The 45922-nt window shown below is 60.3% G+C and carries 46 protein-coding genes; 27 read left to right on the forward strand and 19 right to left on the reverse strand.

Annotated elements, in window-relative coordinates; genetic code table 11:
* From ACQY7U_RS14255 to ACQY7U_RS14265, 3 genes are all read right to left on the reverse strand, one after another.
* Positions 1-527, reverse strand: a 527-nt coding sequence (locus ACQY7U_RS14255) for a glycosyltransferase (RefSeq protein ID WP_428645493.1), incomplete at its 3' end; no start/stop codon positions are given.
* Between the two features lie 6 nt (positions 528-533).
* On the reverse strand, positions 534-1478 hold the full coding sequence (locus tag ACQY7U_RS14260; protein WP_428645495.1) for a UDP-glucuronic acid decarboxylase family protein: 945 nt from the start codon (positions 1476-1478) through the stop codon (positions 534-536).
* A gap of 426 nt (positions 1479-1904) precedes the next feature.
* Positions 1905-2342, reverse strand: coding sequence for an outer membrane protein assembly factor BamE (locus ACQY7U_RS14265; protein ID WP_428645497.1), 438 nt, complete (start codon positions 2340-2342; stop codon positions 1905-1907).
* 113 nt (positions 2343-2455) lie between these two features.
* Here ACQY7U_RS14265 and ACQY7U_RS14270 point away from each other — a divergent pair, with 113 nt between their 5' ends.
* The 6 genes from ACQY7U_RS14270 (at position 2456) to ACQY7U_RS14295 (ending at position 6922) form a co-directional block, all read left to right on the forward strand.
* A complete protein-coding gene (locus ACQY7U_RS14270; protein ID WP_428645499.1) occupies positions 2456-3004 on the forward strand; it encodes a ubiquinol-cytochrome C chaperone family protein in 549 nt (182 codons plus the stop codon).
* A 30-nt stretch (positions 3005-3034) separates the two neighbouring features.
* Positions 3035-3607: a YceD family protein gene (locus tag ACQY7U_RS14275; RefSeq protein WP_428645501.1), complete on the forward strand. Its 573-nt coding sequence runs from the start codon at positions 3035-3037 to the stop codon at positions 3605-3607.
* A gap of 211 nt (positions 3608-3818) precedes the next feature.
* Complete coding sequence (gene plsX, locus ACQY7U_RS14280; protein WP_428645503.1) at positions 3819-4883, forward strand: phosphate acyltransferase PlsX; 1065 nt, start codon at positions 3819-3821, stop codon at positions 4881-4883.
* The gene (locus tag ACQY7U_RS14285; RefSeq protein WP_428645505.1) at positions 4880-5857 is read left to right on the forward strand and encodes a beta-ketoacyl-ACP synthase III; all 978 of its coding nucleotides are present in this window, start codon (positions 4880-4882) and stop codon (positions 5855-5857) included. The genes plsX and ACQY7U_RS14285 overlap by 4 nt, the downstream gene beginning before the upstream one ends.
* 143 nt (positions 5858-6000) lie before the next feature.
* A complete protein-coding gene (locus ACQY7U_RS14290; RefSeq protein WP_023003819.1) occupies positions 6001-6315 on the forward strand; it encodes an integration host factor subunit alpha in 315 nt (104 codons plus the stop codon).
* A 10-nt stretch (positions 6316-6325) separates the two neighbouring features.
* On the forward strand, positions 6326-6922 hold the full coding sequence (locus ACQY7U_RS14295; RefSeq protein WP_428645507.1) for a MerR family transcriptional regulator: 597 nt from the start codon (positions 6326-6328) through the stop codon (positions 6920-6922).
* 66 nt (positions 6923-6988) lie between these two features.
* Here ACQY7U_RS14295 and ACQY7U_RS14300 read toward each other — a convergent pair whose 3' ends face one another.
* Positions 6989-8188 (reverse strand): glycerophosphodiester phosphodiesterase family protein, encoded by a 1200-nt coding sequence (locus ACQY7U_RS14300; protein ID WP_428645509.1) that lies wholly within the window; start codon positions 8186-8188, stop codon positions 6989-6991.
* A gap of 78 nt (positions 8189-8266) precedes the next feature.
* Positions 8267-9502 carry a cytochrome P450 gene (locus ACQY7U_RS14305; protein ID WP_428645510.1) on the reverse strand — a complete coding sequence of 412 codons (1236 nt, stop codon included), beginning with the start codon at positions 9500-9502 and terminating at the stop codon, positions 8267-8269.
* A gap of 262 nt (positions 9503-9764) precedes the next feature.
* Between ACQY7U_RS14305 and ACQY7U_RS14310 the strand changes: the two genes are divergently transcribed.
* Entirely contained in the window at positions 9765-9968 is a 204-nt protein-coding gene (locus ACQY7U_RS14310) for a hypothetical protein (protein WP_428645512.1), read from the forward strand.
* A gap of 23 nt (positions 9969-9991) precedes the next feature.
* On the opposite strand, the gene ACQY7U_RS14315 is transcribed toward ACQY7U_RS14310, so the two are convergent.
* On the reverse strand, positions 9992-10867 hold the full coding sequence (locus ACQY7U_RS14315; protein ID WP_428645513.1) for a LysR family transcriptional regulator: 876 nt from the start codon (positions 10865-10867) through the stop codon (positions 9992-9994).
* A 100-nt stretch (positions 10868-10967) separates the two neighbouring features.
* On the opposite strand from ACQY7U_RS14315, the gene ACQY7U_RS14320 reads away from it, so the two are divergent.
* Positions 10968-11636 carry an FMN-dependent NADH-azoreductase gene (locus ACQY7U_RS14320; protein WP_428645515.1) on the forward strand — a complete coding sequence of 223 codons (669 nt, stop codon included), beginning with the start codon at positions 10968-10970 and terminating at the stop codon, positions 11634-11636.
* Positions 11637-11706: 70 nt separating this feature from the next.
* On the opposite strand, the gene ACQY7U_RS14325 is transcribed toward ACQY7U_RS14320, so the two are convergent.
* The 5 genes from ACQY7U_RS14325 to ACQY7U_RS14345 are packed head-to-tail and all read right to left on the reverse strand — an operon-like array spanning position 11707 to position 15787.
* Entirely contained in the window at positions 11707-12210 is a 504-nt protein-coding gene (locus tag ACQY7U_RS14325) for a GAF domain-containing protein (RefSeq protein WP_428645516.1), read from the reverse strand.
* 16 nt (positions 12211-12226) lie between these two features.
* A complete protein-coding gene (locus ACQY7U_RS14330; protein ID WP_428645518.1) occupies positions 12227-12979 on the reverse strand; it encodes an ABC transporter ATP-binding protein in 753 nt (250 codons plus the stop codon).
* On the reverse strand, positions 12976-13821 hold the full coding sequence (locus ACQY7U_RS14335; RefSeq protein WP_428645519.1) for an ABC transporter ATP-binding protein: 846 nt from the start codon (positions 13819-13821) through the stop codon (positions 12976-12978). Before ACQY7U_RS14335 ends, ACQY7U_RS14330 begins: the two co-directional genes overlap by 4 nt.
* Positions 13818-14714, reverse strand: a complete 897-nt coding sequence (locus tag ACQY7U_RS14340; RefSeq protein ID WP_428645521.1) for an ABC transporter permease — start codon at positions 14712-14714, stop codon at positions 13818-13820. Before ACQY7U_RS14340 ends, ACQY7U_RS14335 begins: the two co-directional genes overlap by 4 nt.
* The gene (locus tag ACQY7U_RS14345) at positions 14711-15787 is read right to left on the reverse strand and encodes an ABC transporter permease (RefSeq protein ID WP_428645523.1); all 1077 of its coding nucleotides are present in this window, start codon (positions 15785-15787) and stop codon (positions 14711-14713) included. Before ACQY7U_RS14345 ends, ACQY7U_RS14340 begins: the two co-directional genes overlap by 4 nt.
* 223 nt (positions 15788-16010) lie before the next feature.
* Between ACQY7U_RS14345 and ACQY7U_RS14350 the strand changes: the two genes are divergently transcribed.
* The 3 genes from ACQY7U_RS14350 (at position 16011) to ACQY7U_RS14360 (ending at position 19648) form a co-directional block, all read left to right on the forward strand.
* Positions 16011-16712, forward strand: coding sequence for a helix-turn-helix domain-containing protein (locus ACQY7U_RS14350; RefSeq protein WP_428645525.1), 702 nt, complete (start codon positions 16011-16013; stop codon positions 16710-16712).
* The gene (locus ACQY7U_RS14355) at positions 16709-18295 is read left to right on the forward strand and encodes an ABC transporter substrate-binding protein (RefSeq protein ID WP_428645527.1); all 1587 of its coding nucleotides are present in this window, start codon (positions 16709-16711) and stop codon (positions 18293-18295) included. Before ACQY7U_RS14350 ends, ACQY7U_RS14355 begins: the two co-directional genes overlap by 4 nt.
* Positions 18296-18553: 258 nt before the next feature.
* The gene (locus ACQY7U_RS14360) at positions 18554-19648 is read left to right on the forward strand and encodes a M24 family metallopeptidase (RefSeq protein ID WP_428645529.1); all 1095 of its coding nucleotides are present in this window, start codon (positions 18554-18556) and stop codon (positions 19646-19648) included.
* Positions 19649-19711: 63 nt separating this feature from the next.
* On the opposite strand, the gene ACQY7U_RS14365 is transcribed toward ACQY7U_RS14360, so the two are convergent.
* From ACQY7U_RS14365 to ACQY7U_RS14395, 7 genes are all read right to left on the reverse strand, one after another.
* Entirely contained in the window at positions 19712-21061 is a 1350-nt protein-coding gene (locus ACQY7U_RS14365; protein WP_428645531.1) for an N-acetylmuramoyl-L-alanine amidase, read from the reverse strand.
* A 116-nt stretch (positions 21062-21177) separates the two neighbouring features.
* A complete protein-coding gene (locus tag ACQY7U_RS14370) occupies positions 21178-21987 on the reverse strand; it encodes an ATP-binding cassette domain-containing protein (RefSeq protein WP_428645532.1) in 810 nt (269 codons plus the stop codon).
* Between the two features lie 3 nt (positions 21988-21990).
* Entirely contained in the window at positions 21991-22857 is an 867-nt protein-coding gene (locus ACQY7U_RS14375; RefSeq protein ID WP_428645534.1) for an ABC transporter ATP-binding protein, read from the reverse strand.
* Complete coding sequence (locus ACQY7U_RS14380) at positions 22854-23705, reverse strand: ABC transporter permease (protein ID WP_428645536.1); 852 nt, start codon at positions 23703-23705, stop codon at positions 22854-22856. The genes ACQY7U_RS14375 and ACQY7U_RS14380 overlap by 4 nt, the downstream gene beginning before the upstream one ends.
* The gene (locus tag ACQY7U_RS14385) at positions 23698-24708 is read right to left on the reverse strand and encodes an ABC transporter permease (protein ID WP_428645538.1); all 1011 of its coding nucleotides are present in this window, start codon (positions 24706-24708) and stop codon (positions 23698-23700) included. Before ACQY7U_RS14385 ends, ACQY7U_RS14380 begins: the two co-directional genes overlap by 8 nt.
* 97 nt (positions 24709-24805) lie before the next feature.
* The gene (locus tag ACQY7U_RS14390; protein ID WP_428645540.1) at positions 24806-26332 is read right to left on the reverse strand and encodes an ABC transporter substrate-binding protein; all 1527 of its coding nucleotides are present in this window, start codon (positions 26330-26332) and stop codon (positions 24806-24808) included.
* Positions 26333-26382: 50 nt separating this feature from the next.
* Complete coding sequence (locus ACQY7U_RS14395) at positions 26383-27951, reverse strand: phytoene desaturase family protein (RefSeq protein WP_428645541.1); 1569 nt, start codon at positions 27949-27951, stop codon at positions 26383-26385.
* Between the two features lie 111 nt (positions 27952-28062).
* Here ACQY7U_RS14395 and ACQY7U_RS14400 point away from each other — a divergent pair, with 111 nt between their 5' ends.
* The 6 genes from ACQY7U_RS14400 to ACQY7U_RS14425 all read left to right on the forward strand — a co-directional run bounded on the left by ACQY7U_RS14400 (position 28063) and on the right by ACQY7U_RS14425 (position 35430).
* Positions 28063-28854 (forward strand): cyclase family protein, encoded by a 792-nt coding sequence (locus ACQY7U_RS14400; protein WP_428645543.1) that lies wholly within the window; start codon positions 28063-28065, stop codon positions 28852-28854.
* A 12-nt stretch (positions 28855-28866) separates the two neighbouring features.
* Positions 28867-30423 carry a phytoene desaturase family protein gene (locus tag ACQY7U_RS14405; protein ID WP_428645545.1) on the forward strand — a complete coding sequence of 519 codons (1557 nt, stop codon included), beginning with the start codon at positions 28867-28869 and terminating at the stop codon, positions 30421-30423.
* Positions 30420-30914, forward strand: a complete 495-nt coding sequence (locus tag ACQY7U_RS14410; RefSeq protein ID WP_428645546.1) for a MarR family winged helix-turn-helix transcriptional regulator — start codon at positions 30420-30422, stop codon at positions 30912-30914. The genes ACQY7U_RS14405 and ACQY7U_RS14410 overlap by 4 nt, the downstream gene beginning before the upstream one ends.
* A gap of 227 nt (positions 30915-31141) precedes the next feature.
* Positions 31142-31678: a VOC family protein gene (locus ACQY7U_RS14415; protein WP_428645568.1), complete on the forward strand. Its 537-nt coding sequence runs from the start codon at positions 31142-31144 to the stop codon at positions 31676-31678.
* A gap of 51 nt (positions 31679-31729) precedes the next feature.
* Entirely contained in the window at positions 31730-33880 is a 2151-nt protein-coding gene (locus ACQY7U_RS14420) for a thiamine pyrophosphate-dependent enzyme (protein WP_428645548.1), read from the forward strand.
* Entirely contained in the window at positions 33880-35430 is a 1551-nt protein-coding gene (locus ACQY7U_RS14425; protein WP_428645550.1) for an indolepyruvate oxidoreductase subunit beta family protein, read from the forward strand. The genes ACQY7U_RS14420 and ACQY7U_RS14425 overlap by 1 nt, the downstream gene beginning before the upstream one ends.
* Before the next feature lie 238 nt (positions 35431-35668).
* Here the strand turns inward: ACQY7U_RS14425 and ACQY7U_RS14430 are convergent, their stop codons facing one another.
* On the reverse strand, positions 35669-36805 hold the full coding sequence (locus ACQY7U_RS14430; protein ID WP_428645551.1) for an aminotransferase class V-fold PLP-dependent enzyme: 1137 nt from the start codon (positions 36803-36805) through the stop codon (positions 35669-35671).
* Positions 36806-37024: 219 nt separating this feature from the next.
* Between ACQY7U_RS14430 and ACQY7U_RS14435 the strand changes: the two genes are divergently transcribed.
* The 10 genes from ACQY7U_RS14435 to ACQY7U_RS14480 all read left to right on the forward strand — a co-directional run bounded on the left by ACQY7U_RS14435 (position 37025) and on the right by ACQY7U_RS14480 (position 45466).
* The gene (locus tag ACQY7U_RS14435; protein ID WP_428645553.1) at positions 37025-37732 is read left to right on the forward strand and encodes a GntR family transcriptional regulator; all 708 of its coding nucleotides are present in this window, start codon (positions 37025-37027) and stop codon (positions 37730-37732) included.
* Positions 37733-37759: 27 nt separating this feature from the next.
* Positions 37760-38848 carry a cupin domain-containing protein gene (locus ACQY7U_RS14440; protein ID WP_428645554.1) on the forward strand — a complete coding sequence of 363 codons (1089 nt, stop codon included), beginning with the start codon at positions 37760-37762 and terminating at the stop codon, positions 38846-38848.
* A 67-nt stretch (positions 38849-38915) separates the two neighbouring features.
* The gene (locus ACQY7U_RS14445; protein ID WP_428645556.1) at positions 38916-40118 is read left to right on the forward strand and encodes an ABC transporter substrate-binding protein; all 1203 of its coding nucleotides are present in this window, start codon (positions 38916-38918) and stop codon (positions 40116-40118) included.
* 17 nt (positions 40119-40135) lie between these two features.
* Positions 40136-40909 (forward strand): ABC transporter ATP-binding protein, encoded by a 774-nt coding sequence (locus ACQY7U_RS14450; protein ID WP_428645558.1) that lies wholly within the window; start codon positions 40136-40138, stop codon positions 40907-40909.
* Complete coding sequence (locus ACQY7U_RS14455) at positions 40906-41625, forward strand: ABC transporter ATP-binding protein (RefSeq protein ID WP_428645560.1); 720 nt, start codon at positions 40906-40908, stop codon at positions 41623-41625. Before ACQY7U_RS14450 ends, ACQY7U_RS14455 begins: the two co-directional genes overlap by 4 nt.
* The gene (locus ACQY7U_RS14460) at positions 41622-42512 is read left to right on the forward strand and encodes a branched-chain amino acid ABC transporter permease (RefSeq protein WP_428645562.1); all 891 of its coding nucleotides are present in this window, start codon (positions 41622-41624) and stop codon (positions 42510-42512) included. Before ACQY7U_RS14455 ends, ACQY7U_RS14460 begins: the two co-directional genes overlap by 4 nt.
* Positions 42512-43477 carry a branched-chain amino acid ABC transporter permease gene (locus ACQY7U_RS14465; RefSeq protein ID WP_428645564.1) on the forward strand — a complete coding sequence of 322 codons (966 nt, stop codon included), beginning with the start codon at positions 42512-42514 and terminating at the stop codon, positions 43475-43477. The genes ACQY7U_RS14460 and ACQY7U_RS14465 overlap by 1 nt, the downstream gene beginning before the upstream one ends.
* 325 nt (positions 43478-43802) lie before the next feature.
* Positions 43803-44240, forward strand: coding sequence for a CBS domain-containing protein (locus ACQY7U_RS14470; RefSeq protein WP_428645565.1), 438 nt, complete (start codon positions 43803-43805; stop codon positions 44238-44240).
* A gap of 261 nt (positions 44241-44501) precedes the next feature.
* Positions 44502-45242: a DUF6270 domain-containing protein gene (locus ACQY7U_RS14475; RefSeq protein ID WP_428645566.1), complete on the forward strand. Its 741-nt coding sequence runs from the start codon at positions 44502-44504 to the stop codon at positions 45240-45242.
* Between the two features lie 71 nt (positions 45243-45313).
* Positions 45314-45466: a hypothetical protein gene (locus ACQY7U_RS14480; RefSeq protein WP_428645567.1), complete on the forward strand. Its 153-nt coding sequence runs from the start codon at positions 45314-45316 to the stop codon at positions 45464-45466.
* Positions 45467-45922 lie beyond the last annotated feature (456 nt).

Genomic DNA, 45922 nt, shown 5'->3' on the forward strand with positions numbered 1-45922 from the left:
TCCGGCATTGCAGACAACCGCTTTACTGCAGTCGCTTTCATGGTCATGAAATTGCCGAAACTTATTGTCCGTCCAGTGACCAGTCTGAAGAGCCGCTTGTAGATTGAATAGAAAACTTTGAATCGGAGCGTTTCCACACGGTTCTTCCGACGGGCCACCACGACATCAACAATTGGCGATTTGAGACTTTGTGTAAGCGAATTGATTGAAGAGGGCAGGTCTTCGCCATCGGAATCCATTACAACTACACTTTGATCGCTGTGGATGTGTTTAGCCACATAGCCCAAGCCGATCGCAATGGCTTTTTGGTGGCCAACGTTGCGGCGCAATTTCAGAACCACGCCACTCACTTGCGCGTCATCGAGGCCGTTGGTATCCAGAGGGTGTCTGACGGAACCGTCGTCGACGGCAACAACAAAGATATTATCACCAAGCGCAGCCGCGAGTTCTCTAAAAAGACGGCTGCTTGCCTCATAGTCTTCATAGACCGGCGTAACGACAACAAGAGATGCTGTTGCGGGGATCATTGGCTCTTACAAAGTCCTGAAATAGGCGATCGTCTTCTCAAGGCCTTCTCTCAACGGAACTTTCGGCTCCCAGTCAAGGTGTTCCTTGGCAAGAGAAATGTTGGGTTGCCTTTGCCTTGGGTCGTCGTGGGGCAGTGGTCGAAGAACCAGTTTGGATGTTCCGCCGACCATTTCCAGAATGGTCTCGGCCAGTTCGCGGATAGTGAATTCGACCGGATTGCCGAGATTGACCGGGCCGGTCAGGTCGTCAGAAGAATTCATCAGACGCAAGAAGCCTTCGATAAGATCGTCGACATAACAAAAGCTGCGCGTCTGGCTGCCATCCCCATAAATGGTGATGTCTTCGCCTCGCAGTGCCTGCATGATAAAGTTGCTGACCACCCGTCCGTCATTCGGGTGCATGCGGGGACCATAGGTGTTGAAGATGCGCGCGACTTTGATGCCGAGCCCGTGCTGGCGGCGATAGTCGAAGAATAGCGTTTCGGCGCAGCGTTTGCCTTCATCGTAACAGGAGCGAATGCCAATCGGGTTGACGCGGCCCCAGTACTCTTCCGTTTGCGGATGAACCTCCGGATCGCCATAGACTTCACTGGTAGAAGCCTGGAAAATGCGGGCTCCGGTGCGCTTTGCAAGACCAAGCATGTTGATCGCACCGTGAACGCTCGTCTTGGTGGTCTGAACCGGGTCGCGCTGGTAATGTACCGGAGACGCCGGGCAGGCGAGATTGTATATCTCGTCAACTTCCAGATAGATAGGAAATGTCACGTCGTGTCGTTGAAACTCAAAGTGAGGGTTCGGCAACAGGTGAGAAATATTGTCTTTGGTGCCGCTATACAGATTGTCGATACATAATACATCGGCCCCCTCGAGCAGAAGCCGTTCGCAGAGGTGGGATCCAAGGAACCCAGCTCCGCCGGTCACAAGAACCCGTTTTCTGTTTGATACTTTCATTGCGCTTGTGCCTTTTGCATGACGGAACGAGACTTGTCGCTGCGGTCATAATCAAAAATGGTTCTCAAAAAACAAGTAGTCACGCCGAGTTTTGTCGGAAAGCCTTCGTCTATCGCACTACACCCTGAGGCTTCAATTCGATCGGTATCCGTACTTTGGGTGGTTGCCGAATGTGGTCCCGGAATTGGCTACATAGCGCGGCCATTGGGCTAATTACAGACGGGTGTCGGCAGTTGGAAATGTTGGCAAGTGGTGACCATAGATCTCCGAAAAAACAAGGCGAGCCGGAAAAAAGAGTAGGAATTTGAATGATTAACTACCTTGGTGCGATTGCCCGAGGCTGTTCGTCACGTCGCACGAAATGAAGTCAATCGGTCCAGCAGGAACGCCCGATTAATTTCGAGCGTTCCACCGCCAATCTCTCTCCTACAGCCCAATGCCCGGCTTTGTCGCGCCGCGCAGGATCTGCGTCAGGAAGCCGTAGTCGGCGCCGCCGGTGCGGGTTTTTCGGGTGACGATGTCGACGATCTTGCCGTCTTCCAGCGTGTAGTTGCCGATATCCTGGACGTAGCCGTCCTTGTCGAAGTAGATCGCGACCACGCGCTGTTCAACGATATCCGGCGCCAGAAAGGCGGTCGTCGCCGTCTTTTGCGAAATGTAGTAATAGGCATCGCCACTGAGGCTTGACGTGGTGGAGGGCGAGCCGAGCACCAGTTCGACCTGCTCGCGGCTGGAGCCGACCTGGACCTGGTTCAGCATCTCCGTTGTGACGACATGGCCATGGGTGTAGGTGGACGTGAAACAGCCGCCGAGCGGCAGGGTGATCAGAAGCGGAAGGATCAGGGCGCTTGCCTTGAAGTTCATTTAAGAAGTCCCGTTTCGCCAGACCGGCCTGGCTGCTGTCGAATTTCGTTGCTTGGCAAAGTCAGTATCGTGGGATAGGGCACAAGGCAACACCTGAGTTTGAAGGAGCTGACATGCTATTCGGCCTGTTTCGCCGCCGGTCCCGTGACGCTGAGCACAGGGTTTATTCAGAAATCGTGGCCCAAGCGCGGCAGCCGGTCTTTTACACGGATTTTCTTGTACCCGACACGATCGATGGCCGTTTTGACCTGATTGTCGCCCATGCGGTGCTCTATTTCCGGCGCATGCGCAGCGAAGGCAAAACGGTTTCGGACTTCACCCAGACCGTCTTCGATCTCTTCTTCCAGGACATGGACGCCTCCTTGCGGGAAATGGGCGTCAGTGACACGCGCGTTCCCAAGAAGGTCAGGGTGATGGGCGAGGCCTTCTATGGCCGGGCGGATGCCTATATCACCGCAATCGACGGCGGCGACATCCAGGCGCTGGCGGAAGCTCTGGAGCGCAACATCTTTACCGACAATCCCGAGCCGGTCGCGCAGATGCGCCTGGCTCACTACATCCTGCAAGCGGCAAGCGGCCTGGAAGCGCAGACGGTGGCGGACCTGATGTCCGCAAAGATCGTCTGGCCGGATCCGGAAACGTTCAAGGCTTTGCCTGTGTGAACCGGCCGTATTGATCAAGAAAGAACAGCCATGGCAAAAGACACGTTTCCCTATTCCTATCCGGTAAATGCCTCCCGGGTGGTCGACAAGGACGAGCGGTTGGAGATCTCACCGGATGCGGCCAGCCTGAAGATGATTGCAGAGGCGTACGGCCTCGACGCGATCGGGAACCTGACGGCGGACCTCCGACTGAAGCCCTACCGCAAGGCGGGCCTGCGCGTGACCGGTACGGTGACGGCGGACATCACCCAGACCTGTGTCGTTTCGCTGGAACCTTTCGAAAGCGTATTGCGGATCGACATGGACAGGACATTCGAACCCCACTCAAGCAAGCCGCGCAAGATCCGGGACCTCAACGACGACGGCGAGATCGAGATCGACCTGGAACAGCTTGACCCGCCCGATGTCATCCTGGACGGTGTTCTGGACCTGGGTGCGGTTCTGTGTGAGGAACTCGCCCTGTCGCTGGACCCGTTCCCGCGCAAGCCCGGCGTTGCGTTTGAGGGCGCAGACGGGGACGATGACGGAGATGAGGCAAGCGAGGAGACCAAGCCGTCGCCATTTGCAGCCTTGCAGGCCCTGAAAAAAAGTGAGGAAGACTGAGCCGGGAGGGGCGGAAAGCCGGTTTTGGGCGATTGCATAAGATTCCGGCGGGTTTTCAACGCTTGTTCCCTGCCTCCTCAGGAAAACGGTTGTCACTCCGTTCAAAACCGTTATGTTCGCGCCGGATCAGGGCTTCTGCTTATCCGGCAGGACTTCTCTATGGCACCGTCCGGTGCCGTCTTTGGTAGATAACGTCAAAAAGACCTTATAAATGGCGAAAACGATTCCGATTTCATTGGATGCCATGGGCGGCGATAACGGAGCCGAAGTGGTTATTCCCGGAGCGGAGATAGCGCTTGTCCGCCACCCTGATATCCGCTTCCTTCTCTATGGAAACGAGCAAGTTCTGCGTCCGCTTCTGGAAAAATATCCGCGGGTACGCGACGCATCGACCCTGCATCATTGCGAGGTGTCCATTGCCATGGATACCAAGCCGAGCCAGGCCTTGCGGCAGGGACGGTGGCGGTCCAGCATGTGGCGCGCCATTGAGGCGGTAAAGACCGGAGACGCATCCGTTGCCGTTTCAGCCGGCAATACCGGCGCACTGATGGCGATGTCAAAATTCTGCCTGCGCACCATGGCCAATATCGAGCGGCCTGCGATTGCCGCGATCTGGCCGACGACGCGCGGGGAATCCGTTGTGCTGGATGTGGGGGCGACGATTGGCGCCGATGCACAGCAATTGATCGATTTTGCCATTCTGGGCGGAGCCATGGCCCGCGCCCTTTTTGGCGTCCAGCGACCGACGGTTGGCCTGCTCAATATCGGCGTGGAAGAGGTCAAGGGCCTGGAAGAGGTGCGCACTGCGGGGCGCCTGCTCAGGGAAACGCCGTTGCGGTCTCTGGAATACGCAGGTTTTGTCGAGGGCGACGACCTCGGCAAGGGGACCGTCGATGTGGTGGTGACCGAAGGGTTCGCGGGCAACATTGCGCTGAAAACCGCGGAAGGAACCGCGAAGCAGATCGGCAGTTACTTGCGCTCCGCCATGAATCGGACCCTTATGTCCAAGATCGGCTATGTTTTCGCCAAGGGTGCGTTTAATCTGCTGCGCGAAAAAATGGACCCGCGCAAGGTCAACGGCGGCGTGTTCCTGGGACTGAACGGCATTGTAATCAAGAGCCATGGCGGGACGGATGCGGAAGGTTATGCTTCCGCCATCGATCTGGCCTACGACATGGTCAAGAACGAACTGACCCACAAGATCGCCCAGGATCTTGTGCATTATCATCGAGGCCGCTTCGCTGAAGCAGGGCCGACATCGGAAGGTGATTTGTGAGCGTGATCCGTTCAACCGTTACCGGCTGCGGAAGTTTCCTGCCGGAAAAAATCCTGACAAACGACGATCTTGCCAAGATGGTCGACACGTCCGACGAATGGATCGTCCAGCGGACCGGTATCCAGCAGCGCCACATCGCCTCCGAAGGGGAAGTCACTTCGGATCTGGCTCTGGAAGCCGCCAAGCGGGCGCTGGCCGATGCCGGGCGCGACGCTCAGGACATCGACACCATCATCCTGGCAACCGCGACGCCGGACAATACCTTTCCGGCGACCGCCGTCACGGTGCAGGCCAAGCTCGGCATCACCCACGGCGCCGCCTTCGACGTTCACGCGGTTTGCTCGGGCTTTGTTTACGCCCTGACGACGGCAGATGCCTATATCCGGGCAGGGCTCTCCAAGCGTTGCCTGGTGATCGGCGCGGAAACCTTTTCCCGCATCCTCGATTGGGAAGACCGCACCACCTGCGTGCTCTTCGGCGACGGCGCCGGCGCGGTTGTGGTCGAAGCCTCGGAAGGAGCGGGCACAACTGACGACCGGGGCATTCTGACCTCGCATCTGCGCTCTGACGGCCGCCACAAGGAAAAGCTCTATGTGGATGGCGGCCCCTCCGCCACGCAGACCGTCGGTCATCTGCGCATGGAGGGCCGGGAAGTGTTCAAGCATGCCGTTGGCATGATCACCGACGTGATCGAGGATGCCTACAAGGCAACGGGGCTGACCTCTGACGACCTGACCTGGTTCATTCCGCACCAGGCCAACAAGCGTATCATCGATGCCAGCGCCAAGAAGCTGGGGATTGCGCCGGAAAAGGTGGTCACTACCGTTCATCTGCACGGCAACACTTCTGCCGCATCCATCCCGCTGGCACTGGATATGGCGGTCAAGGACGGACGTGTCAAAAAGAACGATCTTTTGATGCTGGAGGCCATGGGCGGCGGCTTTACCTGGGGATCGGTTCTGCTGCGCTGGTAACCCGGCAAAGGCCTTCACCGGAGAAATCTCAACGAAATCAAGAGTTCCAGTTGACCGGCCCGCCGTGACGCCGTACCGTAGGGTCTTGCATCGGAGTTCTCTTGCAAAATCAGCCAGATCGCTGGCGTCGTTGAGGAGGGGTTATGGGCAACCGGACTATTACCCGTGCGGATCTGTGTGAAGCCGTTTATCAAAAAGTCGGTCTCTCACGGACCGAATCTTCCGAATTGGTTGAACGCGTACTTTCTGAAATTTCAGACTGTCTTGTCACCGGAGAATCGGTAAAATTGTCAAGCTTCGGGTCATTTGTGGTCCGCTCCAAAGGGGAGCGTATCGGCCGCAATCCGAAGACCGGCGAGGAAGTGCCGATTTCACCGCGGCGCGTGATGGTGTTCAAGCCATCCAACGTATTGAAGCAGCGTATCAACGATGCGCTCACAGGACAGGCCAGCAAATAACTGAGACCGGATGAGCTCACTGGATAAAAGCCCGGACGCGTTTCGTACCATCAGCGAAGTTGCTGAAGATCTGGATTTGCCCCAGCACGTGCTGCGCTTTTGGGAAACACGGTTTTCCCAGATCAAGCCGCTGAAACGTGGTGGGGGCAGGCGTTATTATCGTCCGGACGATGTCGAGCTCCTTAAAGGCATCCGCCATCTGCTCTACGGCGAAGGCTACACCATCAAGGGTGTGCAACGCATCCTGAAGGAGCAGGGCCCCCGCTTCGTGATGCAGATCCGTCATGAAGACCGGTCTGTCCAGCAAGTAACCGGCGAGCCCGCGCAAGAACCCGATGCCCCGGCTGCGCAAGCGAACTCCGCTCCTGCCTTGAAAAATGGTCATCAGGAATCGCTGCCGAGCGGTGTCCTTGCCGATGAGACCCCCGAAAGCACCGTTCAGTCCCATGGCGGCGGGCTGAATATTCTGGGGCGCCTGCGCGGCGAAAAACCTGCTGCACAAGGCTCCACGGCGAAGGCTGCGGTCTCCAAGGAAGATATCCGGCGACTACAGGCGACGTTGTTCGAGCTCCTGGAGTGCAAGCGGACGCTTGATCAGGCGCGCTGATTTTCAACTCTCCGAAAGTTCTGCCAGGGAAGCCGGAACACCGCTTATGTTCCGGCGGCCACCGTGTCATTCCAGGCCCATGCAGGATGCATAGAAGCTCGTTGTTGCGGGCCAGTCGGAAAAGATCCCCTTCACACCCACGTCTTTCGCCAGAACATCGACGACCTCCAGCATCTTGCCGTCGCCGTCGATGGCATCGGTAATCGACTGATAGTACCAGCCGCCACCTGACGAAAGCGGGCCGGAGCGTTCCAGTGTCCAGGTGATCAGGTTGAGGCCAGCTTCCCTGGCCGCCCGGGCATAGGCGGAGGGCACGATCCTGCCTTCCTCAAGCGTCACAAGGGCGAAGAGCGGCGGCGCGATAGTGTTGACGCCCATCGTCTTCAGTTCTTCCATGGACGGCGAGAAGGTGGCGGGGTCCATCGGATCGAGATCCCGGCGCCCGTCCAGAAAGATGGCCTGTTTGCCGAATTCCGGTTCGTTCTCGATCCAGTAGCGGATGTCGTCGAGATTGAACGACTGCGCATAGACGGCCTCCGGCGGAATTCCGGCGGCCTTGTAGTCGTCGATCATCTTCTGCGCGTATTCGGCCTGGGTGAAGCCCTCGAATGGCATGTCCACCTTCGGCGCCTTCAGCTCCGGCGTGAATTTGACGCCGAGATCCTTGAAGAGCGCGATAGCCTCCCTGTGGCTCATCAGGGTGCCGTGCTGCCCATAGAGCTCCGTCCGCCAGGGGGCGGTGCCCTGCAGGTAGTCGGCAACGGTCCGGGCTTTCTTGTTGCCGCCGTCCATCTTGCCCTGCAGAGACTTGTATTCCGAAAGCGTGATGTCCGATGTCCGGCAGTCCGCCGATGCCGGGTCGTCCCCCTTGGCGGGCGTGAAGCCTGCCGTGCATTTGGCAGCCAGATCCGTTGCCAGGATGTTGGTGGTCGTGTGGAGATCGTTCTGCGAGTGGCGGCAGACCAGTTCCTTGTCCGATGTGAAGGTGACGTCGCATTCCAGTATCCCTGCGCCCATCAGGACAGCCGCCCGGTAGCCTTCTTCCGTATGCTCGGGGAACTGCAGCGGCGCGCCCCTGTGGCTGATGGAAAACTGCGTGCGTTTGACGGGCTGGCCGAGGCAGCTTTTCAGCTTCTCCTTCAATGGACTGTCCGCCATCTGGCTCACGAGCCAGGCGGGGCGGGGACCGAGGTCTATTTCGCCGGCAACTGCCGGGGCGGCCAGTAGGCAGGTGAACAACGTGCTGATTGAAAACAAGGAGCGCATGACTTTTTCCAAAATGGTTTGAGCGTGAAAGGAGGTAACTGGGTCTGGAACGCGTAACGGCAAGAAGGCGCGGGAAGCTTAGGCAGCTCTCCAGGCAATACGAAGCGCTTCCGGACCTCTGACGGAAAGTCCGCGTTTGTAGACCGGATTGTCCTCCGCAAGTTCAATGGTGGCGAACCGCTTGAGCAGTGTTGAAAAGATGATGTCCATGTCCAGCCGGGCGAGGTGGTTACCGAGGCAGAAATGGGCGCCGCGGCCGAAGGCGATGTGGTAGTTGGGCGAACGGCCCACGTCGAAGCGATCTGCATTGGCGAACTGTTTCGGATCGCGGTTGGCTGATCCGTAGAGCACGCCAAACTTGGTGCCCTTCGGATAGGTCTGGCCGCCGATCTCGACCTCTTCCGTGCAATAGCGATGGAAAAAGGGTAGGGGCGCTTCGTAGCGGAACATTTCCTGCACCGCTGTTTTCATCAAGGCAGGTTCGTCGCGAAGGCGCTGCATTTCCTGCGGGAACTTGAGCAGAGCGTGCATGCCGCTGCCGAGGACGTCGATGGTCGATCCGTGGCCTGCCATCAGGATCAGCATGGCAGTGGAGAAGAACTCGTCGTGGTTCATGTGACCTGCTCGCTCGGCCTCGATCATCAGCGAAAGAAGATCGTCCTTGGGGTCCGTTTCGCGCTTCGCCTTCAGGTCCAGAAGGTAGTGATAGAATTCGGTGGTGTTGCGCTCGGCCAGTTCCTTGCGTTCGTCCGAACGGTCGATATCGAAGAACTGGACGATGTTTTCCGACCAGACACGCAATTGCGGGCAGTCCTCGTCCGGCACGCCGATGATACGGCCGATGATGTGCCCGGGCACATGGGCCGCAAGGTCCTCGATGAAGTCGATCTCCGGCCGGTCCGCCAGACCGTCGATCAGCCGGTCGACATAGGCCTGGATCTCGTCCCTGAGCTTGCCGACCATCACCGGCGTGAACAGCTTGAAAACCTGCTTGCGCAAGCGGTCATGCACCTCGCCGTCGCTGTCCAGCAGCGAGAACTGCACGAAGCGGGAATGGTGCGGCATGTCGTGCCAATTGCCGGCCCGCTTCTGGACGGCGATCTCCTCGGCCGTCGCGATATGGTCCATGGAGCGGACCATTTTCTCATGCATCACGATCTCCGTGACGTCGTCGAAGCGGGACGCCAGCCAGACATCGAAACCCTCGAACCATGTCAGCCCCTCGCGGGCGCGCAAGCTTGCATAAAAAGGATAGGGATCCTGCGCGAACGCATCTGACAGCGGATTGAAGGAAAGGTCTGTGGACGGGGACATTCGGGGGCTCTTGATGCAACTTGGGATCGGTTAGAATTGTGATTCTTGGCAGGGTCGAAGATTTGACCCGTCAAGTGCAAGGGGAAAACCGGATTTAATCGCGGTTTTCGGCAAAATAGATGAGTTTTCCCGGGCGCCATCGGTGGGCCCTGGGGATAGCGAGGAAATGGCAAAACTGACGATATCGAGCCCGGACCGATATCCTTAACAGTCCCTTAACGCGAGGCGGCAAGCCCACCTCGTCCGATCCTTGAGTTCATGAGTGCGTGAGGCCACGATGCTGGTGCCAAAGGCTTTCAGAAATGAGTATGAGACCTTTCTGCGGGAGACCGGATTCGACAATCCGAATCCGCAGGCCCTGCTGATGGATCTGGCTTCGCTCTCGATGGAGGTCTACCTCAAGGAAATCGCCTGGCTGTCGGAATTCATCGGCAGGATCGAAAAGGCAAAACGGGCGGCAGCGTGAGGCGGTACCCGTTTGCGCGCCGATCAATCCCTGAAAGCCCTCGTTTTTTCCAGAAGCCATTCGCTGACCTTAGATCTCAGTGCCAACCGCGATTTTGAATCGGGGCTCAGAATTCTGTAGCTGTAGCCCGGATGGCTGACATGCTGCTGAATCGGCACGAGAAGATCCGCTTCTACAAAGTGTCCAGCGAGCAGGTCGCTTAGTACGGCAATGCCTTTGCCGGAAATTGCAGCCAGTGCCGCATGCTGTTCGTCATCGAAGCGGATCACTTGTCCCTCTCCGGAGATTTCGGAAGCTGTCATCCAAGGGTCAATGGAGACGGGGTCCAACGAACGCGACTTCCAATAGTTTGTCAGAAGCACCCGTTGGCATTTGTCGCCCCGCGATTCTGCAGTCTGCGGTGAGGCGAAGGCGCGGAAATTCTCCTGCGCGAGGAGTTGCCCGACAGTGGACTGGCGAGGGAGATACCTGATCGCAAGATCGATAGCTCTGACCCGGTCGAGGTCCACGGCAGTATAATCCGCCTCTATCCTGAGGATAGTTCCGGGAAACGCGCTATTGAATTCGGACATCCGCGGAGCCAGCCACAGACTTGCAAAGGCGGGTGTCGTCGCAATTGTGAAAACTTCCGTCTCCTCGATGATTTCACGAATAGCCTCATCAATCAGACCAATTGCCGATTTTGACGCCTCATGCAGACGTTGACCTGCACGGGTCAATTCTATTCGCCGATGCGATCTGCGAAAGAGTTCGCAGCCCAGGTCTTCCTCGAGGTTGCGGATCCGGTGGGACACTGCGGTGGGTGTCATTCCCAGTTCTGCCGCAGCCTTCTTGAAGCTCAGAAAGCTTCCCGCAGCGTCAAAGACGCGTATGGCGGAAAGGGAGACCCGTCGTGTCATTGGGATGAAGTTCCTTCACTCTTAAACGCGAATTAGTCGTTTGAAACATACAGGTATTTCTAGCATTTAAATGAAGAAATTTCATCTAAGGAGATATCGGATGACTACTCTTCTTCGAATTGATGCGAGCGCGCGCCGCACCGGTTCGCTGACCCGCCAACTCGGTGACCGGTTTGAAGCCGAATGGAAGCGGGAGCGAAGCGGGGATCACTGGAACTACCGGGACCTGGCCTTGCAGGCGCCCTCTCACATATCCGAGGACTGGATCGCAGCCGCATTCACGCCGGCAGACAGGCGAACAGCCCGACAGGAAACACGTCTTGCGGAATCCGACAGGCTCATCGCGGAACTTGTTGCGGCGGATATCATCGTGCTCTGTGTGCCGATGTACAACTACGGCATGCCATCCGCCCTGAAGGCCTGGGTCGACAATGTGGTCCGGATTGGCAGGACCTTTTCCTTCGACCTATCGCGTGGCGATTTTCCCCTGGAGCCGATCCTCTCCGGCAAGACACTGATCGTCCTGAGTTCATCCGGAGAGTTCGGTTTCGACAAGGGGGGTGTCAGGGGAGAGATGGATCAACTCGTACCGCATCTCATGACCCTTCGCCATTATCTCGGCATCGCCGAACACCACCTGATCCGCATCGAATATCAGGAATTCAAGGATGAACGGCACGCGGCGTCCGTCACGAAATCAACTGAAGAATCCGCCGGCCTTGCCCGGAAACTGACTGCCTCACTTTCGCGAGAAGCTGCGATGGCGTGACCGCCTTGTCCCTGTCAAATGACCAGGCCCACACATCGGGGGCCTGGTTGAAAACTATGCGAAGGCGCCGTCAGCTCGCCACCGCAACCCGGCTTGCCAGATATGCCGCCTTGGCGGGAACGGACAGCCAGTCCTTTGCCTGCTTCACGCGTTCCGGTGTGTAGTGCTGCTCCTCGTGCAGCATGTTGACGGTGCCGACCAGCGTGTCGCCAAGCACCACCGGCAGGTTGATCACCGAACCGCAGCCGAGGCTACCGATCAGCTCAAAGTCCGGAAAAACGGTCGCGATGTCGGCGAGCGTGTTGGCGACGAAACATTCCCGCCTCGTGTGAACGGTCTCGAACCAGCGGTCAAAGGTCACCGGCTTGGTGCCGGAGACCGGATATTCCTCGGCATGCGACGTATAGGAACGCCGTGCTGTTTCTGTCACCATGTCCACGGTCATGAAGGTGAAAAGCTTCACGCCAACGGTAGCGCGGGTGAGCGCCAGCAGGGCGTCAAACGGGGCGTCGGGCGTCAGGCCGAGCGAAAGCGCACGGTCGAAATCGGCGAGAGCGCCGGTAAAATCGGTCATTTCCAGAAATCTCAAATCAGGCAGGTTGAAGGACACCGCCGCTGGCGGCGAAAAGTTCACGGGAATAGGGGGCTGAAAGACGGCCGCTCTTCAGGGCGTCGACGTCCGCGATCTCGACGATACGCCCGTGGCGCATGACGGCCAGCCGGTCGCAGAGGAAGGCGACGACGGGCAGGTTGTGCGTGACCATCAGATAGGTCAGACCCTGGTCGCGGCGCAGTTTTTTCAGGAGATTAAGGATCTCCGCCTGCACCGAAACATCGAGCGCGGATGTCGGTTCGTCCAGAAGCAGAACCTTCGGCTCGAGCATCAGGGCCCGGGCGATGGCAACGCGCTGGCGCTGGCCGCCGGAAAGCTGATGCGGAAAGCGGAAGCGGAAGCGCTGGTCCAGGCCGACGGCGTCGAGCATGTCCTTGACCCGGCTGTCGCGTCCACCGAAGCCATGGATGGCAAGTGGTTCGGCAAGACAGGTGTCGACCGTCTTGCGCGGATGCAAAGACCCGTATGGGTCCTGAAACACCATCTGACAGGTCTCGGCAAAGGTCCGGTCCGGCGCATGGCCACGCGGAGTGCCGAGCACGGAGACCGTGCCGGTCCAGTCCGGCGCGAGACCCGAAATGGCTTTGAGGATCGTCGACTTGCCGGAACCGGATTCGCCCACGAGCGCGAAGCTTTCTCCTTCCGCCACGTCGAAGGAAACGTCGTGCACCACGGCCGTCTCGCCGTAGCTGATGGTGAGGTTTTCAAGAAGGATGGCTGGCTGTGTCATGTGCCGGCTCCCGTTGTCCAAGTGCTGCGGTCGAGCACGGGCAGTTCCTCGCGGTCCTCGTCCATGCGCGGCATGGCGGCCAGCAGGCCGCGTGTATAGGGATGCTTCGCCTGATGCAATTCACTCGCCTTGCATTCCTCGACGATCTCACCGCTGTTCATCACCAGAATGCGGTCGCAATAGCGGGAAACCAGATTGAGGTCGTGGCTGATCAGGATCAGCCCCATGCCCTTGCCGGTGACGAGATCGTCGATAATGTCGAGCACCTGTGCCTGCACCGAGACATCCAGCGCGGAGGTCGGCTCGTCGGCAATCAGCAGGTCGGGTTCGGGGATCAGCATCATGGCGATCATGATGCGCTGGCCCATGCCGCCGGAGACCTCGTGCGGATAAAGCCCGGCAACGCGTGCCGGATCGTTGATCCGCACCGCCTCCAGCATGGAAAGCACCCGTTCCTTCAGCTCCCGGCGCGGCAGGCGCTTGTGGGTTACGAGAGCCTCTGCGATCTGGTCGCCGACGGTCATGACCGGGTTCAGCGAAAATTTCGGATCCTGCATGACCATGGAAATCCGGGCCCCGCGCAATTCGCGCATCTGCCGCTCGCTCCGGGAGAGCAGGTCGATACCGTCGAAGCGCATTTTCCCGGCCGCAACGCGGCCCGGAGCGCGGATCAGGCGCAGGATGGAGCGGCCGGTCATGGACTTGCCGGAACCCGATTCTCCGACAATCCCGAGCCGTTCCCGGTCGAGCGAAAAGGAGATGCCCTTGACGACATCGACAGGTCCGCGGGACGTCGGGAAAGTGACGGTGAGACCGTCGACTTCAAGAAGCGGAGCGCTCATTTCTTGTCTCCCTGCTTGGGATCGAGCACGTCGCGCAGGCCGTCACCGAGGAAGCAGAAGCCGAGACTGACCAGGATGATGGCGAAGCCCGGCATGGTGGCGACCCACCACTGATCGAGAATGAAATTGCGCCCGCGCGAGATCATTGCGCCCCATTCCGGCAACGGCGGCTGTGCGCCGAGGCCGAGAAAACCGAGGCCGGCGGCGGTCAGGATGATGCCCGCCATGTCGAGCGTGACCCGGACGATGGTGGAGGAAGCGCAGAGCGGCAGAACGTGGCGCAGGATAACCCGTGTCGACGAGGCCCCCTGCAGGCGGACCGCCGCGATGAACTCCGCATCGCGGAAGGTGATGGTCTCAGCCCGGGAAATGCGGGCATAGACCGGCCAGGCGGTTATGGCGATCGCGATAATCGCATTCTCGATGCCGGGCCCAAGGGCCGCCACGAAGGCGAGCGCCAGGATCAGTTTCGGCATGGAGAGGAAGATATCCGTCACGCCCATCAGGATCCGGTCGGTCCAGCCGCCAAAATAGCCCGAGACCGCGCCGACGATCAGGCCGATGGGCGCGGCGATGACCGCAACCATCGTGACGATCAGAAGGGTGATGCGGGCGCCGTAGACGACGCGGGAATAGATATCCCGGCCAAGTTCGTCCGTTCCCATCCAGTGGGTGGAGGAGGGGGGCATCAGACGGTTGGCAAGATCCTGGCCGATGGGCGAATAGGGCGCGATCAGCGGTGCGAAAATCGCCATGGTGATCAGGACCAGGATGATCACGCCGCCGAGAACGGCGAGCGGATTGCGCAGCAGCGCGGTCCAGGTGCGCCAGGCGCGGCCGAGATTGGCCTGCAGGCGCGAGGCGGGCGAGTCGTCGAGAAGCCAGTCGATCATCTGCGGGCCCTCGGATCCAGAATTCGGTAAAGCACGTCGGAAATCTTGTTGATCAGGATGAAGACGGACCCGATGACCAGCGTGGCACCGAGCACGGCATTCATGTCCGCGTTGAGAAGGGCGTTGGTGAGGTAGTTGCCGATGCCCGGCCAGGAAAACACGGTCTCGATCATTACGGAGCCTTCCAGTAGCGCGGCATAGGACAGGCCGATCACGGTGATGAGCTGAATGCGGATCGGGTAGAAGGCATGGCGCCAGATCACCCGCCGTTCAGGCACGCCCTTTACCCGCGCCGTCGTCACATATTCATGGCCGAGCTGGTCGAGCATGAAGGAACGGGTCATGCGGGCGATATAGGCAAGGCTGAAGAAGCCGAGGATCGAGGCCGGCAGCAGCAGATGGTCGAGCGCGTTCCAGAAGATGTCCGGTTCCCCGGCAATCAGGCTGTCGATCAGGTAAAGCCCGGTCACCGGATCGACCACACCGTCGTAGAAGATGTCGATGCGCCCGGGACCTGCCACCCAGCCAAGGCTGGCATAGAAGAGTGCGAGGCCGACCAGACCGAGCCAGAAAGCCGGGACGGAATAACCGAGAAGACCCAGAACGCGGATGAGCTGATCGACCCAGCTGCCCTGACGGGTGGCGGCGAGCACGCCCATCGGGACGCCCAGCAGGACGCCGATCAGGATGCCGATGGTCGCCATCTCCAGTGTGGCCGGGAAGAAGCGTCCCAGATCCTCGACCACCGGCCGCCCGGTGGAAATGGAATTGCCGAGATTGCCGGTCAGCACGTCGCCGACATAGGAGAAGAACTGGACGATGAGCGGCCGGTCGAGGCCCATGGCCTGCCGGGCAGCTTCATAGACCTCGTTCGAGGCCCGGTCGCCGACGACGGCCAGAACCGGGTCGATCGGCACCACACGGCCGATGAAGAAGGTGATCGCCAGCAGGCCGAGAAAGGTTCCCGCGGTCACGAGTGCGAAGCGCGCCAGGGCCGCCAGGCTTCCCAGGAACTGTCCCGCGAAAACACTTCCCCGGGCCTCCGCAGCGCTTTCGGATGGTTCAAACGACATGCCGGATGCAGCCTCCTGCCGTCCTTTGTGTGACCGGATTCTTCAAAACAGCTCTCCCTGACTGCATGACTCGAATTCTGAAATCCTGAGTCCAAGTATTTGTTTTTACGCGGATTTATTTGTCATCGGTTCTTGCGTCGGATGACAAGCCGCCTAAAAAAGTTCTTGGAGCATACAAAAAAATCTGCTTACATCAAAAAAATTTTGATGGGAGTGAAATTCTTTGAGCAGCCGGACGGCACGTGCCGCAGCAGAGGCGGAAACAAAAGTCGGCGCCTTGATCCGGGCGCGCCGGAAGCAGTTGGGGCTGACACTTCAGCAGCTCAGCGACGAGTCGAATCTGTCGGTCAGCTATCTCAGCCAGGTGGAGCGCGATCACGCGACGCCGACCCTGGGGTCGCTTGCCGGTGTTGCCCGCGCGCTCGGGGTAGGGCTCGACTATTTCGTCGCCCAGCCTCGCGCGGAAGATGCGCTGACCCGATCCGGCACGCGGCCGCAGTTTTCCATTTCCGGGTCCACTGTCGTCTATGAACGCCTCGGCGCGGAATTTCCGGGAAACCAGCTCTCGTCTTTCATCCTCACCGTGCCGCCGGGCTACACCTCGGAAACCGTGAGCCATGAGGGCGAGGAACTGATCTACATCCTGGAAGGCTCGATCACCCAGTATCTCGACGGCAAGGCGATGGTGATGGAGGCGGGCGACAGCCTGCACTATCGCGGCAACACGCCCCACGCCTGGTCCAACCCTTCCGATGTTCCGGCCCGGATCCTGTGGACGGGAACCCTGGCCATTTTGAATGCCGGCGGCCGCAAGGCCAGCCGCATCGAGCTGGTATCGCCGGACAAGAGTCCGGAAGACGCGGCACCAGCCCGAACCAAAAGCAGAAAAAAATCCAAACCTTTACAGACGGAGACGAAGGAATGAAGCTCTTCAAGGCCGCGCTACTGGCGGCAGCATTGGCAATGCCCTTGTCCTTTGAGGCCAGCGCCGCAACACCCGACAACCTGCTTGTGGTCGCGCAGAACATCGACGACATCGTCGCTATCGACCCCGCACAGGCCTACGAGTTCTCTTCAGGCGAACTCGTCACCAACGTCTACGACCGCCTGGTGCAGTATGACGCGGAAGATCCGACCGTGCTTTCCGCGGGCCTTGCCTCGGACTGGCAGGCGGACGCGGCCTCCAAGACCATCACCTTCACGCTTCGCGACGGCGCGAAATTCCATTCCGGAAATCCGGTTCGGGCCGAAGACGTGGTGTTCTCCTTCTCCCGCGTGGTAAAGCTCAACCTGACCCCGGCCTTCATCCTGACCCAGCTCGGCTGGACGCCGGAAAATGTCGGCGACATGGTCAAGGCTGACGGCAACAAGGTGATCGTGAAATACGAAGGCGATTTCTCGCCCGCTTTCGCGTTGAACGTCCTGGCCGCCCGTCCGGCTTCCATCGTCGATGAAAAGACGGTGATGGAGCACGAAGAAGACGGCGACATGGGCAACAAGTGGCTGAACGCCAATTCGGCCGGTTCCGGTCCGTTCGAACTGCAGTCCTACCGCCCGGGCGAACTGGTCCGTTACAAGTCCAATCCGGACTACTTCAAGGGCGCGCCGAATGTGGAAGGCGTCATCATCCGCCATGTCGCGGAAGCCGCCACCCAGCAGCTTCTCCTGCAGTCGGGCGATGTCGACATGGCCCGCAACCTGACCCCGGACCAGATCGCCGGCATGGAAGGCGATGCCATCAAGGTCGAGACCTATCCGCAGGCCGCTGTGCACTTCCTGTCCTTCAACCAGAAGAAGGACAGCCTGCAGCCGGAAGCCGTCTGGGACGCCGCGCGTTACCTCGTCAACTACAAGGGCATGACCGACAGCTTCCTGAAGGGACAGATGGAAGTCCACCAGGCCTTCTGGCCGAAGGGGTTCCCGGGCTCCTACGACGAAACGCCCTACAGCTACGATCCGGAAAAAGCCAAGCAGATCCTGGCGGACGCCGGCATCGAGACGCCGGTCACAGTGACACTCGACGTCATCAACTCGACGCCGTTCACCGACATGGCCCAGTCCCTGCAGGCAAGCTTCGCGGAAGCCGGCATCAACTTCGACATCATTCCGGGCACCGGGTCGCAGGTGATCACCAAGTACCGCGAGCGCAGCCACGAAGCCATGCTGCTCTACTGGGGCCCGGACTTCATGGACCCGCACTCCAATGCCAAGGCTTTCGCCTATAACAGCGACAATTCCGACGACAACTACCAGGCTACCACCACATGGCGGAATGCCTGGGCCGTGCCGCAAGAGTTGAACGACATGACCAAGGCAGCGCTTGCCGAGAGCGACCCGGAAAAGCGCAACGGCATGTATGTCGAACTGCAGAAGCAGGTTCAGGCAAAGTCGCCGATCGTCATCATGTTCCAGGCCGCTTATCAGGTTGCGATGGACAAGAAGGTCGAGGGCTACGTCAATGGCGCGACCTCCGACTTCGTCTACTACCGCCTGGTGACGAAAAACTGACGTTCGTCAAACCAAGCCGCCCCGGTCTCCGGGGCGGCTTCTTGGTGCAAGGCCCAGACAGCGCTTTGCGGGCCGCGTCCTCCCAGCCGGGCGAAGCGCAAACCGGGGTCGGAAGAGCCTTGGGGCCTGGAAAAAACCATTCCGATTGACCTTGCCTCTCCGATCCCGGATCTCCGCTTCGCCGAGTCCGGGATGACAAAATAGCTGTATTGAACAAGGCTTGCGCTTTTGCGCGCTTTCCTCTCGGAGTTTCTTGAAATGTCCTCCCTTTCCGATCAGCGTCTAGCAGCCCTTCGCGAACGCATGGCAGCGACCGGGACCGATCTCGTGGCGATCGGCCCCTCCAGTCACATGATTTATCTGGCCGGGCTTGATCCCCATGGCGACGAGCGCCCGGTCATGTTGCTCGTTGCGCCGGGTCATGCCGGTTTCCTGATGCCGGCGCTGAATGTCGACAGCGCGCGCCAGAAGACGGATCTGCCGTTCTTCCCCTGGCGCGACGATGACGGTCCGGATGCCGCGCTGGCGGATCTTCTGAAGGCGTCAGACCTTCCGGCAAACCCGAGCGTCGTCATTGATGAGACCATGCGCGCGGATTTCGCCCTGCTTCTCCTCGATGCGCTTCCCGGCGCCTCCCGCCGCTTTACCGATGATACGGTCGGCTTCCTGCGCGCCCGCAAGGACGATGCCGAATACAGGCTCCTGAAAGCCAGCGCTGTGCTGAACGACAAGGCTGCTCAGGCCGGGTTCGATGCCCTTAAACCGGGCATTACGGAAGAAGAAGTCGCCGCTGTCATCCGCGATGTCTATAAGGCGGCAGGGGCTTCGCCCGTCTTCACCAGCATCTGCTTTGCCGGAAACGGCGCGTTCCCGCACCACCATACCGGTCAGACGCAGCTGAAAGCGGGTGATGCGGTGCTGATCGACATCGGTGGCCGTCTCGATGGCTATCCCTCGGACATGACCCGCGTCGGCTATTTCGGCGCGCCATCAGAAGAATTCGAAAAGGTCTATGCCGTGGTCGAAAGCGCGGTCCAGGCAGCCCTTGCCGCTGCCAAGCCCGGCGTGACAGCGAAGATGATCGATAAGGCGGCACGGGACGTCATCACGGAAGCCGGTTACGGCGACTGTTTCCCCCATCGGACCGGCCACGGTCTCGGCATCGACATCCATGAGCCGCCCTATATGACGGCGACTTCGGAAACCGTGCTGGACGAAGGTATGGTGTTCTCCATCGAGCCCGGCATCTATCTTCCCGGCAAGTTCGGCCTGCGGCTGGAGGAAATCGTCATCCTGCGCGCCGACGGCGCGGAAATCCTGTCCGACATGCCGCGCGATGCGGTAATCAGATAGAGTTTGCCGGGCCATTCCGCGCCCGGCAGTCATCTGTTCGGCATCGTCCTGTCGAAGGCCTTGTCAGGCCAATGCCGCGGCGTCGAAAATTCTGAGGGCCGTCTCACGGTCAAGACGAGCGTTTCGCCCGCTACCGGGCGTGGCGCTTATCTCGGTCGCAAAAAAGTGGATCTGGAAATACTGGACAGCGCGCATCGCATCCGCATTCAGGACACTGCCGGGGCCGCTGCGCCCGACCCAATAACCGATCTTGTTGAGATCGGTCAGGATTTCCCGGATTGGCTGACCTGTGATGTTTTTCATGGGATTTCCGCCATAGACCGATCCTCCGTCGTTGTCGTTGAGACGAAGTTCGGTGTCGTTGGGGCCGCCCTTGAAAATGCCGCCGTAGATCGTTTCCAGGATTTCCGGTCCGGCGGCGATGAAGCTTCTCAGGGTCGGGTAGCCTTGACCCGGGCCTGGCGGTCCGAAACCGGCCCGGCCGAGACGCGGCCAGTCGAACCTGAAACCTGGATCGAACTCCCGGATCTTCATCTCCACGGCGAGATCGGAATGGCCAATGACCCGCTTGGGATCGATCCCGTGCGCATTCACCAGTTCATCCAGAAGCCAAAGGAGCGACTTGTATTGCTCTTCGGTAAAGTCCGCGTCTGCCTTGGTCGGTTTTACATTTTCCAGTTCGATTCCGATCGACCTGCTGTTGATGTCCTTGTCTCCGGCCCAGTAGGGATCACCCGGGTGGTCGGCTCCACCCGCATGGCTGCCCAGGACGTCGTCGTTAATGAATTTGATGATCTGGCCGTCGTTCTTCAGGATCAGATAGTGCGCTCCGGCCTTGCCTGAGATCTTGCGTACGGCGCCATAGGGATCCGAACCGGACGTGAGATGAACGACGATCAGGTCGGTCTTGGTCTTCAGCTTCCGGCGATCTGTAAAGTCGGTGATCCAGACCGGCTGAAGGACAATGCTGATGCCGTTGTGCTCGACCTTCCAGGCTTCGCCGTTCGCATTCGAGTTGGAGGCAGTGACCGCGCTTGCAATACGCGCCCGGCCTGGATTGCCCTCGATCTTGACCTTGAGGTCCAGTGGTCGGTAGACGCGGCCCGCGCCTGCCGGAAACGGCCGTGCGAGAGCGGGGCCGACAGGGCCGCTGTCCCAGTACTGGGGGAGAATTCGAAGCAGGTAGGTGCCGTTGCCGGAAGGAAGGTCGATCTTGACCTGGCCCCGGTTGTTGGTGCGCCCCACCGCGTCGCCCCGTCTCAAGGCGCTAAAGGAGCGGCGGGCTTCGGCTGCGGTCAGTTCGTACAGGAAGATATCTGCTTGTGCGACCGGATCGTCAAAATGATGCTTCCCCCGTCTCTGCCGCCTTCTGTTTATTCTGTAGCGGTTGTCGATCCTGATCGTGGCTCGCATGCAAGCACCTCGCGCGTGGGAATTTCTCCTGCCTCGCACACTATAGGTGGCCATGCCCTGTAATGAACCCGGTAAAACTTACACTTTTCGGCAATCCTGCTGCACCGGTCCGGTCCCTAGAACCAGGCCTGTGCCGGGTCGGGCAGGGGGATGGCGTCGAGAAGCGTACGGGTGTAGTCCGACTTCGGATCGTCGAACAACTCCGCGGACTCGGCATTCTCCACGATCTCACCCTGGTAGAGCACGAGGATCCGGGTGCACAGGCGCCGTACCACGGAGAGGTCGTGGCTGATGAAAGCAAGCGTCAGCCCCAGTTCCTGAACCAGACTGTCCAGAAGTGTGAGCACCTGCGCCTGGGAAGACACGTCGAGTCCGGAGACGATCTCGTCGGCGAGAATGAATTCGGGCCTGAGAGCAATAGCCCGCGCGATCCCGACCCGCTGGCGCTGGCCGCCGGAAAGTTCATGCGGGAACCGGCTTGCGAAGTGCCGGGGCAGGCCGACCATGTCGAGCGCTTCGTCGACCCTGTTCCTGACATTGTCGAACCCCTGCAGCTTCAAGGGACCCGCAATGATCCCGCCGACCCGGCGGCGCGGATTGAGCGAGGACATGGGGTCCTGGAAGATCATCTGAAACCGCCGACGAAGAGGGCGCAGACGTTCCTCCGGCATATGGGTGATGTCGGTTCCCTCAAAGCTGATGGAACCTTCGTCCGGTTCGATCAGGCGGATCAGCGCACGTCCAAGTGTCGACTTGCCGGAGCCGGACCCGCCGACGATGCCGAGGATTTCGCCCTTTGGAATGTCGAAGGTCAGGCCCTTCAGAACGTCGACACGCGGGGCGGCACCCAGAAGCGGCTTTCTGGAAAGATCGGGGAAGGAGACCTTGAGGTCTTTGAGTTGATAGATCATCTCGCTCACGGCCATTCCTCACCCGTTCCCTTGCGTGTCGAAGGAGGCAACTTCCTGTTCGACCGCCGTGATGACGCTGTCGGGAACCGGCAGAAGCGATCCGTCCGGGTCCGTATATTTCGGAGTGGCCGCCAGCAGGGCCTTTGAGTAGGGATGCTTGGGCGCGTCGAAGAAGGTCTTCACACTGGTTTCCTCGATCACCTTGCCGCCGTAGAGTACGGTCAGCGACTGGCCGATCTTGGAAACGACGCCGAGATCGTGGGTCACGAAAAGAAGCGCCGTTCCGTGGCGCTGCTGCATGTCGCGGATCAGCTTCAGGATCTGTTTCTGCACCGTCACGTCGAGCGCCGTGGTCGGCTCGTCCGCGATGATGAGTTTCGGTTCCGCCGCAAAGGCCGAGGCGATCAGGATGCGCTGGCGCATGCCGCCGGAAAGCTCATGCGGATAGGCTTTCATGACCCGCTCGGGCGCCTGGATGTGAACCTCTTCCAGAAGTTCCAGCGCCCGCGCTTCCGCCGCCTTCCGTTTCCATCCAAGGATTTCGACGAGACGGTCGGTGATCTGCGGGCCGATCCGCCGGGACGGATTGAGCGCGGTCAGCGGATCCTGCGGGATCAGCGCGGCCTTCGCCCCGATCCTCTGGCGCCGGGCCTTCGGGGAAAGGGCCTGGAGGTCCTCGCCGTCGAGAATGATCTCGCCGCCGGTGAGCTTTGCAGCGCGCGGCAGGATGCCGAGCACGGCCTTGCCGATCATGCTTTTGCCGGCACCGCTTTCACCGACGAGCGCACGGACCTCACCAGCGGCGACGTCCAGCGAAACACGCCTGAGCAACGGTACGCCGTTGGAAAGCTCGACGGTCAGGTTCTTGACGGACAGGTAACTCATCGCAGCACCGGATCGAAATGGTCCTTCAGCCCCTCGCCAAGCTGGGAGAAGCTGAGAACCGTGAGGAAGAGGGCGAAGAGCGGAAACACCAGTACCCACCAGGCCTGATAGATGGACGTCCGCCCTTCCGCGATCATGCCGCCCCAGGTCGGCTGGTCGGTGGAGATGGAAAGGTTCACGAAGGAGAGGATCGCCTCGACGATCACCGCGATTCCCATTTCCAGTGTCAGCAGGGCGACGATGGTCGGCAGGACGTTCGGCAGGATTTCGGTCAGCGCCGTGCTGAACCGGCTGCGGCCGGCGACCTGGGCGGAGGCGACATAGTCCATCTTGCCCTGGCTCATGGCTTCCGCGCGCACCACCCGGGAAAAGCGGGTCCAGTCGATGACGACAATGGCGATGATGATGGAGCTGAGCCCCGTGCCGAGAACCGCGATCAGCAGGATCGCGAAGAGCACCGGTGGAAAGGCCATCCAGATGTCCACCAGACGGGAGATCACCAGATCGGCCTTGCCGCCGTAAAAACCGGCGATGAGGCCGAGCGTCGACCCGATGAGGCAGGTGAGCGTGCCTGCGACCAGGGCAACCACCAGTGCCAGCCGCGCCCCGTAGAGCATGCGGCTGAGGAGATCGCGCCCGAGGGAGTCCGTTCCGAGCAGATAGGCGGGATCCGCGCCCTGTTCGAAGAAGGGCGGTAGCCGTGAGGCGAAAAGGTCCTGGGCCAGCGGGTCATGCGGGCTGATCCAGGGAGCGAAGAGGGCGGCGAGCACCAGAACGGTCAGCCAGCCACCGCTCAGCCAGAGACGGAGGCCCGGCAGTCTGCGAATGTTTCCACGACCGTCACGCATGGCGAAGCCTCGGGTTCAGAGCGGCATAGGTCATGTCCACCACGAGGTTCACCATGGTGAAGAGCAGGGCGAACACGATAACGATGCCCTGGATGAGCGGCAGGTCGCGGTTGATCACCGCATCGATGGCCATATTGCCGAGGCCCTCGTATGAAAACAGGCGTTCGATGATCACCGTGCCGCCGATCAGGAAGGTGAATTGCACGCCGATCAGCGTGAGCGTCGGCAGGATCGCGTTCGGCAAAGCCTCGCGCAGGATGATCGAGCGTTCGGGATAGCCCTTGGTCCGGGCCAGGGTGACGTAATCCTGGTGCATGCATTCTTTCAGGGATTGCTTGAGGAGCTGCAGGATTATGGCGGCAAGCGGAATGGCCAGCGCCAGTGCCGGCAGCAGCATGTGGCTTGCAAGGTTCAGCACCACATCGAACCGCAAACGGACTAGCGCCTCGAACAGGTAGAAGTTGGACTGGAAGTCGAAGCCGAGGGACGGCGACACGCGGCCCGAAATGTGGAACAGCGGCCAGACCACGCCGAGGACAAGGATCAGCGCCAGACCCCAGAGGAAATCGGGCAGTGACAGCGCGATGCCACCGGCAACGTCGATGCCGCCCTCGACCTTCGAACCCCGGTAAAGCGTCGCCGTCATGGCGGCGGCACCACCCAGGAGAACGGCGATGATCAGCGCGACGATCGAAAGTTCCAGTGTGGCAGGAAGCCGTCCGACCACCAGGTCGTAAACCGGCTGGCGCAGGGTGATCGACGTGCCGAAGTCCCCCTGAACCACGTTGCCGATCCAGATCCAGAACTGTTCCGGGATGCTTTTGTCGAGACCGTAGAGCGCCTTGAGGCGCGCAATGTCCGCGTCCGTCGCACCTGGGGGCAGCATCATGGCGATCGGGTTGCCCGGCACGACCCGGATGACCACGAAGACGATGACGGCCGCCCCGAACAGGGTGACGAAGGTTGTTGCCAGGCGCGTCAGCAGCGCACGCACGATGAGCATGATAGGGAATGAGCCCGCTTCAAGAACGAAAAAGAGCCGCCGCAGCGTCCGGAAACTGGTAAATCGGACGCCGCGGCGAAGTTGGGGTGGGTTATTCTTATGAGCGCGTCATCAGATGCGGCAGCAGCGCACCCGAGGCATGCGGGGTAACCTTCACCTTGTCGCTGTGCAGGATGGGCTGCACATATTGAAGCAGCGGCAGCACCAGGGCGTTTTCCGCAATGAAACGGTCGACTTGTTTCCAGCCTTCGATCCGCTTGTCTTCATCCTGTTCGCCCCACAGCGGCAGGATTTTCTGCATCAGGTCCTCACCGTCCCAGACGGAGTGCGGGGAGGGGCCGAACATGGCAAAGCCGGTCGACGTGGTCGGATCGCCGATCGCATTGCCCCAGTTGTAGAAAGCGGCCGGAGCCAACTGATCGGCGGCCCGCAGCTCGTAGTGCTTGGCGATCTCGTAGACCTCGATTTCGGCCTCGATGCCGACCTTGCGCCACAGACCCACGATCACCTGGATGATCTCGTAGTCCTTCGGCTTGAAGCCGCGGGTTGTCTGGATCTTGAACTTGACCGGATTGTCCGGTCCGAAGCCGGAAGCCGCCAGCAGTTCCTTTGCCTTCTCCGGGTCGTAGGGAACCGTGATGGAAGCGTCGAAGGCCGTGTAGTCCGGCGTCTGCAGCGTGTCGATGGCAACGCCGTAGCCGGACAGAAGCCGGTCGATGATCGTCTGCTTGTCGATGGCATAAGCCATCGCCTTGCGGACATTGGCATCCAGCATAGGGTCAACGTCATTGATGAAGATCATGCCGATGTCGGAGATCGGCGCCGCCGTTCCTGCAATACCGTCCTGGGCCTTCAGCCGGTCGAATTCCTCATAGGGCATTTCCAGCGTCACATGAGCGTTGCCCGACATGACCTCGAAGGTACGGCTGGAGGCATCGGTGACGAACTTGATGGTCACCGTCTTGAATTCCGGCGCGCCGCCCCAGTAGTTCTCGTTGGCTTTCAGACGCACGAAGGCGTTGCGCTCGAACTTGTCGACCATATAGGGGCCGGTGCCGACCGGCTTGGCCTCGAAACCTTCAGGTCCGACTTCCTCGAAATACTTCTTGGGCATGACGTAGCCGGTCAGGAAGCTCATCCACTTGAAGATGGTGGGCTCATATTCCTTCACGTCGGCGGTGACGCGGTTGCCCTCAACCTGGAAGTTGCCGATCTTGCCCCAGATGAACTGGATCGGGTTGCCGGTCTCCGGATTGCCGGCGCGCTGCAGCGACCAGGCGACGTCTTCCGGCGTCAGCGGGTCGCCGTTGTGCCAGCTGACACCTTCACGGATGTCGAGCCAGATCTTGGACTTGTCGTCGTTCCAGCCCCAGGCGGTCACGATGCCGGGACCGAAGGAAAGATCCGGGTCCTGGTGGATGAACATGTCGAATACCGACTGGTAGATCCCCTGAATGGTCGGGTTCACCGCGGACGGACCGACCGTCGGGTCCCAGCTCGGCAGGTTGACGTTATAGGCGATCACCAGCTCTTCGATTTCGTTGGCAAATGCCGGCGTGCCGGCAGCCGTCAACAGACCGCTGGCAGCGGCCGTTTTCAACAGCGTACGTCTTGAAACTTTCATTGGTTCTGTTCCCCATTATCGTTAGCGCCGTGCGTGTCTTTTTGTTGTCGCTATCCGGCGAGTTTCTGCGCGAGCAGGTATCCGGGCCCGGCACCGGTGCCCGCCCCCGGCCAGACGGCTGCCCCCGTGTGGAAAAGGTTCCCCACCGGCGTTCTTCCGTCGGCAAAGCCGCGAACGGGCCTGAACATGAAGTGCTGGGTCAAGTGATGACTGCCGCAGATCTGGTCTCCTCCGACCAGATTGGGATTGTCCGCCTCCAGCATGGCGGGCGATACGATATGGCGACCAAGGATCTTGCCGCGTGTGCCGGGAGCGTGGCGTTCCAGAATGTCCAGCGCACGTTCGGCAAAGGGTTCGGCGGCGGTTTCCCAGTCGGTTGAGGTGATCTGTCCGGCCGCGTCGCCCTTGATCTTGCCTGGCGCCATCCGCACCTGCAGCCAGAGCACATGTTTTCCCTCCGGAGCGCGGCTCGCATCAATAGCGGTCGGCTGGCCGCAGACGATGATCGGTTCCGCCGGCAGGAGCCCGGCCTGCGCTTGCTGGTAGACCCGCGCCATCTGATCAAGCTCTGGCGCGATGTGGACATAGGCAAAGCTTTTCAGCTCTTCGCCCGCGCTCCAGTCGGGAAGCCCGTCCATCGCCAGATGGATCATCATGGTGCCGGGCGCATGCGCGACCTTGCTCAGGCCGGTGTCGTAGCGTGTATTTCCGGTTTCGCCGGTCAGCTTTTGCAATGCCTGCGGGGCGACATTGGCGATCACCGCCTTTCGCGCTATGATCTGGCGTCCATCCGCCAATTCGATCCCGCGCGCCTGGCCGCCTTCAACAATGACGCGTGTGACCCCGGTGTTGCAGGAGACAACGCCGCCGCGTGATTCGATGAACGATATCATGGCCTTGACGATGGTTTCGGCGCCGCCTTGGCCCAGCACCATGCCGAACGCCTGGTTGGCCATGCCTTCCAGATAGGGAAAGAGGGCACCTCCGGCGACGTCCGGAGCGAAATCGAGATGCATGCCCCAGGCGGCAAGAAGGGCCCGGACCTTCGGCGAGACGAAGGTTTCATTCAGCCAGTCTCTTGGGCTGGCAAGCAGGAAACGTCCCAGATCGAGCACGCCGTCCGTGCCGGTCCTGCGCCACTCTTTGAACAAGATAGATGCAAACGCACGTTTTTTGGCGGGACTGCCGAGCAGCCCGAAAAGGGTTTCTGCACGGGCCGGAAAGGCAGAGGTGAGCTCACGCCAGGTTTTTGCATCTTCCCGGTTGATCGCCTCGATTCGTTTTGCGGTCGCCTCCAGGTCATTGCTGACGCCAAGCCAGGAGCCGTCGTCGAAGACGGAGGAAAAGCAGTCGGCTACCGGGACGAAACCAAGGCCGTGCCCAATAAGCTCTTCACCATACTCTTTAAAAAACGGCGATCCGGCGAAAAGGGAAAGGTTCATGGCGGCCCAGTCGTGCCGGAAACCGGGCAGAGTGTATTCGCCGGTCTTGACGGCGCCGCCGGGCACGGACGCGCGTTCGAAGACGCCAACCTTCCATCCCCTGGAGGCAAGATGCACGGCGCAGGCAAGACTGTTGTGCCCGCTGCCGATAATGACGCCGTCCAATGCCTCATTCATGGATTGTGTTCTCCTCCCGTTGAAGAAGATAATTGCAAATACAAATAAATCTGTCTAGCATCGATTTGTGATAACGAGCCGACAGGCCAAAACACACAGAGGGAAAACAAGATGTCTGCAGAGAGCGCGCTCAGTGGACTGGGAGCCAAGCTCCTGTCCGGAGATGTTGAGGTGGTGGACTGCACGGGCGTTCTGGGCCCGAACACGCCTATCCTCCAGTTGCCGCCGGATTTCGCCAAGAACACGCCGAAGGTCGAAATCCACAAGATCAGCGAATATGATTCCGATGGTCCCTTCTTTGCCTGGAACTGGATGGTTCTGGGTGAGCATTCGGGAACGCATTTCGATGCGCCCCATCACTGGATCACCGGCAAGGACTATGAAGACGGCTTCACCGACACGCTGAACGTTCAGCGTCTTGTTGCACCGGTCAACGTGATCGACTGCTCGAAGGAAACCGAAGCGAACCCGGATTTCCTGCTGACCGCCGACCTCATCAAGGCCTGGGAGGCCGAACATGGCGAGATCGGTGAGGGGGAATGGGTCGTCATGCGCACCGACTGGGACAAGCGCGCCCATGACGAGGCCCTGTTCCTGAACGCCGACGAAACCGGTCCGCACAGCCCGGGGCCGACGCCGGACGCCATCGAATACCTGCTGTCGAAGAAGATCGTCGGCTGGGGCAACCAGTGCATCGGCACGGACGCTGGCCAGGCCGGGGGTATGGAGCCGCCTTATCCGGCACATAATCTCCTGCATCGCGACAACTGCTTCGGTCTGGCTTCGCTTGCCAATCTCGACAAGCTGCCGCCCAAGGGCGCGATTCTGATTGCAGCGCCGCTGAAGATCGAGCGCGGCACGGGCAGCCCGATCCGCGCCTTGGCGCTGGTTCCGAAGAACTGAGGCTGCTTTCCCGTGTCCGCACCGCATCTGATCATCGGTTCTGGCATCAACGCCCTCGTCGCGGCAGCTCTGCTGTCGCGCAAGGGCGAGCCTGTTCTCGTCCTGGAGCGGTCCGCGCATCTGGGTGGATGCATGCGGACCGAGGAAATCACCTTGCCCGGTTACCGGCACGACGTCATGGCGGCAACTTTCGTGCTGTTCCTGACGTCGCCCGCCTATGGTGAACTGGCCGAAGACCTCGGGCGCCATGGCCTGGAGTTCTGCCACACGGCCCATCCGACCGCGGTCCTGCGGCCAGGCGGCCAGTCGGCGGTCCTGACCATGGACCGGGCCGCGAATGTCGCGGCCTTTGAAAAACTGGCCTCCGGCGACGGCAGGCAACATGAGGCGGATGTCGGTGGCATTGAAGCGGATGCAGGTTTCCTGTTTGCGCTTCTGGGCAACCCGCTCTGGTCTTTCAAAATGGCGCGTCTCGTCGCCGGTCAGGCCTGGAAACGCGGCCTCAATGAACTGAAGGCCTGGTTCGGTGCCGCCCTGCAGCCGGCCCGCGGCTGGCTGGAAGGCAGCTATTCAAGTCCGACCCTGCAGGCCCTGTGGGCGCCCTGGGTGCTGCACACGGGGCTGACCCCGGAAAGCACCTATTCCGGCCAGATGGGCCGGGTGATCGCCTTTGCGCTGGAGGCGGCCGGAGCCCCGGTCGCCAAGGGTGGGTCCGGGTCCGTACCGGAGGCCTTCAGGAAACTCATCGAGGAAAAGGGCGGCGCGGTCCGCACCGGCGTCGACGTTTCGCGCATTCTTGTCGAAGACGGCAAGGCCGTTGGTATCGAAACATCGGAAGGGGAGACCATTCGCGGCCGTTCCGTGATTGCCTCCGTCACCCCGACGCAGCTTTACGAGCGGCTTCTGGAGGGCAATGACTCCGGGAAGAGCGCAAGCAAATACCGCTATGGCCGGGGAAACTTCCAGCTTCACTACGCGCTCGATGGCGACCCGGACTGGATTGCGGAAGGCCTGGAAGACGTGGCACTGATCCATCTGGCCGACGGCATCGACAGCGTTTCCAAGTCCGCCAATGAAGCCGAGCGTGGCCTTCTGCCGGAAACGCCAACAATCTGCGTCGGCCAGCCGCACCGGCTCGACCCCTCGCGGGCGCCGGAAGGAAAAGGCATCTTGTGGCTGCAGATCCCCGATGCGCCGCGCATCATCAAGGGCGATGCGGCGGGTGAAATTGAAGCCGGACCGGAGTGGACGGAAGCAGTGAGCGAAGCCTTCGCCGACCGGATCGAGGCCGTCCTGCGCCGCCATATCCGGAACTTCGACCGGATCAAGCTGGCCCGCAAGGCCTATTCGCCCGCTGACCTCAATGCAATCAATATCAATCTGGTGGGCGGCGATCCTTACGGTGGCGCCTGCACCATTGATCAATTTTTCATATGGCGCCCCTTCGCCCATTCCAGTAACAGCGCCACCGACATTCGGAACCTCCACATGATCGGCGCCTCGACCCACCCGGGTCCGGGCCTTGGCGGAGGCTCCGGCTACAATCTGGCAAAAAGGATGGGTGCATGAGCGAGACGGACGGACAGGATCTCATGGAAGAAAACACCCGCGTTCCGCGGTTGGGTGAGATCGGCCTTGAGAACTTTCCACCTTATCTGATGAACCGCATCATGGGGCGCTACAACGCGGTATTGCGGGATGAAATGGCCCATCTCGGCCTGACCACACCGAAGATGCGAACGCTCGCCGTACTTTCGGTCATCGACGGGATCCTGATCCGGGAGCTGGCGATCTACGCGGTGGTGGAAACCTCGACGCTCAGCCGGGCTCTCGACGCGCTGGAACGCGACGGCATGGTCCGGCGCGTGAGCGACAAGGAAGACAGCCGCGCGGTCCGTATTCATCTGACGGAAAAGGGACGCGAGACCCACGAAATGCTGTGGCCGCACCTGGCGGGGGTCTACCGCCAGATGTTCAAGGGCATCAGCGATGCCGAACAACGGGCTTTCGTCGCGACGCTGCAGACGATTTTGAAGAACGTGCGCAAGCACCCGATCTAGCCTTGTGATCGCTCAAGGCGGGCCTATGGCCGGAAGAAGCCTCATGGCCAACGAGGACGCCTTTCCGGCTCGCCGGAAAGTCTTTCTCCGCCTTGCGGGTGAGCGATTGTTTCTAGGTCTTTGACTTAGATGCCGGACCGACAGGGAGAAAAGTCCGGCCGAACCAGGAGGGGGAGAATTTGAAACATTTGCTCGCCGGTGCCTTTGCACTGCTCAGCCTGCCCGCGATGGCGGACTCCATTCCCGGCATGCGCGGGGTCAATCATGTCGGCATGACGGTGCCGGACGTCGCCGAAGCCACCGCGTTTTTCGAGGATGTGCTTGGGTGCAGCAAGGCTTTCAGCTTCGGTCCGTTCTCCGACAGCGAAGGCACCTTCATGCAGGATCTCCTGAACGTGCATCCGCGTGCGGTTATCGATGAAATCGTCATGGTTCGCTGCGGCTTCGGGTCCAATATCGAGCTCTTCCAGTATCAGTCTCCGGACCAGAAGACGGCTTTTCCGAAGAACAGCGATATCGGCGGCTATCATGTCGCCATCTATGTGGACGACATCGGCAAGGCTGCCGATTACTTCAAGTCCAAGGGTGTTCGCACCCTCATGGGCCCGCTTCCGGTGAACGAAGGACCGGCTGCCGGGCAGTCCATCCTTTATTTCTTCGCACCCTGGGGACTGCAGATGGAGGCGATCTCCTACCCCGGCGGGATGGCGTACGAGAAGGACAGCAGTACCGTGTTGTGGTCGAACACCGACCCGGCCAAGTAATCCGGGCTCCGTCGAGATCGGGCCCGTCGACAAAATCAGGAATGCGTTGGAATGGCAGAAAGATCCTTCAAGGCGGAGGTTGAACACCTCCGCAAGGGTACGGGAGACACATTTACAGGTGAGGGCATCCTGGCCATCACCAAGGCGCTCCTTGAAAACGGTGTCGGTTACGTGGGCGGCTACCAGGGCGCTCCGATTTCGCATCTCATGGATGTGCTTGCCGATGCCCAGGACCTCATGGGTGAACTCGGCATCCGCTTCGAGGCCAATGCCTCCGAGGCGGCAGCCGCCGCGATGCTGGCAGCTTCCGTGCATTACCCGATCCGCGGCGCCGTCACCTTCAAGGGCTCCGTTGGCGTCAATGTCGCCTCCGACGCGCTTGCCAACCTGGCGTCTTCGGGCGTCAACGGCGGGGCGCTGGTGATCGTCGGCGAGGACTACGGCGAGGGCTCCTCCATCATGCAGGAGCGGTCCTACGCCTTTGCCATGAAGTCCCAGTTCTGGCTCATGGACCCGCGTCCTAACCTGCCATCCATCGTAAAATCCGTCGGCGACGGTTTCGCGCTCTCCGAGGCGAGCAACACGCCGGTCATGCTCATGGTAAGGATACGCTCCTGCCACGTGACCGGCAGCTTCGCCACGAGGGACAATCTTCCGCCGCCACTTTCCGTCAGGGACGCTCTGTCGAACCCGCAGCGCGACTTCAAGCGGGTCGTGCTGCCGCCGATGTCCTACGCCCATGAGCACGACAAGATCGACAACCGCTGGCCGGCCGCCGAGAAGTTCATTCTGGAAAACAAGCTCAATGAGCGCTTCGGTCCCGAAGAAGGCAAAGTCGGCATCGTCTGTCTCGGCGGCATGTACAACGGTGTGATCCGTGCCCTTCAGCGGCTTGGCCTTGCCGACATCAGCGGCAACACTTCCGTGCCGGTCTACGTCCTGAACGTCACCTATCCGCTGGTGAAGTCGGATCTGCTCGACTTCTGCGAGGGCAAGGAAGCCGTGCTTCTGATCGAGGAAGGCCAGCCGGAATTCATCGAACAGCAGTTGGGGTCGATGCTCTACAAGGAGGGCAAGACAACCAGGCTGGAAGGCAAGGGCATCTTCCCGAAGGCCGGCGAATACACCGGGCAGATCATGTTCGACGGCATCGACAGCTTTGTCCGTCAGTATGCGCCCGAATTGCTGCCCGGCAAGGTGCTTGCGCCGAACGCGCCCAAGCCGGAGATGCCGGATCTCAGCAAGACGGTGCCCATCCGACCGCCCGGATTCTGTACCGGCTGTCCGGAACGGCCGATCTTCGCCTCGCTCAAGCTGGCCGAACAGGAACTGGGCAGCCACCAGATTACCGGCGACATCGGTTGCCATTTGTTTGCCTGCCTGCCGCCCTTCGAAATCGGCGGCTCCACCATGGGCTACGGTCTCGGGCCCGCGTCGAACGCGGCCTTCGACGGTGGCGGCGAGAAAAGGGCGATCTCGATCCTTGGCGACGGTGGCTTCTGGCACAACGGCCTGTCCTCGTCGATCGGCAACATGGTCTTCAACAAGTCCGACAGTGTCGCCATCATCGTCGACAACTACTATTCGGCGGCAACGGGCGGTCAGGACGTACCCTCCAGCCGGGCGAAGAACGCCACCAAGTCGACCAACAACCCGATCACGAAAGCCCTTGAGGGGGCGGGCGTGAAATGGATCCGTCAGATCGACCGGACCTACGACGTCACCAAGATGCGCGCCACCATCCGCGAGGCCCTGACGACGGACTATGACGGTCCGAAAGTGATTGTTGCCTCGTCGGAATGCATGCTGAACCGGCAGCGGCGGGAGAAGCCGCAACGCAACAAGGCGATGGCTTCCGGCGAACGGGTCGAGGTGCCACGGTTCGGTGTCGACCAGGACGTGTGCACCGGCGATCACGCCTGCATCCGTCTGTCCGGCTGCCCGTCCTTGTCGCTGAAAAAACTGGACGACCCGCTGCGGGACGATCCGGTTGCCCATATCGACCAGTCCTGTGTCGGCTGCGGCAACTGCGGCGAAGTCGCGGATGCGGCGATCCTGTGCCCGTCCTTCTATGAAGCCAAGGTGGTTCACAATCCGGGCGGGGGAGAGGCCTGGTTTGCGGGACTGCGCCGCAAGATCATTTCCTGGCTGCAGACCCGCCGCGCCAGCCGCCGCCTGACATTCACGACGGAGGCCCAGTAATGTCTCTCGCATTGCCACTTGATGCCCGCCCGACCGATCCGGCCCTCGAGGGCATCATCAAACTTGCCGTTCTGGCCGTTGGCGGGCAGGGCGGCGGGGTTCTGACCAACTGGATCGAATCCGTCGCCCGCTCCGAAGGTTATCACTGCCAGGCGACCAGCGTTGCCGGTGTCGCCCAGAGAACCGGCGCCACCATCTATTATGTCGAAATGGCACCGGGCGATGTCGCAGCCCCTGTGTTTTCTCTCGCCCCCTCTGCCGGGGACGTCGACATCACCATCGCGGCAGAAATGATGGAAGCCGGACGCGCGATCATGCGCGGCTTCGTCACCCCCGATCGCACGACACTGATTGCCTCAACCCACCGGATGCTTGCCGTCTCGGAAAAGACGGTGCCGGGCGACGGCATGGCTTCTTCCGAAGAGGTGAAGGCTGCAGCCGAGGTGGCCGCGCAAAAGCTCATCCTGGCGGATATGGACGGGGCGGCGGTCAAGGTCGGCTCTGTGATTTCCGCCTCGCTCTTCGGCGCACTTGCGGGCTCCGGGGCCTTGCCTTTTGAAAGGGCCGCTTTCGAGGAAGCGATCCGTGCCAGCGGCAAGGGCGTGGAAGCGAGCCTGAGGGCCTTCGCCGCCGGATATGAGCTGGCCCAGAAGGGCGAGACGGCGCAGCCGCAACAGCCTGCATCCGAAACAAAGGCGCTTGCGGCCCCGGCGGGCTCCCAGAAAAGCCGCGATGCCTGGATGGGCCTGGAGGCGCGGATCGCCGATCTGCCCGAACCGGCCAGGGACATGGCAAGGGCGGGTCTTCGGAAAGTCGTCGACTTCCAGGACATCGCCTATGGCGGCGAATATCTGGACCGGCTTGAGAAACTCGTCCGGTTCGACAGCCACGATCGGGAATTCGAGCTTTCGCGGGAAGCGGCAAAATACATTGCCAATGCCATGGCCTATGACGATGTCATCCGTGTCGCGGACCTGAAGACACGGGCGCAGCGTTTCGACCGCATCGAGAGCGAAATGCGTCTTGCGGACGGCAAGCTGCTGCAGCTCACCGACTACCTTCACCCGAGGGCGGAGGAGATTGTCGGACTTCTTCCGGAAAAAACGGGACGGAAACTGGAGAACGATCCGGCCTGGATGAAGCGGATCGACCGCTGGTTCAACCGGGGACGACGCATCCGGACCGATAGCCTGCGCGGCTTCGCGATGCTCTATTTCCTCGGGGGCTTGCGCGGCTGGCGCCGCAAAACGCTTCGCCACCGGATGGAACAGGACCACCTGAATGCCTGGCTGGAACGGGTGAGCGAATGCTTGCCGGATCGCTATGACTTCGCCGTGGAAATTCTGCGCTGCCGCCGTCTGGTGAAGGGCTATTCGGATACCCATGCGCGCGGCCTGTCGAAATTCGACAAGGTGCTTGCAGGTGCGCGGCTGGTGGAAGGAAGGGAAGACGGCCCCAAATGGGTCGAGCGCCTGCGCGAGGCGGCGCTCAAGGACGAAAAGGGCACGGAACTCGACGGCGCTCTGAAGACGATCGAGAGTTTTGTATGAGGCGAGGTCACCTAGGGGCTGGACGTCGGGCACTAAAGAGCACGCCGCTGTCCTTCCGTTGGTCACGCCGGGCGAGCATGGCGAGACCCGGGGCCCACTCGTTTCCAGAGCGTTTGGGATTGGAGGGGCGGGCTTGCTCCTGAAATTGTGTCCGAACGGAAAAGGGGCTCTGAGAGTGGGTCCCGGATCTGCGCTTAACGCTTGTCCGGGATGAACTCCGTGATTGCCGCTTGCTTTTCTAAGAGCCCGCGAGCGACTTTCCGAGTACGTCCAGAAGCTCCCGCGTCGCGTCTTCCGTCGTCTGTATGCCGGGCGACAGTCTCAGCGTCGCGCTGCGGGTGTCGGCTGAGAAACCGGCCGTCCTGAGTGCGTCCAGCACGCGAGCGGCCACCTCGCTGGAGGTCAGTTCGAACATAAGGCTGCCGCCGCGCTCCCCTTCGGGCCGTGGTGTCAGCAATTTCAGGCCGAGATCGTCTGCTCCGGCTATCAGGATGTCGCAGAGCTTCCTGTTGTGGCGGAAGATCGCGTCCCTGTCCGCACCGGCGTGCCACTTGAGGGCCGGGACGGATGCCGCCGCCGGCATGATCGACGGCGTGCCGTTGTCGAACCGGCGGATATCCGGGGCATACTCGAAGGCGTTGATGTCCCAGTTGAAGGGATTGTCCTGGCTGAACCAGCCGCGCAGTTCGGGCCGGCACTCACTTACCAACTCCGGATGGACATGGAGAATGCCTGCCCCCGGAGTGCCGCACATCCATTTCAGGCTCGTCGAGACGGCAAAGTCGACTTCGGGCGCGTTGACCGAATAGGGCAGGAGGCCGGCCGCCTGGGTTACGTCGACGCCGATGAGGCTGCCCATCCGGCGGCCATGGGCGACCAGGCTGTCGAGGTCCGTGCGATGGGATGTGGTCGAACTGACCCAGGTAATGAGGGCCAGGGCGACGTTGTTGTCCCACTCGGCGATCATGTCCTCGTCCGCCACCCAACTGGCGCCTTGCCTTGGCCGCACCGTCTGGAGCTCGAAACCGAGCCGTTCCTGCAGCCGGGTCAGCAGAAAGTGGTTCGAAGGGAAGCAGTCCGCCGCCACCAGTACCTTGCGCCCGCGCAAAAGTCCGTCCGGCAGGGCCGTCATCAGCATGTGCACGCCTTGCGTGACGTTTTCGCAAGTGGTTGCCGAACCTGCCGGGGCGCCGATCAGCGCGCGCCAGTAATCGATGAATTCCGCGCGCTTTCCCAGAAGGTAGGGCCACTGCTTGTCGTTGGACGCGCCCCAGACGGACGCAAGTTCGGCCATCGCCGACGTTAAGTCCTGCTCCTTGCCGGGATACTGCCCGATGGAGTGGTAAAGGAAGTAGCCGTCTTCGCTGGTCGTCATGCGCTCCCCCAAATTGCGACGGTGATACCGCCTGTCCGAAAGTGTCGTTTTTGATTGTGGTCGCTATTGACCTGTACGGATTTATTCGTATACAGTTTTTGAGATAGTTCAAGCTTAAAGGATCTGAAAAGCGCAGAAACAAGCAGATAAATCAGGAAATTCCTGACTTGTTGGCGAATTTCAGTATACGATTTAAGGCGTCCGTTAGGGAGGGGTGGCGTGACGAACTTGAAGTCTTCGCAGGACTCGCCGTCCGGGCAGAGCACGAGCGCCCAGATCCACGATGTGTTGACGGGGCGTATCCAGCGCGGCGAAATCCATCCGGACAGCCGGTTGGTGGATACAGCCGTGGCGTCGGAATTCGGCGTCTCCAGAATGCCCGCCCGCGATGCCCTGATGCGCCTGTCTCATGAAGGCTATCTGGAGCCGACGACGCGTGGGTTCACGTTGCCGCGGCTGGATCATGAAGAAATCCTGGAAATCTTCGACCTTCGCCGCCTTCTGGAGCCGCGTGCTGCCGCGATGGCGGCCCACGGTCTGACGGAAAAGGATCTTGCGGCACTTGGCGATGTTCTGAAAGAAGCCCGCGCGGCCATGGCGGCAGGCGACTCCGAGCGCCTGTTCCGGGCCTGTGAGATCTTCAGAAACGGCTGGATCGATGCGGTGTCCAACTCATCGCTGCGCAAGGCGCTTCAGCGCTACATGACCCAGGTTCAGGTTGTCCGCATGATGACCTTCGCGAACCAGGCCAACCATCCGCTGATCGTCGCCGGCAATACCGAACTGCATGAAGCCTTTTGCCGGCGGGACAGCGTTGCCGCAAGCGACCGGATCCTCCGTTTTGTGTTTGAGGGAGAAGCAGCCTACCGCGCCGCGCATGAAGGAGCTTTGATTGATCGCTCCAGCGCTTCCAGGCGTTCCGGCTGAACGAATATAGAAAGCGATGGACACAGCATGACCGAAACCCGCGCCGAAATTCGATTGCCGACGAAGGATCTTTCCAAGGACCTGCCTTTCTTCACCAGGACGCTCAAGATGCGTCTGGACATGATCTATCCGGCGGATAATCCGGAAATTGCCGTCTTTTCCGGGCACGGCCTTCGGGTCCGCGTCGAGAAGGGCGCTCCGGAAGGGCCGGGCACCTTGCGCATCCTGACGGAAAATCCGGATGAGTTTGCCGATGGCGAGCGCCTGCTTGTCGCCCCCAACGGCACGCGGGTGGAAATCGACGAACTCAATCCGCCGCTGGTCCTGCCGGAAACGGAGCATGCTTTCGTGGTTCGCAGGCTTGCCGACCAGGCGCCCTGGGTGATCGGGCGGGCCGGCATGGCCTACCGGGACCTCGTGCCCTCGCGCCTTGGCGGGGCCATGATCGCTTCCCACATCCGCGTGCCCGACGGTCCGGTGCCGGACATGGTGCATTTCCACAAGGTCGGCTTTCAGCTGATTTTCTGCATCCGCGGCTGGGTCGATGTGCTCTACGAGGACCAGGGCGACGTGCGGCGCCTGACGGCAGGCGACTGCTTTATCCAGCCCCCGGAAATCCGGCACCGGGTGATGCATGCGGCCGACGGCATCGAGGTGATCGAGATCGGCGTTCCGGCCGAGCATATCACCGAGATCGATCACGAGATGACCCTGCCGACACCGAACGAGCGGCCGGACAGGGAGTGGCAGGGGCAGAAGTTCGTCCACAATCTGGCCAGGAACGGCACGTTCGAGCCGTTCCGTATTCCCGGTTTCGAAGCGCGTGACACTACCATCTGCGACAACACCAAGGGCGTGGCCTCCGTAATGGTTGCAAGGCCGAGTGGAACGGTGTCACCTTGGACTCGTCATGAAGGAGATATTTTGTTCAACTTTGTGCTGGCAGGCGAGATGACCCTCGAGGGTGAAGGCAAAGATCCTTACCGCCTGTCCGCCGGAGACGCCTTTGTAATCCCGCCAAGGATGGCGACACGTTACTCGGGCGCAACACCGGACCTGGAGCTGCTGGAAGTCAGCCTGCCGGGCCGGTTCGAGACGGAAGTTCTGCGCGATTAGACCCGTCGGGAGGAACGGAACGGGCCGTGCGGAATTTATGAAAAACAATGCAGTGAGGGGAAGACAGATGAAAAAGTTGACGACACTTGTTGCCGCGGCAGCATTGCTGGGTACGGGATCCACCGCGATTGCGGACGACACCAAGATCGGCATCCTGATGGATATCACCGGACCGATTGCCAACTTCATTCCACCGCTGCAGAACGCGGCCAATCTTGCCGTCAAGCAGGTGAACGAGCAGGGCGGCCTGCTCGGTGGCAATGTGGTCGCCGTTTATGGCGACACCACCGGCACCGCACAGGGTGCGGTCGATGCCGCGCAGAAGCTGGTCAACATCGAGAACGTGCCGATTGTCATGGGCTCGCTGATGTCCGGCACCACGATTGCTGCGGCGGAAGCTGCCATTATTCCGGCCGGCGTCGCACAGATCTCGCCGACGGCAACCTCGCCGGCCATGACGGAACTTGAAGACGACGGTCTCGTCTTCCGGATCGTTCCCTCCGACAACTACCAGGGCGAGATCCTCGCCAAGATGGTGCTCGACGATGGCCTGAAGAAAGTTGCCGTCACCTATGTCAACAACGACTATGGGGTAGGCATCGGCGAGACCTTCATGGAAGCCTACAAGAAGGCGGGCGGCGAGATCGTGGCCGAAGCCAAGCATGAGGAAAAGAAGGACTCCTACCGCTCCGAACTGGCCAGCCTTGCCAAGGGCGGCGCGGAAGCCCTGGTCGTGATCGCATATGCGGGCGATTCCGGCGGCAAGATCGTCCGCCAGGCCATCGAAGGCGGTCTCTTCACGAAATTCATCGGCACGGACGGTCTGCGTGATGAACTGCTGATCGAAAACGTTGGCGCGGAAGCCCTGAAGGACTCCTTCTTCTCCTCGCCGACATCTCCGGCCGAGAACCCGGCCCAGACGACGCTGCATGATGCGTTCAACGCCGAATATGGCGAAGGTGCCGACAAGGCCTTTGTCGACCAGACCTATGATGCAACCTTCCTGGCCCTGCTGGCGATCGAGAAGGCCGGTTCCACTGACCGGGCCAAGATGGCGGCGGCCTTGAAGGAAGTGGCCATGGCACCGGGCGAAAAGGTCGGTCCGGGCGAATGGGCCAAGGCTGTCGAGCTGATCAAGGCCGGCAAGGACATTGACTACGACGGCGCCAGCGGCACCGCCGAGTTCGATGAAAACGGCGATGTCGGCGGTTACATCGGCAAGTTCGTGGTCGATGGCGACAGCTATAAACAAATCGCAATCGTTGAATAAGCCGGATTGATTGCAGCGTGATCAAGCTGGAGGATATCTGCGTCGATTTCGGTGGTTTGCGGGCCGTGAACCATGCAAGCTTCGAGATCGACGCAGGCCGCATTACCGGCCTGATCGGGCCCAACGGTGCAGGCAAGACCACGGCGTTCAACGTTATCGCCGGGGTCTATCAACCCAGTTCCGGGCGTGTGCTGTTGAACGGCCGGGACATTACAAGACTCAAACCCCATCAGCGGGCAGAAGCGGGCCTGGCGAGGACCTTTCAGATCCCGCATGAATTCGCGCGCCTGTCTGTCCTTGAAAACCTGATGGCATCCGCCTCCGCTCCGGAAGGCGAAAACGTGTTCAACGTGGTCTTCCGGCGTGGACGCTACCGGGCCGAGGAGCGGGAGATCTATGATCTCGCCCGCGAGACCATCCAGCTCCTGGAACTGGAGCATGTCATTGACGAGAAAGCCGGAAATCTCTCCGGCGGCCAGAAGAAACTGGTTGAACTCGGCCGGGCCCTGATGCGCGACCCGAAAATCATCCTTCTGGACGAGATCGGGGCAGGCATCAACCGGACCCTCCTGTCCAAACTCGCGGACAAGATCCTGATGCTGAACCGCGAACGGGGACTGACCTTCTGCCTGATCGAGCACGACCTCGATTACGTCTCCAAGCTTTGCGACCACGTCCTGGTCATGGCCCAGGGCACGCTCCTGACGGAAGGGACGGTCGACGAGGTCCGGAACGACGACAGGGTGATCGAAGCCTATTTCGGCGGTGGCAAATACGAGGCCCGCACATGAGCGCTTGCCTGACGGTTGAAAACGTCACCGCCGGCTATGGCGGCCCGCCGGTGATCGAGGACATTTCGCTTGAAGTTCAGCCCGGCGAGATCGCCGTCATTCTGGGGCCGAACGGAGCGGGCAAATCGACGCTGTTGAAGACGATCTTTGCCCTGACGCGCGTTTCGTCGGGCTCCATTCGCCTTGGCGAACGGGAACTGACCGGCTGCGCGACCTCCGAGCTGGTGCCGCTCGGCGTGTCCGCGGTTCCGCAGGTGAAGAACGTCTTTTCAACGCTCTCGGTGGAAGAGAACCTGGATGTCGGCACCTATGCCGCCCCGCCCAGGGACAAGGCCGCCACACGGGAGAAGGTGCTTTCGCTCTTCCCGGACCTGCAGGACAAGCTGAAACAGCCCGCCGGAGAACTCTCCGGTGGCCAGCGCCAGATGGTGGCCATGGGCAGGGCGTTGATGAGCGACCCTAAACTGGTTCTCCTGGACGAACCGACGGCAGGCCTGTCGCCCGCCTATCTGGAGCGGATCTTCGACCTGCTTCTCGACATTCGCAAAACCGGGATCACGATTTTGATGGTGGAACAGAACGCCCGCCAGGCGCTGCAGATCGCCGACCACGGCCATATACTGGTCAACGGCCGCAACTATGCCAGCGGTACGGGCAAGGACCTCCTGGCCGATGAAGATGTACGCCGCCTCTTTCTCGGAGGGGCTGCCGCATGATCGAGTTCGTCAATTTCTACCTGTTTCCGGCGCTTGCGATCGGCAGCATCTACGCCCTCGGTGCGGTCGGGATTTCGATGATCTTCGGCATCCTGCGGTTCGCTCATTTCGCCCATGGCGATCTGATGACCGTGGCCGCCTACGGCATCCTGGCCATGGCGGCGATCCTGCCGATCAATCCGCTCCTCCTGATCCCGTTCGGTATTGCCCTCGCGGTCGCCTCGGCGCTCGCGGTCGACCGGCTCTTCTATCGTCCGCTCAGGCAGCTTCCCACCATCTACACGGTCATCTCCTCCTTCGGTGTCGCGCTCATCTTTCGCTCTCTGGTGCAGCTCCTGTGGGGCTCGGAAAACCAGGTCTATTCCTCGGGCGTGACACCGCCACTGGTGTTGTTCGACACTTTCCGGGTGTCGGTCCTGCACCTGCAGGCCGTTGCCGCCACCGCCGTCATCGCCGTGCTGCTGCACTACTTCCTGACAGTGACGAAAACGGGTCGCTCCATGCGGGCGGTGGCAGACGATCCCGAACTTGCCGAGGTCTCCGGCCTCGACACGGCCAAGGTCGTGCGCTGGACATGGATCATCGGCGCGTCGCTGGCCGCCATTGCCGGAGCGTTTGCCGCGCTCAACACCTCCGTTCACCCCAACCTCGGCTGGAACCTGTTGATGCCCATGTTCGCCGCAGCGATCCTGGGCGGCATCGGCAAGCCGATGGGCGCGATGGCGGGCGGCTTCATCATCGGGCTTGCCGAGGAGCTGTCCTCCTATCACTGGATCGGTGAGGGGGCGCTCATCTCGCCGTCCTACAGGACCGCCGTCGCCTTCGTCATCATGATCGGACTGCTGATTTTCCGGCCGCGGGGTCTCTTCAAGGGAAGGTTGCTGTAATGGAACTCACGGGCCTTTTCTTCTATGTCGTCAGTCTCCTGATCCTGGGGGGCATCTACGCACTCCTTTGTCTGGCGCTTAATATCCAGTGGGGCATGGGCGGGCTGTTCAATGCCGGGATCGCCGGGTTCTTCGGGGTCGGCGCCTACACTTCGGCAATCCTTACGACAGCCGTCTCGAAAAAACATCTGGGCGGCTTTGATCTTCCGGTTCCCCTGGGCCTTCTGGGAGCGGCGATCGTCGCCGGCCTGGCTGGCTGGGCAGTTGCGAAAATCTGCGTGCGCCTGAAGAGCGATTACCTCGCCATGGCTTCCATCGGGATTGCGGAAATCCTGCGTCTCGTCATCGTCAACGAGAGCTGGCTGACCAACGGCAGCCTCGGTATCTCCCGGATCCCGAGGCCGCTTGCGGACCTCGCCAGCGGCAGGATGACGGACGTCGTCTTTCTCGGCTTCGTCTGGATGGTCGTCCTGCTGGTCTATGTGACCGCCGCCCGTCTTCACGACAGTCCATGGGGGCGCAGCCTTCGGGCAATCCGCGACAACGAAGCGTCGGCTGCCGCAGTCGGAAAGGATGTCGAGAACTTCCGGATCCAGACCTTCGTGATCGGATGCGCGGTGATGGGGATCGCCGGTGGACTTTCCGCCCATTATTTCCGCTTCCTGTCGCCGACGGCAACAGACCCGATGCTGGTGACCTTTCTGGTCTGGGTCATGCTGATGGCGGGCGGTTCCGGCAACAACAAGGGGGCCATTCTCGGCGCGCTGATCATCTGGACGATCTGGTCCGTCACGGAAATCTTCACCAACCGTCTGCCGCCGGAATGGGCGACCCGCAGCTCCTTCATCCGCATGCTGCTGGTCGGGCTGGTTCTGCAGGCCGTCCTGCAAAGGTTCCGCTCCGGTCTCATCCCGGAAAAGTCTCCGCCCGTGAAGTTTCGGGAGAAAAAGGCTTCAGGAGAGTAGGCCGAAGAAACAGCGGTCTGCCATCCGGCAAGACCTTGACTGCGTCCGGACGGGCGCCGGGATCTTGATGTGAAGCCCAAAAATGGTTGTTCACTCGCATTGAAGAACCGGGACCGGCTTTTTACGCCGGTTCCTGTCCGAGTGTTTGCAGTCGGCCGAAAATAATCGTTTGTTATCAGTGTTGGGCAGGATCCATCGCGGCTGGTATACTGTCGCGGGTGCGCTATTCCAAACGGCGTGAGTTTCTTCGGTTGACCGGCTTCCGTGCCTCCGGTGTCCTTCATGCCAGCAAAGCCGGAGAACCAACGGCTGGAGGAACATGAAGATGACGACGGTCCAGCATATCCTCGAAACGAAGGGAAACGACGTCCACTGTATTCATCCGGATAACACCGTCGAAGAGGCGATCCGGATGATGGCGGAGAAAGACATCGGTGCAGTTCTGATCATGGAGGGCGAGCGCCCGGTCGGGATATTCTCCGAGCGCCACTATGCCCGGGAAGTGTTCTTGAAGGGACGGGCGTCACCGACGACGCGGCTTCGGGACGTCATGGAAATCAACCTGATCTATGTCGAACCGCACCAGACCACAGAAGCCTGCATGGCGTTGATGACGGAAAAGCGCATCCGCCACCTTCCGGTCATGAAAAAGGGCAAGCTGCTCGGAATAATCTCAATGGGCGATCTCCTCAAAAGTATTATCGCCGACCGGGAGTTCGATATCGAACAGCTCTTGCTTTATCTGCAGGGGTCGAAGATGTAGCGGATCGGCATCTTCTGCAATATCCGGTTTCCTCTGGTACCGCGCGGACAGCCAGACCTGGCTTGGCAGGGCATGGCTTTGCGAATGTGGTGACCTTGAAATGCTCAGACCCAGCTTCGTTTGTATTGAACCGACGCCCCTTCACCCCGGGGTTGGCATCCCCGTCCACGGGCTCGACGAGATCTTGGTCGCACTGAGAGGGTGCGCTACGTCCGTGTAGGTCAATTCGCGCCTGAGTGCGTGAACCGAAGGGAGTGAAAGTTGAAAGAGAAGAAAGTGCTTGTACTCGGTGGTTGTGCAAGCTTGGGCCTGGTGCAGGGAGTGACCGGAAATGGCCTTAATGTGCCTCGTCTCTCACATGCAAGGACAGGAGGAGTGTCGTTTAGTCGAACGACTTTGAATTCAATTTTTTCCGAAAAACAGTCTGAACCAAACCTTGATGTCTTGGAAAAGGATTATGAAAAGAATTGGATCAGGCAAGATTTCAACAAGTCATTCTTGAGTTTTGTGGAGCATAAAGAATTTGATGTACTTTTGATAGACTTTCTATCGGAAAGGTATCCGTTATCGTATCCGCCAAATTCGCCTGAGAAGATTGTAACCGTTTCAGATTTAGCGAAAAAGGCAAATGTAATACCGAAGGACTGGTGCGAAATTGCTCCCTACGAAGCAGGCAGGAAAAAAGATCTGGAAAAATATTTGTTCAACTTGGTTGAAATACTGAAGAAGAAAGAAAAGTCTCCAAAGGTCATAATAAATACTGTGAGATGCGACGAGGATTTTGATAAAGAAAATAATAAATCAGCAATTATATTGAACAAGCATCTATCATCGCTGTATGACCTCATAAGGGAGCGGCATGATTTATCTGAAATCAACTATGAGGATAACGTGCTAAAGGCCTGCGAGGGGCATCCTTACGGTGATGCACCCTTTCACTTCGGGCCGAGTTTTTATGAGTGCGGTCAGAAACAGCTGAAAGATTTCATGGGCGTTGTTTAGAGATACCGTCAATCGACTTGGCTGAGCCATTCAGCATAGAGGGGCGAGGACAAAAATACCTTTTGGCGGCAATGATTTTTGCTCTCTCGCGTAGCGCTTTCGCGAACGATATCAGCAACACGGTCAACCGGGTTATCGACAGCGATATTTTCCAGATTCACCAGTCGCTGATCAAGATCCTGCTGTGTGGCGAAGACCCGCCGTGGCGGGGTCTGATAGGGTAACGGGAGGCGGCGGCGTTCACCATGGCCCTGGTTCACCGGTGAAGCAACCCGGAGCTGCACGGTGGGCGAGGGGGCTGTGACAGGCGATCGGAAGAGAAATCTTGTGGCCGGTTTGTAGCGCAGTGTTTTGTCGGCGGGCAGGACATAGCATGGCGGTGGTCAAATCCGGTCATGCCTCTGACTGGCTGCGGTTCTCAGGGCGCTATTATTCCAAAACCGCAACCTGTACCAAAAAGGTTTCCTGCCACTGAACCTTCTAGTCGCGACAGGAGTCCGGTTGGTCTTTACGCCGATCGGCGCAGGTCAAGCAATCGCCCGACGCGCGGAGCTATCATCTCGCGCAGCGGGGCAGGGAAGGCGAGCGTGTCCTCGAAGACAAAACGGCCTCAAATGACCACGTGACTGCAAGCAATAGAAGCCTGGTGAAGCGAAGGGCACGAGAAGCAAGTGGTTGAG

Source organism: Roseibium sp. (genome assembly GCF_050301095.1).
Classification (GTDB): Bacteria; Pseudomonadota; Alphaproteobacteria; order Rhizobiales; family Stappiaceae; genus Roseibium.

Coding starts and splice junctions, on each gene's coding strand:
- ACQY7U_RS14340 (WP_428645521.1), bottom strand. CDS start 14,714: ATGATCGACTGGCTTCTCGACGACTCGCCCGCCTCGCGCCTGCAGGCC.
- ACQY7U_RS14275 (WP_428645501.1), top strand. CDS start 3,035: ATGGCAAAAGACACGTTTCCCTATTCCTATCCGGTAAATGCCTCCCGG.
- ACQY7U_RS14420 (WP_428645548.1), top strand. CDS start 31,730: ATGGCAGAAAGATCCTTCAAGGCGGAGGTTGAACACCTCCGCAAGGGT.
- ACQY7U_RS14270 (WP_428645499.1), top strand. CDS start 2,456: ATGCTATTCGGCCTGTTTCGCCGCCGGTCCCGTGACGCTGAGCACAGG.
- ACQY7U_RS14315 (WP_428645513.1), bottom strand. CDS start 10,867: ATGACACGACGGGTCTCCCTTTCCGCCATACGCGTCTTTGACGCTGCG.
- ACQY7U_RS14455 (WP_428645560.1), top strand. CDS start 40,906: ATGAGCGCTTGCCTGACGGTTGAAAACGTCACCGCCGGCTATGGCGGC.
- ACQY7U_RS14305 (WP_428645510.1), bottom strand. CDS start 9,502: ATGTCCCCGTCCACAGACCTTTCCTTCAATCCGCTGTCAGATGCGTTC.
- ACQY7U_RS14390 (WP_428645540.1), bottom strand. CDS start 26,332: ATGAAAGTTTCAAGACGTACGCTGTTGAAAACGGCCGCTGCCAGCGGT.
- ACQY7U_RS14395 (WP_428645541.1), bottom strand. CDS start 27,951: ATGAATGAGGCATTGGACGGCGTCATTATCGGCAGCGGGCACAACAGT.
- ACQY7U_RS14325 (WP_428645516.1), bottom strand. CDS start 12,210: ATGACCGATTTTACCGGCGCTCTCGCCGATTTCGACCGTGCGCTTTCG.
- ACQY7U_RS14335 (WP_428645519.1), bottom strand. CDS start 13,821: ATGAGCGCTCCGCTTCTTGAAGTCGACGGTCTCACCGTCACTTTCCCG.
- ACQY7U_RS14410 (WP_428645546.1), top strand. CDS start 30,420: ATGAGCGAGACGGACGGACAGGATCTCATGGAAGAAAACACCCGCGTT.
- plsX (WP_428645503.1), top strand. CDS start 3,819: ATGGCGAAAACGATTCCGATTTCATTGGATGCCATGGGCGGCGATAAC.
- ACQY7U_RS14260 (WP_428645495.1), bottom strand. CDS start 1,478: ATGAAAGTATCAAACAGAAAACGGGTTCTTGTGACCGGCGGAGCTGGG.
- ACQY7U_RS14370 (WP_428645532.1), bottom strand. CDS start 21,987: ATGGCCGTGAGCGAGATGATCTATCAACTCAAAGACCTCAAGGTCTCC.
- ACQY7U_RS14380 (WP_428645536.1), bottom strand. CDS start 23,705: ATGCGTGACGGTCGTGGAAACATTCGCAGACTGCCGGGCCTCCGTCTC.
- ACQY7U_RS14360 (WP_428645529.1), top strand. CDS start 18,554: ATGTCCTCCCTTTCCGATCAGCGTCTAGCAGCCCTTCGCGAACGCATG.
- ACQY7U_RS14440 (WP_428645554.1), top strand. CDS start 37,760: ATGACCGAAACCCGCGCCGAAATTCGATTGCCGACGAAGGATCTTTCC.
- ACQY7U_RS14320 (WP_428645515.1), top strand. CDS start 10,968: ATGACTACTCTTCTTCGAATTGATGCGAGCGCGCGCCGCACCGGTTCG.
- ACQY7U_RS14400 (WP_428645543.1), top strand. CDS start 28,063: ATGTCTGCAGAGAGCGCGCTCAGTGGACTGGGAGCCAAGCTCCTGTCC.
- ACQY7U_RS14415 (WP_428645568.1), top strand. CDS start 31,142: ATGGCGGACTCCATTCCCGGCATGCGCGGGGTCAATCATGTCGGCATG.
- ACQY7U_RS14430 (WP_428645551.1), bottom strand. CDS start 36,805: ATGACGACCAGCGAAGACGGCTACTTCCTTTACCACTCCATCGGGCAG.
- ACQY7U_RS14290 (WP_023003819.1), top strand. CDS start 6,001: ATGGGCAACCGGACTATTACCCGTGCGGATCTGTGTGAAGCCGTTTAT.
- ACQY7U_RS14385 (WP_428645538.1), bottom strand. CDS start 24,708: ATGCTCATCGTGCGTGCGCTGCTGACGCGCCTGGCAACAACCTTCGTC.
- ACQY7U_RS14265 (WP_428645497.1), bottom strand. CDS start 2,342: ATGAACTTCAAGGCAAGCGCCCTGATCCTTCCGCTTCTGATCACCCTG.
- ACQY7U_RS14345 (WP_428645523.1), bottom strand. CDS start 15,787: ATGTCGTTTGAACCATCCGAAAGCGCTGCGGAGGCCCGGGGAAGTGTT.
- ACQY7U_RS14330 (WP_428645518.1), bottom strand. CDS start 12,979: ATGACACAGCCAGCCATCCTTCTTGAAAACCTCACCATCAGCTACGGC.
- ACQY7U_RS14465 (WP_428645564.1), top strand. CDS start 42,512: ATGGAACTCACGGGCCTTTTCTTCTATGTCGTCAGTCTCCTGATCCTG.
- ACQY7U_RS14445 (WP_428645556.1), top strand. CDS start 38,916: ATGAAAAAGTTGACGACACTTGTTGCCGCGGCAGCATTGCTGGGTACG.
- ACQY7U_RS14375 (WP_428645534.1), bottom strand. CDS start 22,857: ATGAGTTACCTGTCCGTCAAGAACCTGACCGTCGAGCTTTCCAACGGC.
- ACQY7U_RS14365 (WP_428645531.1), bottom strand. CDS start 21,061: ATGCGAGCCACGATCAGGATCGACAACCGCTACAGAATAAACAGAAGG.
- ACQY7U_RS14425 (WP_428645550.1), top strand. CDS start 33,880: ATGTCTCTCGCATTGCCACTTGATGCCCGCCCGACCGATCCGGCCCTC.
- ACQY7U_RS14300 (WP_428645509.1), bottom strand. CDS start 8,188: ATGCGCTCCTTGTTTTCAATCAGCACGTTGTTCACCTGCCTACTGGCC.
- ACQY7U_RS14470 (WP_428645565.1), top strand. CDS start 43,803: ATGACGACGGTCCAGCATATCCTCGAAACGAAGGGAAACGACGTCCAC.
- ACQY7U_RS14460 (WP_428645562.1), top strand. CDS start 41,622: ATGATCGAGTTCGTCAATTTCTACCTGTTTCCGGCGCTTGCGATCGGC.
- ACQY7U_RS14355 (WP_428645527.1), top strand. CDS start 16,709: ATGAAGCTCTTCAAGGCCGCGCTACTGGCGGCAGCATTGGCAATGCCC.
- ACQY7U_RS14480 (WP_428645567.1), top strand. CDS start 45,314: ATGATTTTTGCTCTCTCGCGTAGCGCTTTCGCGAACGATATCAGCAAC.
- ACQY7U_RS14295 (WP_428645507.1), top strand. CDS start 6,326: ATGAGCTCACTGGATAAAAGCCCGGACGCGTTTCGTACCATCAGCGAA.